The sequence below is a fragment of the Streptomyces triticisoli genome (assembly GCF_003270085.1).
Lineage (GTDB): Bacteria > Actinomycetota > Actinomycetes > Streptomycetales > Streptomycetaceae > Streptomyces > Streptomyces triticisoli.
On record NZ_QFDQ01000094.1, the window covers coordinates 1 to 57360 of the forward strand.

Annotated in this window: 51 protein-coding genes, 2 pseudogenes and 1 riboswitch (1 of these 54 only partly in view); of the genes and pseudogenes, 38 read left to right on the forward strand and 15 right to left on the reverse strand. The window is 72.7% G+C overall.

What is annotated here, in order from left to right:
- Positions 1 to 51 precede the first annotated feature (51 nt).
- Complete coding sequence (locus tag DEP02_RS15950) at positions 52 to 585, reverse strand: hypothetical protein (protein ID WP_112467983.1); 534 nt, start codon at positions 583 to 585, stop codon at positions 52 to 54.
- A gap of 284 nt (positions 586 to 869) precedes the next feature.
- Here DEP02_RS15950 and fmt point away from each other — a divergent pair, with 284 nt between their 5' ends.
- From fmt to DEP02_RS16020, 13 genes are all read left to right on the forward strand, one after another.
- Positions 870 to 1802: a methionyl-tRNA formyltransferase gene (fmt, locus tag DEP02_RS15955; protein WP_112467984.1), complete on the forward strand. Its 933-nt coding sequence runs from the start codon at positions 870 to 872 to the stop codon at positions 1800 to 1802.
- A gap of 67 nt (positions 1803 to 1869) precedes the next feature.
- Positions 1870 to 3297 (forward strand): RsmB/NOP family class I SAM-dependent RNA methyltransferase, encoded by a 1428-nt coding sequence (locus tag DEP02_RS15960; RefSeq protein WP_112467985.1) that lies wholly within the window; start codon positions 1870 to 1872, stop codon positions 3295 to 3297.
- Between the two features lie 67 nt (positions 3298 to 3364).
- Positions 3365 to 4051, forward strand: a complete 687-nt coding sequence (rpe, locus tag DEP02_RS15965) for a ribulose-phosphate 3-epimerase (protein WP_112467986.1) — start codon at positions 3365 to 3367, stop codon at positions 4049 to 4051.
- A 78-nt stretch (positions 4052 to 4129) separates the two neighbouring features.
- The gene (locus DEP02_RS15970) at positions 4130 to 5173 is read left to right on the forward strand and encodes a sugar-binding transcriptional regulator (RefSeq protein ID WP_112467987.1); all 1044 of its coding nucleotides are present in this window, start codon (positions 4130 to 4132) and stop codon (positions 5171 to 5173) included.
- A gap of 37 nt (positions 5174 to 5210) precedes the next feature.
- Positions 5211 to 5612, forward strand: a complete 402-nt coding sequence (locus DEP02_RS15975) for a guanyl-specific ribonuclease (protein WP_112467988.1) — start codon at positions 5211 to 5213, stop codon at positions 5610 to 5612.
- A complete protein-coding gene (locus DEP02_RS15980) occupies positions 5609 to 5935 on the forward strand; it encodes a barstar family protein (RefSeq protein WP_112467989.1) in 327 nt (108 codons plus the stop codon). Before DEP02_RS15975 ends, DEP02_RS15980 begins: the two co-directional genes overlap by 4 nt.
- A gap of 171 nt (positions 5936 to 6106) precedes the next feature.
- Positions 6107 to 7549, forward strand: a complete 1443-nt coding sequence (locus DEP02_RS15985) for a GuaB1 family IMP dehydrogenase-related protein (RefSeq protein WP_198668461.1) — start codon at positions 6107 to 6109, stop codon at positions 7547 to 7549.
- A 248-nt stretch (positions 7550 to 7797) separates the two neighbouring features.
- The gene (locus tag DEP02_RS15995; protein WP_112467992.1) at positions 7798 to 8250 is read left to right on the forward strand and encodes an Lrp/AsnC family transcriptional regulator; all 453 of its coding nucleotides are present in this window, start codon (positions 7798 to 7800) and stop codon (positions 8248 to 8250) included.
- Positions 8251 to 8588: 338 nt separating this feature from the next.
- Positions 8589 to 10865, forward strand: a complete 2277-nt coding sequence (locus DEP02_RS16000; protein ID WP_112467993.1) for a sensor histidine kinase — start codon at positions 8589 to 8591, stop codon at positions 10863 to 10865.
- Entirely contained in the window at positions 10855 to 11304 is a 450-nt protein-coding gene (locus tag DEP02_RS16005) for a roadblock/LC7 domain-containing protein (RefSeq protein WP_112467994.1), read from the forward strand. Before DEP02_RS16000 ends, DEP02_RS16005 begins: the two co-directional genes overlap by 11 nt.
- Before the next feature lie 7 nt (positions 11305 to 11311).
- Positions 11312 to 11692, forward strand: a complete 381-nt coding sequence (locus tag DEP02_RS16010) for a DUF742 domain-containing protein (protein ID WP_232839148.1) — start codon at positions 11312 to 11314, stop codon at positions 11690 to 11692.
- 164 nt (positions 11693 to 11856) lie between these two features.
- Positions 11857 to 12645 carry a carbon-nitrogen hydrolase family protein gene (locus tag DEP02_RS16015; RefSeq protein ID WP_112467995.1) on the forward strand — a complete coding sequence of 263 codons (789 nt, stop codon included), beginning with the start codon at positions 11857 to 11859 and terminating at the stop codon, positions 12643 to 12645.
- A 48-nt stretch (positions 12646 to 12693) separates the two neighbouring features.
- Positions 12694 to 14406 carry a flavin monoamine oxidase family protein gene (locus tag DEP02_RS16020; protein ID WP_112467996.1) on the forward strand — a complete coding sequence of 571 codons (1713 nt, stop codon included), beginning with the start codon at positions 12694 to 12696 and terminating at the stop codon, positions 14404 to 14406.
- Positions 14407 to 14427: 21 nt separating this feature from the next.
- Here the strand turns inward: DEP02_RS16020 and DEP02_RS16025 are convergent, their stop codons facing one another.
- Both DEP02_RS16025 and DEP02_RS16030 read right to left on the reverse strand, forming a co-directional pair.
- A complete protein-coding gene (locus DEP02_RS16025) occupies positions 14428 to 15357 on the reverse strand; it encodes an LLM class F420-dependent oxidoreductase (protein WP_112467997.1) in 930 nt (309 codons plus the stop codon).
- Positions 15358 to 15409: 52 nt separating this feature from the next.
- On the reverse strand, positions 15410 to 16156 hold the full coding sequence (locus DEP02_RS16030; protein WP_112467998.1) for a DUF5995 family protein: 747 nt from the start codon (positions 16154 to 16156) through the stop codon (positions 15410 to 15412).
- A gap of 169 nt (positions 16157 to 16325) precedes the next feature.
- Between DEP02_RS16030 and DEP02_RS16035 the strand changes: the two genes are divergently transcribed.
- Positions 16326 to 17459, forward strand: coding sequence for a glycoside hydrolase family 6 protein (locus DEP02_RS16035; protein ID WP_112468030.1), 1134 nt, complete (start codon positions 16326 to 16328; stop codon positions 17457 to 17459).
- On the opposite strand, the gene DEP02_RS16040 is transcribed toward DEP02_RS16035, so the two are convergent.
- Positions 17441 to 18841: a uracil-xanthine permease family protein gene (locus tag DEP02_RS16040; RefSeq protein ID WP_112467999.1), complete on the reverse strand. Its 1401-nt coding sequence runs from the start codon at positions 18839 to 18841 to the stop codon at positions 17441 to 17443. The two genes, DEP02_RS16035 and DEP02_RS16040, sit on opposite strands and share 19 nt — an antisense overlap.
- Before the next feature lie 115 nt (positions 18842 to 18956).
- The gene (locus tag DEP02_RS16045; protein WP_112468000.1) at positions 18957 to 20168 is read right to left on the reverse strand and encodes an MFS transporter; all 1212 of its coding nucleotides are present in this window, start codon (positions 20166 to 20168) and stop codon (positions 18957 to 18959) included.
- Positions 20169 to 20305: 137 nt separating this feature from the next.
- On the opposite strand from DEP02_RS16045, the gene DEP02_RS16050 reads away from it, so the two are divergent.
- A complete protein-coding gene (locus tag DEP02_RS16050) occupies positions 20306 to 21559 on the forward strand; it encodes an ROK family transcriptional regulator (protein ID WP_112468001.1) in 1254 nt (417 codons plus the stop codon).
- 173 nt (positions 21560 to 21732) lie between these two features.
- Here the strand turns inward: DEP02_RS16050 and DEP02_RS35850 are convergent.
- A pseudogene (locus DEP02_RS35850) lies at positions 21733 to 21840 on the reverse strand (NAD-dependent epimerase/dehydratase family protein); the annotation flags it as partial.
- 372 nt (positions 21841 to 22212) lie between these two features.
- Positions 22213 to 22343, forward strand: a riboswitch (FMN riboswitch).
- Between the two features lie 151 nt (positions 22344 to 22494).
- On the opposite strand from DEP02_RS35850, the gene DEP02_RS16060 reads away from it, so the two are divergent.
- From DEP02_RS16060 to DEP02_RS16100, 9 genes are all read left to right on the forward strand, one after another.
- Positions 22495 to 23103, forward strand: a complete 609-nt coding sequence (locus DEP02_RS16060; RefSeq protein ID WP_112468002.1) for a riboflavin synthase — start codon at positions 22495 to 22497, stop codon at positions 23101 to 23103.
- Positions 23100 to 23744, forward strand: coding sequence for a nicotinamide mononucleotide transporter family protein (locus DEP02_RS16065; protein WP_112468003.1), 645 nt, complete (start codon positions 23100 to 23102; stop codon positions 23742 to 23744). Before DEP02_RS16060 ends, DEP02_RS16065 begins: the two co-directional genes overlap by 4 nt.
- Positions 23741 to 25030, forward strand: a complete 1290-nt coding sequence (locus DEP02_RS16070; protein ID WP_112468004.1) for a bifunctional 3,4-dihydroxy-2-butanone-4-phosphate synthase/GTP cyclohydrolase II — start codon at positions 23741 to 23743, stop codon at positions 25028 to 25030. The genes DEP02_RS16065 and DEP02_RS16070 overlap by 4 nt, the downstream gene beginning before the upstream one ends.
- 22 nt (positions 25031 to 25052) lie before the next feature.
- The gene (gene ribH, locus DEP02_RS16075; RefSeq protein WP_112468005.1) at positions 25053 to 25538 is read left to right on the forward strand and encodes a 6,7-dimethyl-8-ribityllumazine synthase; all 486 of its coding nucleotides are present in this window, start codon (positions 25053 to 25055) and stop codon (positions 25536 to 25538) included.
- A gap of 33 nt (positions 25539 to 25571) precedes the next feature.
- Positions 25572 to 25844 (forward strand): phosphoribosyl-ATP diphosphatase, encoded by a 273-nt coding sequence (locus tag DEP02_RS16080; protein ID WP_007491392.1) that lies wholly within the window; start codon positions 25572 to 25574, stop codon positions 25842 to 25844.
- 62 nt (positions 25845 to 25906) lie between these two features.
- Positions 25907 to 26758, forward strand: a complete 852-nt coding sequence (gene hisG, locus DEP02_RS16085; RefSeq protein ID WP_112468006.1) for an ATP phosphoribosyltransferase — start codon at positions 25907 to 25909, stop codon at positions 26756 to 26758.
- A gap of 21 nt (positions 26759 to 26779) precedes the next feature.
- A complete protein-coding gene (locus DEP02_RS16090; RefSeq protein WP_112468007.1) occupies positions 26780 to 27247 on the forward strand; it encodes a PH domain-containing protein in 468 nt (155 codons plus the stop codon).
- A gap of 235 nt (positions 27248 to 27482) precedes the next feature.
- Entirely contained in the window at positions 27483 to 28829 is a 1347-nt protein-coding gene (locus DEP02_RS16095) for a hemolysin family protein (RefSeq protein ID WP_112468008.1), read from the forward strand.
- The gene (locus tag DEP02_RS16100; protein WP_112468009.1) at positions 28826 to 29911 is read left to right on the forward strand and encodes a hemolysin family protein; all 1086 of its coding nucleotides are present in this window, start codon (positions 28826 to 28828) and stop codon (positions 29909 to 29911) included. The genes DEP02_RS16095 and DEP02_RS16100 overlap by 4 nt, the downstream gene beginning before the upstream one ends.
- A gap of 66 nt (positions 29912 to 29977) precedes the next feature.
- Here the strand turns inward: DEP02_RS16100 and DEP02_RS16105 are convergent, their stop codons facing one another.
- Positions 29978 to 31843, reverse strand: a complete 1866-nt coding sequence (locus DEP02_RS16105; RefSeq protein WP_112468010.1) for an AAA family ATPase — start codon at positions 31841 to 31843, stop codon at positions 29978 to 29980.
- Positions 31844 to 32273: 430 nt separating this feature from the next.
- A complete protein-coding gene (locus DEP02_RS16110; RefSeq protein ID WP_112468011.1) occupies positions 32274 to 32894 on the reverse strand; it encodes a uridine kinase family protein in 621 nt (206 codons plus the stop codon).
- A gap of 223 nt (positions 32895 to 33117) precedes the next feature.
- Between DEP02_RS16110 and DEP02_RS16115 the strand changes: the two genes are divergently transcribed.
- The 3 genes from DEP02_RS16115 (at position 33118) to DEP02_RS16125 (ending at position 36784) form a co-directional block, all read left to right on the forward strand.
- On the forward strand, positions 33118 to 34497 hold the full coding sequence (locus DEP02_RS16115) for a C39 family peptidase (RefSeq protein WP_112468012.1): 1380 nt from the start codon (positions 33118 to 33120) through the stop codon (positions 34495 to 34497).
- A gap of 126 nt (positions 34498 to 34623) precedes the next feature.
- The gene (locus DEP02_RS16120) at positions 34624 to 35322 is read left to right on the forward strand and encodes a TetR/AcrR family transcriptional regulator (RefSeq protein ID WP_112468013.1); all 699 of its coding nucleotides are present in this window, start codon (positions 34624 to 34626) and stop codon (positions 35320 to 35322) included.
- Between the two features lie 289 nt (positions 35323 to 35611).
- Positions 35612 to 36784 carry an acyl-CoA dehydrogenase family protein gene (locus tag DEP02_RS16125; RefSeq protein ID WP_112468014.1) on the forward strand — a complete coding sequence of 391 codons (1173 nt, stop codon included), beginning with the start codon at positions 35612 to 35614 and terminating at the stop codon, positions 36782 to 36784.
- Positions 36785 to 37655: 871 nt separating this feature from the next.
- Here DEP02_RS16125 and DEP02_RS16135 read toward each other — a convergent pair.
- The gene (locus DEP02_RS16135) at positions 37656 to 38102 is read right to left on the reverse strand and encodes a hypothetical protein (RefSeq protein ID WP_112468015.1); all 447 of its coding nucleotides are present in this window, start codon (positions 38100 to 38102) and stop codon (positions 37656 to 37658) included.
- A gap of 239 nt (positions 38103 to 38341) precedes the next feature.
- Here DEP02_RS16135 and DEP02_RS16140 point away from each other — a divergent pair, with 239 nt between their 5' ends.
- The 4 genes from DEP02_RS16140 to fxsA all read left to right on the forward strand — a co-directional run bounded on the left by DEP02_RS16140 (position 38342) and on the right by fxsA (position 42394).
- Entirely contained in the window at positions 38342 to 38782 is a 441-nt protein-coding gene (locus tag DEP02_RS16140; RefSeq protein WP_073945769.1) for an Lrp/AsnC family transcriptional regulator, read from the forward strand.
- Between the two features lie 67 nt (positions 38783 to 38849).
- Positions 38850 to 40454, forward strand: a complete 1605-nt coding sequence (locus tag DEP02_RS16145; protein WP_112468032.1) for an amidohydrolase — start codon at positions 38850 to 38852, stop codon at positions 40452 to 40454.
- Between the two features lie 543 nt (positions 40455 to 40997).
- Positions 40998 to 41798, forward strand: a complete 801-nt coding sequence (locus DEP02_RS16150) for a polyprenol monophosphomannose synthase (protein WP_112468016.1) — start codon at positions 40998 to 41000, stop codon at positions 41796 to 41798.
- Positions 41799 to 41839: 41 nt separating this feature from the next.
- Entirely contained in the window at positions 41840 to 42394 is a 555-nt protein-coding gene (fxsA, locus tag DEP02_RS16155) for an FxsA family membrane protein (RefSeq protein ID WP_112468017.1), read from the forward strand.
- A gap of 172 nt (positions 42395 to 42566) precedes the next feature.
- Here fxsA and DEP02_RS16160 read toward each other — a convergent pair whose 3' ends face one another.
- The 4 genes from DEP02_RS16160 to yczE form a co-directional block, all read right to left on the reverse strand.
- A complete protein-coding gene (locus DEP02_RS16160) occupies positions 42567 to 42941 on the reverse strand; it encodes an RNA polymerase-binding protein RbpA (RefSeq protein WP_112468018.1) in 375 nt (124 codons plus the stop codon).
- Positions 42942 to 43220: 279 nt separating this feature from the next.
- Positions 43221 to 44576, reverse strand: a complete 1356-nt coding sequence (locus tag DEP02_RS16165; RefSeq protein WP_112468019.1) for an MFS transporter — start codon at positions 44574 to 44576, stop codon at positions 43221 to 43223.
- Between the two features lie 67 nt (positions 44577 to 44643).
- On the reverse strand, positions 44644 to 45411 hold the full coding sequence (locus DEP02_RS16170) for a glycerophosphodiester phosphodiesterase family protein (protein ID WP_112468020.1): 768 nt from the start codon (positions 45409 to 45411) through the stop codon (positions 44644 to 44646).
- Complete coding sequence (gene yczE / locus DEP02_RS16175; protein ID WP_112468021.1) at positions 45408 to 46061, reverse strand: membrane protein YczE; 654 nt, start codon at positions 46059 to 46061, stop codon at positions 45408 to 45410. Before yczE ends, DEP02_RS16170 begins: the two co-directional genes overlap by 4 nt.
- A gap of 99 nt (positions 46062 to 46160) precedes the next feature.
- Here yczE and DEP02_RS16180 point away from each other — a divergent pair, with 99 nt between their 5' ends.
- A complete protein-coding gene (locus DEP02_RS16180) occupies positions 46161 to 47660 on the forward strand; it encodes an SCO1417 family PLP biosynthesis transcription factor (protein ID WP_112468033.1) in 1500 nt (499 codons plus the stop codon).
- A gap of 176 nt (positions 47661 to 47836) precedes the next feature.
- Here the strand turns inward: DEP02_RS16180 and DEP02_RS16185 are convergent, their stop codons facing one another.
- Both DEP02_RS16185 and DEP02_RS16190 read right to left on the reverse strand, forming a co-directional pair.
- On the reverse strand, positions 47837 to 49417 hold the full coding sequence (locus DEP02_RS16185) for a P-loop NTPase family protein (RefSeq protein ID WP_112468022.1): 1581 nt from the start codon (positions 49415 to 49417) through the stop codon (positions 47837 to 47839).
- A 37-nt stretch (positions 49418 to 49454) separates the two neighbouring features.
- On the reverse strand, positions 49455 to 49649 hold the full coding sequence (locus DEP02_RS16190) for a hypothetical protein (protein WP_112468023.1): 195 nt from the start codon (positions 49647 to 49649) through the stop codon (positions 49455 to 49457).
- 322 nt (positions 49650 to 49971) lie between these two features.
- Between DEP02_RS16190 and DEP02_RS16195 the strand changes: the two genes are divergently transcribed.
- From DEP02_RS16195 to DEP02_RS16225, 6 genes and pseudogenes are all read left to right on the forward strand, one after another.
- Entirely contained in the window at positions 49972 to 50364 is a 393-nt protein-coding gene (locus DEP02_RS16195) for an ankyrin repeat domain-containing protein (protein WP_112468024.1), read from the forward strand.
- A 324-nt stretch (positions 50365 to 50688) separates the two neighbouring features.
- Positions 50689 to 52107 (forward strand): HEAT repeat domain-containing protein, encoded by a 1419-nt coding sequence (locus tag DEP02_RS16205; protein ID WP_112468025.1) that lies wholly within the window; start codon positions 50689 to 50691, stop codon positions 52105 to 52107.
- A 306-nt stretch (positions 52108 to 52413) separates the two neighbouring features.
- Positions 52414 to 52752: pseudogene (locus tag DEP02_RS16210) on the forward strand (FCD domain-containing protein); the annotation flags it as partial.
- 92 nt (positions 52753 to 52844) lie between these two features.
- Entirely contained in the window at positions 52845 to 54371 is a 1527-nt protein-coding gene (locus tag DEP02_RS16215; RefSeq protein ID WP_112468027.1) for a hypothetical protein, read from the forward strand.
- A 52-nt stretch (positions 54372 to 54423) separates the two neighbouring features.
- Positions 54424 to 55302, forward strand: a complete 879-nt coding sequence (locus DEP02_RS16220; protein ID WP_112468028.1) for a hypothetical protein — start codon at positions 54424 to 54426, stop codon at positions 55300 to 55302.
- A 56-nt stretch (positions 55303 to 55358) separates the two neighbouring features.
- Positions 55359 to 57360, forward strand: part of the annotated coding region (locus DEP02_RS16225) for a coiled-coil domain-containing protein (protein WP_500299380.1) (this coding region is incomplete at its 3' end). 950 nt of the annotated region lie beyond the right edge of the window; 2002 of its 2952 annotated nt are in view.

Genomic DNA, 57360 nt, shown 5'->3' on the forward strand with positions numbered 1-57360 from the left:
CGGGCCGGTTCCGGCGGCGGAACCGGCCCGGCCAGGGGAGCGCGGTGGTGGTCAGCCGTTGCGAGGACCCGGGAAGGCCGTGGGCCGGGCCTCGTCGCGGGCGGTGGGGCCGCCGGCGGTGGGCTGGGTCGGCATGGATCGGGCCGCGGGGACTGTCGGGATGCCGGCGCCGACGTTGACCGTGCGGGTTCCCGACGGATCCGGGGACCGCTCGGCCTCGCCTGCTGCCTGCGCGGCGGCGCGGCGGGCGCCGTAACGGCGGTGGACGGCCTGCTTGGTGACACCGAGGGCGGAGCCCACGGCGTCCCACGAGAAGCCCAGCGAGCGGTCGAAGTCCACGGCGGCCGTGACCAGGGTCTCGACACTGTCCCGCAGTTCCTGCGCGAGACGGACCGTCGGGGCGGGGGCACGTCCGTAGACGACGAAGCCCGTGGAGGGGCCGGGGCGGCGCGGACGGTAGACGTTGCCCAACTGGGCGGTGAGCGTGCGCAGCGCGTCCACCTGCCGGCGGACCCGCTCGATGTCCCGCACCAGCAGGTGCAGGCTGGCCCGGGCCTGGGCGTCGTGGGTTGCGTGGTCGGCCATGAACAAGCCTCTCGAACCGGCGTTGAAAGGAACCGGGCCGCGCGGACGGCCCGCTGTGGTCAACTCTCTCTTGACCAACGCGCCTTCGCCCCGCTGGTCACGCTGCGGGGGGCGTGGCCGCATATCCGCACGCCCCCACGAATGCACATGCGCTGCGCCCCCCGGCCGCCGGAGCCCCGGCTCCCGGCGGCGGTCCCGGTTCGCACGGCGGCGGCCCCGTGGTGGTGGCCATAGACTGGTGCGCCGGTCGCCGTCCATTCCGCCTGAGAGGGCCAAGCCGTTCCATGAAGCTCGTCTTCGCCGGTACCCCAGAGGTCGCCGTTCCCGCGCTGGATGCTCTGCTCGCCTCCGGGCGGCACGAGGTGGCCGCCGTGGTCACCAGGCCCGACGCGCCGGCCGGGCGTGGGCGCCGGACGGTCGCCAGTCCGGTCGCCGAGCGGGCGGAGGAGGCCGGGATCGAGGTGCTCAAGCCGCTCAAGCCGCGGGAGCCGGAGTTCCTGGAGCGGCTGAAGGAGATCGCCCCCGACTGCTGTCCCGTCGTCGCCTACGGGGCCCTGCTGCCCAAGGCCGCCCTGGACGTCCCCGCCCACGGCTGGGTCAACCTGCACTTCTCCCTGCTGCCCGCCTGGCGCGGCGCCGCCCCCGTGCAGCACGCCCTCATGGCGGGGGACGAGATCACCGGCGCGTCCACCTTCCTCATCGAGGAGGGGCTGGACTCCGGTCCCGTCTACGGCACCGTCACGGAGGAGATCCGGCCCACCGACACCAGCGGCGACCTGCTCACCCGGCTCGCCTTCGCCGGCGCCGGGCTGCTCGCCGCCACCATGGACGGCATCGAGGACGGCACCCTGAAGGCCGTACCGCAGCCGTCCGAGGGCGTCACCCTCGCCCCCAAGATCACCGTCGAGGACGCGAGAGTCGACTGGACGGCCCCCGCCCTGCGCGTGGACCGCGTGGTGCGCGCCTGCACCCCGGCCCCCGGCGCCTGGACCACGTTCCGCGGCGAGCGGCTCAAGCTGATCCAGGTCGCGCCCGTGCCCGACCGCACCGATCTGGCCCCGGGCGTCATCGCCGCCGGCAAGAAGAGCGTCCACGTCGGCACCGGCTCGTACGCCGTGGAGCTGCTGTGGGTGCAGGCCCAGGGCAAGAAGCCGATGACGGCCGCGGACTGGGCGCGCGGCGTGCGCATCACCGGGAACGAGACCCTCGGGGGCTGACCGGCCGGTCCGGCCCGGGACGTAGGCTGGGTGCACAGCGCACCCAGCCATCCGGAGCACCTTTTTCGTGAGCGACACCACCCGTCGGCCCCGCAAACCCGCCAAGCCCCACCGCCGGCCCCAGAAGGATCCCGTCCGCATCCTCGCCTTCGAGGCGCTGCGCGCCGTGGACGAGCGGGACGCCTACGCCAACCTCGTCCTGCCGCCCCTGCTGCGCAAGGCGCGCGAGAAGGAGGGACCCGAGAAGTTCGACGGGCGGGACGCCGCGCTCGCCACCGAGCTGGTGTACGGCACGCTGCGCCGCCAGGGGACGTACGACGCGATCCTCGCCGCCTGCGTCGACCGGCCGCTGAGGGAGGTCGACCCACCGGTCCTGGACGTGCTGAGCCTCGGCGTCCACCAGTTGCTCGGCACCCGCATCCCGAGCCACGCCGCCGTGTCCGCCACCGTCGAGCTCGCGCGGGTCGTGCTCGGCGACGGGCGGGCCAAGTTCGTCAACGCCGTGCTGCGCAAGGTCGCGCGCGACGACCTCGACGGCTGGCTGGAGAAGGTCGCCCCGCCCTACGACGAGGACCCCGAGGACCACCTCGCCGTCGTCCACTCCCACCCCCGCTGGGTAGTCTCCGCCCTGTGGGACTCCCTCGGCGGCGGGCGCGCCGGCATCGAGGACCTGCTGCGGGCCGACAACGAGCGGCCCGAGGTGACCCTGGTCGCCCGTCCGGGCCGCGCCACCACCGAGGAGCTGTTGCGCGAGGAGGCCGCCGTCCCGGGCCGCTGGTCGCCGTACGCGGTACGGCTCACCGAGGGCGGCGAACCGGGTGCCGTGGACGCCGTACGGGAGGGCCGGGCCGGCGTGCAGGACGAGGGCAGCCAGCTCGTCGCCCTCGCTCTCGCCCACGCACCGCTGTCCGGTCCCGACGAGAAATGGCTCGACGCCTGCGCCGGCCCCGGTGGCAAGGCGGCCCTGCTCGCCGCGCTCGCCGCCGAACGCGGAGCCGTCCTGCTCGCCTCCGAGAAGCAGCCCCACCGGGCCGGCCTGGTGGCCAGGGCACTCGCGGGCAACCCCGGCCCGTACCAGGTGATCGCCGCCGACGGCACCCGCCCGCCGTGGCGCCCCGGCAGTTTCGACCGCGTCCTCGTCGACGTCCCCTGCACCGGCCTCGGCGCCCTGCGCCGCCGCCCCGAAGCCCGCTGGCGGCGCCGCCCGGAGGACCTGGACGGCTTCGCCCCGCTCCAGCGCGGCCTGCTGGGCACGGCTCTCGAGTCCGTCCGCGTCGGCGGTGTCGTCGGCTACGCCACCTGCTCGCCCCACCTCGCCGAGACCCGCGCGGTCGTCGCCGACGTGCTCAAGCAGTTCCCCGAGGCCGGCCTGATCGACGCCCGCCCCCTCCTGCCGGGCGTCCCGGCCCTCGGCGACGGCCCCGACGTACAGCTGTGGCCGCACCTGCACGGGACCGACGCGATGTACCTGGCCCTCATCCGCCGCACCGGCTGAGACCGCGCCCGCGGATTCGGCCGGGGACCGCGCGAACAACCGGGCCCGGGCATGGCACGCTTGGGTCATGGCCGTGCAGATCAACCCCAGCATCCTGTCCGCCGACTTCGCCCGTCTCGCCGAGGAGGCGAAGGCGGTCGAAGGGGCCGACTGGCTCCACGTCGACGTGATGGACAACCACTTCGTCCCGAACCTGACGCTCGGCGTCCCGGTCGTGGAGTCGCTGGCCCGGGCGACGGACACCCCGCTGGACTGCCATCTGATGATCGAGCAGGCCGACCGGTGGGCGCCGCAGTACGTCGAAGCGGGTGCCTCCTCCGTGACCTTCCACGTGGAGGCGGCCGCCGCCCCCGTCCGGCTGGCCCGCGAGATCCGCGCCAAGGGCGCCCGGGCCTCGATGGCCCTCAAGCCCGCCACCCCCATCGAGCCGTACGAGGACCTGCTCCCCGAGCTCGACATGCTCCTGATCATGACGGTGGAGCCGGGCTTCGGCGGGCAGGCGTTCCTCGACATCATGCTGCCCAAGATCCGTCGCACCAGGGAGTTGATCGACAAGCACGGCCTGCAGCTGTGGCTCCAGGTCGACGGCGGGGTGTCGGCCTCCACGATCGAGCGGTGCGCGGACGCCGGCGCCGACGTCTTCGTGGCCGGCTCGGCGGTCTACGGGGCGAAGGACCCGGCCGAGGCGGTACGTGCACTGCGCACCCAGGCGGAGACGGCGACCGCGAAGGCGTCCTGGGCGTGCGGCCACTGAGCAACGGGTATGTGAACGGCTCCCATCAGGGCTGATCAAGCGCGCCGGATCTGCAAGGATGAACGGTGAGTCCAGAGTGTGAACAGCAGTGAGGAGAGCACCGTGTCGGGTATGTCAGCGGGCCGGTCAGCAGTGCGGATGGGACCCGCTGAGCTGGTGCAGGCGGCGGCCATGGCCCGCCGTTTCTACCTCGAGGGCAAATCCAAGATCCAGATCGCCGAGGAGTTCGGCGTCAGCCGCTTCAAGGTGGCCCGGGTCCTGGAGACCGCTCTCGAACGGGATCTCGTACGCATCGAGATCCGGGTGCCGGCCGAACTGGACGCCGAGCGCTCCGACGCGCTCCGCGCCCGCTACGGCCTCAGGCACGCCGTCGTCGTCGAGTCCCCGGCCGACGCGGAGGAGACACCCGATCCGGAGAACCTCGGTGAGGTGGCTGCCGACCTGCTCGGCGAACTCGTCAACGAGGGGGACATCCTCGGCCTGGCCTGGGGCCGGTCCACCATCCACATGGCCGCGGCCCTGAACCGGCTGCCCCCGTGCACGGTGGTGCAACTGACGGGCGTGTACGACGCCGGGACCTCCGAGCGCGGCTCGGTGGAGGCCGTGCGCCGCGCCGCCCAGGTCTCGGGCGGCGACGCCCACCCCATCTACGCGCCGATGCTGCTGCCGGACGCGGCCACCGCGGCGGCGCTGCGCAACCAGACCGGGATCGCCCGCGCGTTCGAGTACTTCGACAAGGTCACCGTGGCCTGCGTGTCCATCGGCTCCTGGGAGCCGGGCATCTCCACGGTGCACGACATGCTCAGCGACGAGGAGCGCGCCCACTACGCCTCGCTCGGCGTCGCCGCCGAGATGGCCGCGCACCTCTTCGACACCGAGGGCCGCCGGATCGGACGGGACCTGGGGGAGCGGTGCATCACGGTCAAGGCCGACCAGCTGCGCCGTGTCCCCGAGGTCGTCGCGATCGCGGGCGGGCAGCGCAAGGCGGCGGCGATCGACGCGGTACTGCGCTCCGGCCTGGTCACCAGCCTGGTGACGGACACCTCGGCCGCGGACTACCTGATGACGGCGGGACCCGCCCCGGGGCCCGCCCTCGACCGGACGGACCCGGACGGCGCCTGACGCGCCCGCGTGGGACGGCCGTGGGAGCATCGGCGTCATGCTTCTGCGGTTCGTCCCCCGTGTGCTCGCGGGGCTCCTCGTCGCCCTCGCCGTCCTCCTGACCGGCTGCTCGCCCTCCGGGACGACGGCCTCCGGTTCCTCCGGCCCGTCGTGGGCCCACGGCATGGCCACCGTCAGCGCGTCCCGGCTGCCGGCCGAGGCCCGGCACACCCTGGACCTCATCGACCGGGGCGGCCCCTTCCCGTACCGGCAGGACGGCACCGTCTTCGGGAACTTCGAGAAACGGCTGCCCGAGGAGGCGCGCGGCTATTACCACGAGTACACGGTCAGGACACCGGGTGCGCGGGACCGCGGGGCCCGGCGCATCGTCACCGGACAGGGCGGCGAGACGTACTACACCGACGACCACTACAACTCCTTCAAGGCGGTGCTGAGATGACCGACGGCCACGTGGACCGGCACACGGTCGCGCTGGACCTCGACGGCGTGACCGACAAGGCGGGCCTGATGGACCGGTGCGCGGCCGCGCTCGGTCTGCCCGACTGGTTCGGCCGCAACTGGGACGCGCTCGCCGACAGCCTCGCCGATCCCGCGGTGTGGCCCGGGGAGGCCGCGGACACGGGACTGCTGCTCGTCGTACGGGGCTGGCAGGCCTACGCGCTCGCGCGGCCCGAGGAGTGGCGTACCGCCCGTGAGGTGTTCGCCGAGGCCGAGGAGCGCACGCCGGAGCTCTCCGTGCTGGTCGAGCCCGTGGCGCCCTGACCCTGCCCCGAGGCTTCCTCGCTCTGTGGCTTCCTCCGAAAGCGGCGCCGGCCGGCCTGGAGGATTCGACCGGGGAATCCCTTTCGGGCGTCATGGGACAATGAAGTACGTGCTCTTCCCCCGGCTGACCTGCCCGGGGGCCGCCTTGAGATCGACTGGGATGTGCAGCACGTGCGTTTCCTCAACGACATCCAGCCCGCCTACGACCTGACGTACGACGACGTCTTCATGGTGCCGAGCCGCAGCGCGGTCGGCTCCCGCCAGGGCGTGGACCTCAGCTCCCCGGACGGCACGGGCACCACCATCCCGCTCGTCGTCGCCAACATGACCGCGATCGCCGGCCGCCGCATGGCCGAGACCGTGGCCCGCCGCGGCGGACTGGTGGTCATCCCGCAGGACATCCCGATCGACGTCGTCACCGACGTGATCTCCTGGGTCAAGAACCGCCACCTGGTCCTGGACACCCCCATCGTGCTGGCCCCGCACCAGACGGTCGCCGATGCCCTCGCCCTGCTGCCCAAGCGCGCGCACAACGCCGGTGTGGTCGTCGACGAGCAGCACCGGCCCGTCGGCGTGGTCACCGACCGGGACCTGACCGGCGTCGACCGCTTCACCCAGCTCGAAGTGGTCATGAGCAAGGACCTGCTGCTCCTGGACGCGGACATCGACCCGCGCGAGGCCTTCAACACCCTCGACTCCGCCAACCGCCGCTACGCCCCGGCCGTCGACAAGGACGGCAGGCTCGCCGGCATCCTCACCCGCAAGGGCGCCCTGCGCGCCACCCTCTACACTCCGGCCACCGACGCGAACGGCAGGCTGCGCATCGCCGCCGCCGTGGGCATCAACGGCGACGTGACCGGACGGGCCGGGCAGCTGCTCGGCGCGGGCGTCGACACCCTCGTCATCGACACCGCGCACGGCCACCAGGAGTCGATGATCAGCGCCATCAAGCTGGTCCGCGACCTCGACCCGCGGGTGCCGCTCGCGGCGGGCAACGTCGTCTCCGCCGAGGGCGTCAGGGACCTCGTCGACGCGGGTGCGGACATCGTCAAGGTCGGTGTGGGGCCGGGCGCCATGTGCACCACCCGCATGGCGACCGGCGTCGGCCGCCCGCAGTTCTCCGCCGTCCTGGAGTGCGCGGCGGAGGCGAGGAAGTACGGCAAGCACGTGTGGGCCGACGGCGGTGTCCGTCACCCGCGCGACGTGGCGATGGCGCTCGCGGCCGGCGCGTCCAACGTGATGATCGGCTCCTGGTTCGCCGGCACCTACGAGTCGCCCGGCGACCTCCATCACGACGCCGAGGGCCGCCCCTACAAGGAGTCGTTCGGCATGGCCTCCGCGCGCGCGGTGCGCAACCGCACCTCGGAGGAGTCGGCGTACGACCGCGCCCGCAAGGCGCTGTTCGAGGAGGGCATCTCCACCTCCCGCATGTTCCTCGACCCGGCCCGCCCGGGCGTCGAGGACCTGATCGACTCGATCATCGCGGGTGTCCGCTCCTCGTGCACCTACGCCGGCGCCGGCACCCTGGAGGAGTTCGCCGACAAGGCCGTCGTCGGCATCCAGAGCGCGGCCGGCTACGCCGAGGGCAAGCCGTTGCACGCCAGCTGGAACTGAGCCGCCGCAGGTCTCCGCTGCCCCGGTGACGGGGCAGCGGAGGCGGCCGTACGCGTCCGGGCGGCCCCATGGCGCATGCCACAGCCGTCTCACGCAACGGTCACACACCTGGGTGGTCTTCGGGGTCCGGACGGCCGTCGGGCTCGTGTTCTACTTCCTGTACGGCTTCCGCCGTTCCCGTCTCGCGGCTCCTCGGAGCCTCGCGACGGCAGCGAACCGACCCGGCTCGAAGAAGTGACCGACATCCCGTGCTGAACGATCTCGACGAACGCATCGTGCACGCCCTCGCCGAGGACGCCCGCCGCTCCTACGCGGACATCGGGCAGCTGGTCGGCCTGTCCGCGCCCGCCGTCAAGCGGCGCGTGGACCGGCTGCGGGCGACCGGGGCCATCACCGGCTTCACCGTCCGGGTCGACCCGGCGGCGCTCGGCTGGGAGACGGAGGGGTTCGTGGAGATCTACTGCCGCAGCAACACCTCGCCGGAGACCATCCAGCGCGGTCTGGAGCGCTACCAGGAGGTCGTGTCCGCCTCCACCGTCACCGGGGAGGCGGACGCGATCGCCCAGGTCTTCGCCGCCGACATGCGGCACTTCGAGCGGGTCCTGGAGCGGATCGCCGGCGAGCCGTTCGTGGAACGGACCAAGTCCGTCCTGGTCCTCTCCCCGCTGCTGCGCCGATTCTCCTCCGGCGCGCCCAGCTGAACCGCCTCACCCCGCCGTCGGGGAGCAGTCGATCGCCGACAGCGGCTGCCGCATCCCGATCACGTGCCCGCCCGTGCCGCTCACCGGCCGCCGGTAGCGGTGCCGTCCGGTGAGCGCCGGCTTCCGCCCCGGGGCCGCCGAGGCCACCCGGAAGCCGGAGACCGTCTCGCGAACGGACTTGCCCTGCCCGGGAGTTACCCAGGGTAATGATTGCGGCCCCGGCACGTGATCGCGTAGGGTCTCCGGCACTCGACTACCCGGCGGTAACACCGGGCGGCACAGGCGGCGGACACCGCCCGCCGCCTGCCGTGCGACCGTCCCGCCGCCCTGGGGAGCCCATGCGCTGGTCCATCGGCCGTCCCACCACGGTCCGCGCCCGGATCGTGGCGCTCGCGCTCGCCCCGGTGGTCGCGCTGATGGCGCTGTGGAGTTTCGCCATGGTGTCGGTCACCGGCGACCTGCGCGCGCTGATCCGGCTCCAGGGCGTGTACGAGGACTTCGGCACCCCCGTGGACACGGCGATCGGACAGATCCAGATCGAACGACGGCTTGCCGCCACCTACTTGGGCGGCAGCCCGCGCACGGGAGACGCCGTCGCCCTGCTCCGGCAGCAGCGGCGCACGGACCGGGCCGTGACGGCGATGCGCGACGCGATCCGCGACGGCGACCGCGGCAGGCTCACCGCCCGGCAGCGGCAGGTCCTCGACAGCGTGCTGACCGCCACCGACAAGCTGGAGGACCTGCGCGAACGCGTACTGGCCCGGCGCCTTACCTGGGACCGGGCGGTGACCGAGTACGGCACCCTGGTCGAGCCCGGCTTCTGGGTCCAGTCCTCGCTCACCGCCCTGCAGGCCGGACAGCTCGCGCGGGAGGCCCAGGTCGTCGTCGAACTGGTGCGGGTCAGGGAGTTCGTCTCCCGCGAGGACGCGCTCGTCGCCGGGACGCGGGCCGCGGGCACCCTGACCGACGCGCAGTACGGCATGCTGACCGCCACCATCGAGGACCGCCGGGTCTTCGAGCGGACGTACGTGCCCGCGCTGCCCGGCGACTCACGGGCCCTGTTCGAGGAGTTCCAGCGCGGGGACGTGCACCAGGCGCTCACCCGGGGCGAGGACGCCCTGCTGCGGGCCGGAGCGTCGGGCGCGGGCCGGGCCGTCGCGGCCGACTCCTGGCGCACCACCACGGACCGGGCCGTCAAGCGCTACATGGAGCTGTGCACCACGTCGGCCGAGAACGCCGCCGCGCGCGGGCGCGCGTTCGCCTACCAGGAGCTGACCCGGGCCGCCGTGGTCGGCGTGCTCGGACTCGCCGCCGTAGGACTGTCCCTGTGGCTCGCGGTGCGCGGTGCCCGGCGGATCTCGCGCCGCCTGGAGAGGCTGCGGGACGCCGCCGACCTGCTGACCACCAGCCAACTGCCCGACGTGATGGCCCGGTTGAGCGCGGGCGAGGAGGTGGATGCGGCCGCCGAGGCACCGCCGCTCGTCGGCATCGAGTCACGGCCCGACGAGATCGGCCAGGTCGCCCGCTCCTTCAACGCCGCCCGGCTCGCCGCGATCGAGGCCGCCGTCAAGCAGGCCGGCCTGCGCCGCGGCCTGTTCGCCGTACTGCTCAACATCGCGCGCCGCAACCAGGCGCTGGTGCACCGCCAGCTCAAACTCGTCGACACCCTGGAGCGGCGCACCGACGACCCGGACGTCCTCGCGGAGCTGTTCCGGATCGACCACCTGACCACTCGTATGCGGCGCCACGCGGAGAGCCTGATCATCCTCTCCGGCGCCGCCCCCGGCCGCAGATGGCGCCGGCCCGTGCCGGTCGCCGACGTGGTCTCCTCCGCGGTGAGCGAGATCGAGGACTACACGCGCGTGGAGATCCCGCCGATGCCCCGGACGGGCGTCACCGCGGACGCCGTCGCCGACGTCGTGCACCTGATCGCCGAACTCCTGGAGAACGCCACGGTGTTCTCGCCGCCGCACACCCGGGTCACCCTGCGCACCGGCCGGGCGCCCGGCGGATTCGTGCTGGAGATCGACGACCGGGGCCTCGGCCTGGACGCCGACCAGCTTCAGGACGCCCACCTCACCCTCACCCGCCCCGACGACTTCGACCCCACCCGGCACGAACGGCTCGGCCTGTACGTCGTGGGCCGGCTCGCCGCCCGGCACGGCATCCGGGTCACCCTCACCCGCTCTCCGTACGGCGGTACGACGGCCGTGGTCCTCCTGCCGCAGACGGTGCTGGCCGACGTGGATCCGGAGCCCGGGCCGCCCGCGCGGGCACAGCCCGCCGACCAGGCCCGTACGGCACCGGTGCGGCCCCTGCCCTCCCGGAAGGCAGCGGCCGTGGCCACGCTCGAGGAGGGCACACTCCGGCCGGACGGCCCCGCCGACCGGGCCGCGCTGCCCACCCGCGTCCGCCAGAAATCCCTCGCGCCCGAGCTGCGCACCGAGGCCCACGCGGCCGGCGAGCCCGCCGACCGCGAGATCAGTGCCGAGGAGATGCGGGCCGTCTTCGGCGCCTTCCAGCGCGGGCTCGACCGCGGACGCAGGGGCCTTCCCACGGACACCGCCCCCACCCAGCACACCGAGGAAGAGACGGACGCCGACCATGCACCGTGACGAGAACCCGCCGGCCTCCGCCGAGACTCCCCAGCCGCCCGGCACCGACCTCGGCTGGCTCCTCGACGACCTGGTGGCCAGGACCGACCACGTACGACAGGCCGTGCTGCTGACCGCGGACGGCCTCCCGCTGAGCTGCTCGGAGGGCATGCGCCGGCGGGACATCGAGCACCTCGCCGCGGTCTCCTCCGGCTTCCACGGCCTGGCCCGCTCGGCGGGGGAGCGGTTCGCGGCCGGCGAGGTGCGGCAGACCATGGTGATGCTCGACGACGCCTACCTCTTCGTCACCCCGGCGGGCAACGGCAGCCGCCTGGCCGTGCTCAGCGACGCGCAGACCGACGTCGGGCAGCTGGCCCACGAGATGGCCCTGCTGGTGCGCCGCGTCGGCCGCCACATGGACGCCGCCGCACGCTCGGCCGCGGACTCCGGCGAACCCTGACGCGGCCGTGAGCGACGACCACTGGTACGAGGACGAGACCGGGGCCATGGTGCGCCCCTACACCGTCACGCGGGGCCGCACCCGCCCCTCGGACCGGCACACCATCGACCTGATGTCCCAGGTCACCGTCGTGCACCCGGACGGAGGCGGGCCGGGTGTCGACCACGCGCGCGCGTGCCTGCTCGACCTCCTGCGCCACGGCCCGCGGCCCGTCGCGGAACTGGCCGCCGACGCCGACCTGCCGCTGACCGTCGTCCGCGTGCTGCTCGGCGACCTCGCCGAGGCCGGCCTCGTCCGCATCGACGCGCCCCGGCGGATCCTGCCGCACGACCCGTCGACCGACCCCGAGCTGCTCCAGGAGATCGTGGAACGCCTGCGGGAACTGTGACCCCGAAGGCGCCGTACAGGGCCGCGCAACGAATCGCCGCACATTCCCGATCGCACGCAATGATCCGCTCACCGGTGCGCAACGGCTCCGGCTTGTCCGCCCGCGTCCGCCGACCGTACGGTCTAGTCAACCCCCCGAAACCCCCGTACCGGTGAGGATCGTCCATGCGCACCGCCCTGTTCCAGAGCTCCGGCCGACCCGGCTCCGCCGCCGAGAACCTCAAGGTCCTCGACGACGCCGCCGGCCGCGCCGCCGCCGCGGGCGCCGGGCTGCTGGCGACCTCGGAGATGTTCGTGACCGGGTACGCGATCGGCGACGACGTCGGCCGCCTGGCCGAGCCCGCCGACGGCGACTGGGCGGACACCGTGGCGGCGACGGCCACCCGGCACGGCCTGGCCGTCGCCTACAGCTACCCCGAACGAGACGGCGATGCGGTCTACAACTCCCTCCAGCTGATCTCCGCCGACGGAACCCGCCTCGCCAACTACCGCAAGACCCACCTGTACGGCGGCTTCGAGCGCGAGCAGTTCACCCCGGGCGAGCAGCCGGTCGTGCAGGCGGAGCTCAACGGTCTGACCGTCGGTCTGGTCGTCTGCTACGACGTGGAGTTCCCGGAGAACGTGCGCGCCCACGCGCTGGCCGGCACCGATCTCCTCATCGTTCCGACGGCGCTGATGCACCCGTTCCAGTTCGTCGCCGAGGCCCTCGTGCCGGTGCGCGCCTTCGAGAACCAGATGTACATCGCCTACGTCAACCGGGTCGGCCCCGAGGCCGAGTTCGAGTTCGTCGGACTCTCCACGCTCGCCGGCCCCGACGGAGTCGCCCGCACCCGCGCCGGCCGGTCCGAGGAACTGGTCGTCGCCGACGCCGACCCCGCCCTCCTCGCCGCCTCCCGCGAGACCAACCCGTATCTGGAGAGCCGCCGCCCCGGCCTGTACGGGTCCCTGGTCTGACCCCCGTACCTTTCCCCCCTCACGTTCCGCGCAAGGAGTCCGTACCCCATGACGTCCACGGTGCCCAACGCCGTCGAGCACGCAGACGAGCAGCAGCCGCCGATCACCATGTTCGGCCCGGACTTCCCGTACGCGTACGACGACTTCCTCGCCCACCCGGCGGGCCTCGGCCAGATCCCCGCCACCGAGCACGGCACCGAGGTCGCGGTCATCGGCGGCGGTCTGTCCGGCATCGTCGCCGCCTACGAGCTGATGAAGATGGGCCTGAAGCCCGTCGTCCACGAGGCAGACCGGATCGGCGGCCGGCTGCGCACCGTCGGCTTCGAGGGGTGCGACGAGTCGCTGACCGCCGAGATGGGCGCCATGCGCTTCCCGCCGTCCTCCACCGCCCTGCAGCACTACATCGACCTGGTGGGCCTGCAGACCCGGCCCTTCCCCAACCCGCTGGCCGAGGCGACCCCGTCGACCGTCGTCGACCTCAAGGGCGAGACGCACTACGCCGAGACCATCGACGACCTGCCGCAGGTCTACCGGGACGTGGCCGACGCCTGGAACAGATGCCTGGAGGAGGGCGCCGACTTCTCCGACATGAACCGCGCCATGCGCGAGCGGGACGTGCCGCGCATCCGCGAGATCTGGTCCCGGCTCGTCGAGAAGCTCGACAACCAGACCTTCTACGGGTTCCTGTGCGACTCCGAGGCCTTCAAGTCCTTCCGGCACCGGGAGATCTTCGGCCAGGTCGGCTTCGGCACCGGCGGCTGGGACACCGACTTCCCCAACTCCATCCTGGAGATCCTGCGCGTCGTCTACGCCGAGGCCGACGACCACCACCGCAGCATCGTCGGCGGCTCCCAGCAACTGCCGCTCAGGCTCTGGGAGCGCGAGCCGGAGAAGATCGTGCACTGGCCGTACGGCACCTCGCTGAAGTCGCTGCACGTCGGCGGCGAACCGCGCCCGGCCGTCACCCGGCTGCACCGCACCGCGGGCAACCGGATCACCGTGACGGACGCGGGCGGTGACATCCGCACCTACCGGGCGGCCGTCTTCACCGCCCAGTCCTGGCTGCTGCTGTCCAAGGTCCAGTGCGACGACGAACTCTTCCCCATCGACCACTGGACCGCGATCGAGCGCACCCACTACATGGAGTCCAGCAAGCTCTTCGTCCCCGTCGACCGGCCGTTCTGGCTGGACGAGGCCGTCGACGACAGGGGAAATCCGACGGGGCGGGACGTCATGTCGATGACGCTCACCGACCGCATGACCCGCGGCACCTACCTCCTCGACAACGGCCTGGACAGGCCCGCCGTGATCTGTCTGTCGTACACCTGGTGCGACGACAGCCTCAAGTGGCTGCCGCTGTCCGCCGACGAGCGGATGGAGGTGATGCTGAAGTCGCTGTCGGAGATCTACCCGAAGGTCGACATCAGGAAGCACGTCATCGGCAACCCGGTGACCGTCTCCTGGGAGAACGAGCCCTGGTTCATGGGCGCGTTCAAGGCCAACCTGCCCGGCCACTACCGCTACCAGCGGCGCCTGTTCACCCACTTCATGCAGGACCGGCTGCCCGAGGACAAACGGGGCATCTTCCTGGCCGGCGACGACATCTCCTGGACGGCCGGCTGGGCCGAGGGCGCCGTCCAGACCGCGCTGAACGCGGTCTGGGGCGTCATGCACCACCTCGGCGGCAGCACCGACCCGGCCAACCCCGGCCCGGGCGACGTCTACGACGAGCTCGCGCCCGTCGAACTCCCCGAGGACTGACGCACGTCTCCGCGCGGACGGTCAGATCCCGGCCGCCCGCGCCTTCTCGTACACCTCCGCGGCGACGTCCTTGAGCTCCTCGGCGTCGCGCGCGGTGCCCTGCAGGTCGACCAGGATCTCCTCCAGGCCGATCGCCGCGTGCGCGTGCAGGTCCTCGACGATCTGGTCGGCGTTGCCCTGGAAGGGGCGGCGGCCGGCGCCGTCGTGGGCCTTGGCCGAGTACGCCGGGTTCACGCGCAGCACCGTCTGGATCGGCTGCCGCCGGCCCCGCTCGGCGGCCAGGTCCCGCAACGCCTGCCACTGGCTCGCGATCTGCTCCACGCCCACGCCCACCGGCAGCCAGCCGTCGGCGTGCTCCACGAGCCGCTCCCGTGCCCTGCGGGTGCTCGCGGCCAGCAGGATCGGGATGGGCCGGGCGGGCTTGGGGCCGACCACGGCCGACCCGATCTTCGTGATCCGGCCGTCGTAGCGCACCGGGTCCGGTCCCCACACGGCCCGGCAGACATCGATGATCTCGTCCAGCACCTGGCCGCGCTCCCTGATCGGCCGGAACCCCGAGGCCGCGTACTCGTCCAGGGACCAGCCCGTGCCGAAGCCGGCGACCACCCGGCCGCCGCTGGCCGCGTCCAGCGAGGCGAGGGCCTTGGCGAGCTGGAACGGCACGTGCAGCGGCGCGACCAGCACACTGCTGCCCAGCCGGACCCGCTCGGTGGCCGCCGCGGCCAGGGCGAGCGTGACCAGCGGGTCGGCCACGTGCCGGTAGGAGTCGGGCCAGGGCAGGCCCTCGACGCCGTACAGCCCCTGGGTGGCGGGCTCCGGGAACAGGGCCCGCTCGTACACCCACACGCTGTCGTAGCCGATGCGCTCCGCGGTGCGTGCCACATCGGGCACGTCCCTGCCGAGGTGGTACTGCCGATTCTGCGGAAGGCCGAGTCCCAGACGGGTCGCCATGCCGGTGCGCTCCTTCGTGATCGTCAGTGTCCCCCGGGGCAACGTACAGTGATCACAAGGGAGTTCCGGGGAGGTCCCGTGGAGGATGTCCGGATCGGTCCGGCAGCGGGGTGAGCATCATCCGGCCGGCGAAGCCGACCGCGGCGTCCAGCCGCTGGGCGAAGTCCTCGGCCACATCGGGCAGTCGGCGCAGCGCCCACAGCGACCGAGCCGCCGACCAGGCGGCCTCCCGTGCCCGCTCCAGGCTCCACGCGCCGAGCAGATGGGTGAGCGGATCGGCGATCCGCAGCAGACCGGGCCCCGGCGTCAACTCCTCGCGGACCCGTTCCTCCAACGCCAGGAGGAGGTCGCCCACACGGTCGAACTCGCCCTCCACGTCGGCCGGTTCGCACCGCAGCGCACGGCAGGTGTCCACCACGGCGAGCGCCAGGTCGTGCCCGATGTGCGCGTTGAGGGCCGCCAGCGCGAACTGCGAGGGCCGTACGCCGGGATGGAGGCGCGACTCCAGCAGCGGCCGCCAGCAGGCCGGCGCCCGCCGCCCCTCGGCCGCCGCGTCCACGGCGGCGAGGTACCGCTCGGCACAGCGTACGTCCAGCGGGGTGGCGGCCGGGGTGGCGCCGGACCTGGCGGCCGGGATGGCGCCGGACCGCCGTGCGGCCGTCCCGGTGACGCCGAGGTAGACGCGGTTGAAGACCGCGACCCCGTCGCGCTCGGGCAGCGCGACGGCCAGGTCGCGCATCCGGGCGACGACCGCCTCCACGGTGACCGGGCCGCGGGTGAGTTGTGCCGATTGCCCCATGGGGGCAGCGTCCCAGGATTAGGCTGACCCGGGTGCCGACGGGCCCGACGCTTCCCCGGAACGGGGGAACGCGCCCGTCGCACGGAACGAGCAGAGGGGGAGCGGTACCGTGTCAGGCTCGCGTGCCCGGCGCCCGGCCGCCCGCAGGGCCGAGCGCGGGCGCTCCGCCCTGGTCGCGGTCGCGGCCGTGGTGGTGGCGGCCGGGACGGCCACCGGGATGATGTCGGCGCTCGGCGCCGGGACCGAGGCGGACACGGCCGGATCCCGGCCGGCCGCCACGTCGAGCCTGGTGCCTCTGCCGGCCCCGTCCCCGACGGCCATGGTGCCCGCCGTCTCGTCCCCGCCCCCATCCCCTTCCGCGTCTCCGTCCGCCTCGTCGAGTACGCGCGCGCGTCCGAGGCCGTCCGGCACCGGCGCGGCCGGGAGGCGACGGGCCCCCGCCGTGTCCTCCCGGCTCTACCGCCACCCCGACTCCCAGGTGCTCGACTGGGTCCGAGCCCATCCCGGCGACCCGCGCACCCCGGTCATCGCCTCCCGCGTCGCCGCCCACCCGGCCGCGGTGTGGTTCGCCGACTACACGCCGTCGACGATCACCACGCGGGTCCGTGCGGTCACCTCCGCCGCGGGCACCAGGGTGCCCGTCCTCGTGCCGTACGCGATCCCGGACCGCGACTGCGGCGGCGCGTCCGAGGGCGGCGCGCCCGACCTGAGGGCCTACGACGCCTGGATCGACGCCTTCGCGGCCGGGCTCGGCTCGGGCGAGGTCGTCGTCGTGCTGGAGCCGGACTCCGTCGCCCAGTCCGACTGCCTCTCCGGGGCCGGGCGGGCCGGCCGCTTCGCGTCGCTGGCCCGCGCGGGACGCGTCCTGAAGGCCGCGAACCCGCACGCGCGCGTGTACTACGACGCCGGGCACTCCCACTGGAACTCCGCCCAGCGGCAGGCGGCCCTGCTGAAACAGGCGGGCGCGGCCTCGCCCGCCTCCTCCGACGGGGTCTTCAGCAACGTGTCCAACTTCCGCGCCACCGCCGACGAGATCGCCTACGACCGCCGGGTCCTCGACGCCCTCGGCGGCCCCGCGGGTCTGGGCGCCGTGATCGACACCAGCCGCAACGGCAACGGCGCCCCGCCCGACGGCCAGTGGTGCGACCCGCCCGGCCGCAGGATCGGCCGGGCGCCGTCCCTGGCCACGGGCGAGGCGAGGATCGAGGCCTACCTGTGGGTGAAGGTGCCGGGGGAGTCGGACGGCTGCAGGGGCGAGCCGGGGACGTTCACCCCGTCGTACGCCTACGACTTGGCGCGCTGAGTGTCCTCGGTCTCCTCGCTGTACGACGACGTGCCCTCGTCCAGCAGCGGCTCCTGCTTCTTGAGATGGGCGGGGGCGAACGCGCGCAGCGCGTGGTACCCGGTGATGACCACCAGGGTGCCGAGCGCGATGCCGCTGAGGGAGAAGGTGTCGGTGAACTTCATGGTGACGTTGCCGACGCCGATGATGATGCCCGCCGCGGCCGGCACCAGGTTCAGCGGGTTGCGCAGATCGACCTTGGCGTTGATCCATATCTGCGCGCCGAGCAGTCCGATCATGCCGTACAGGATGACGGTGATGCCGCCGAGCACTCCGCCCGGGATCGCGGCCACGATCGCGCCGAACTTGGGACAGACGCCGAACAGCAGCGCGAAGCCGGCGGCGGCCCAGTACGCGGCGGTGGAGTAGACGCGGGTCGCGGCCATCACGCCGATGTTCTCGGAGTACGTGGTGTTGGGCGGACCGCCCACGGCCGTCGACAGCATGGAGGCGGCGCCGTCCGCCGAGATCGCGGTGCCGAGCTTGTCGTCCAGCGGATCGCCGGTCATCTCGCCGACCGCCTTCACGTGCCCGGTGTTCTCCGCGATGAGCGCGATGACGACGGGCAGCGCGACCAGGATCGCCGACCACTCGAACGACGGGCCGTGGAAGGACGGCAGCCCGATCCAGTCGGCCTTGCCGACGCCGGAGAGGTCCAGGCGCCAGTGGTCGGTGAGCCTTCCGCTCGCGTCCACCGAGTGGATCTTGCCGAAGATCCGGTCGAAGGCCCAGGAGATGCCGTAGCCGAAGACCAGCCCGAGGAAGATCGCGATGCGGGACCAGAAACCGCGCAGGCAGACGACGGCCAGCCCGGTGAACAGCATCACCAGCAGAGCCGTCCACTGGTCCTGCGGCCAGTAGGTGGAGGCGGTCACCGGGGCCAGGTTGAAGCCGATCAGCATGACGACCGCGCCGGTGACGATCGGCGGCATCGAGGCATGGATGATCCGCGCCCCGAAGCGCTGCACGGCGAGGCCAGCCAGGAACATCGCGACGCCGACGACGAAGACCGCGCCGGTCACGGTCGCGCTCGTGCCGCCGCTCGCCCGGATGGCCGCGGCGACGCCCACGAAGGACAGGGAACAGCCCAGATAACTGGGGATCCGGCCGCGGGTGGCCAGCAGGAAGATCACGGTCGCGGCGCCCGACATCATGATCGCGAGGTTGGGGTCGAGGCCCATCAGCACGGGGGCGACGAAGGACGCGCCGAACATGGCCACGACGTGCTGGGCGCCGAGTCCTGCCGTGCGGGGCCAGGAGAGCCGTTCGTCGGGCCGGACGACCGCCCCGGGTGCGGGTGTCCGTCCGTCACCGTGCAGCTTCCAGCGCACGCCGAGGTCCATGGTGGGGTTTCGCTTTCTCGCTGTATGAAGACTGTCCGAACCATTGTCGGGGGTGCCTGGGGGTCCTTCGTCCCCGCGGTCCCGGTCGAGCTCGCGCGGACCCGGAGCCGGAGAGTCAGGGCCGCGGGTCGGGAACCGCAGCGCTTGCGGCGCTGACCTCCGGCCGGTTGCGGTCGCCGGCCCTGAGCACCCCGGCGAAGCCGACGAGGCCGCAGGCCAGCAGCGCGACCAGGGCGAAGGAGACCACGAGGCTGGTCGCCTGGGCCAGTCCGCCGATCGCGCTCGGCGCGATCAGCCCGGAGGTGTAGGTGATGGTCGCGACGCCGGCGATGGCCTGGCTGGGGTTCGGCCCGCTGCGGCCGGCCGCGGCGAAGCACAGCGGCACGACGACCGCGATGCCGAGGCCCATCAGCGCGAATCCGGTCATCGCCACGGCGGGATGGCTCCCCAGGACGATGAGCAGGCCGCCGAGGACCGCCAGGACGCCGCTCGTCCGCACCGTGCGCACCGCGCCGAAGCGGTCCACCACCCGGTCGCCCGCGATCCGGGCGACGGCCATGGTGAGCGTGAAGCCGGTGGTGCAGGCCGCCGCGAGACCGGCCGAGGCCTCCAGCTGGTCCCGCAGGTACACCGCCGACCAGTCCAGGCTCGCGCCCTCCGCGAACACCGCGCAGAACCCGACCGCGCCGATCAGCAGCGCCGACTTCGGCGGCAGCGCGAACCGCGGCGGCGGCTCCTCGTCCTCGGCGGGCTGCAGATCGAGGACCCAGGCGCAGGCGGCCACGCCCAGCACGGTCAGCACGGCGGCGGCCAGGGCGTGGTGCAGCCGGGCGTCCGAGCCGAGGTGCGCGGCGACCGTGCCGGCCGCCGAGCCGACCAGGGCGCCCACGCTCCACATGCCGTGCAGACCGGACATGATCGAGCGGTCGAGCCGGCTCTCGACCTCCACACCGAGGGCGTTCATGGCGACGTCCGCCATGCCCGCCGTGGCGCCGTAGACGAACAGGCCGAGGCACAGGGTGAGGAGGTTCGGGGCCAGGGAGGGCAGGACGAGGGAGAGCGTCCACAGAGCGATCAGTCCGCGCAGTGCGTTGCGGGCGCCGAAGCGGTGGCTGATGCCGCCCGCGAGCGGCATCGCGAGGGAGGCGCCGAGAGCGGGGAACGCCAGCGCGAGCCCGAGTTGCCCGGGACTGAGCGAGGCGTGCTCCTGGATCCACGGCACGCGGGTCGCGAACGAGCCGGTGACGGCGCCATGCACGGCGAAGACGGCCGCGACGGCGTACCGGGCGCGCCGGACCTCGCGCTGCCGGTGGACCACTGCACTCATTGTCCGGCCCCTCCCGGGCTGTGTGTCGCCACGCCCCTGGCGTGAAACATGCCGACGCAAACTATCAGGGAGCCTGCCTGATAAAAAACGGAAACACGGCCGCCCGGTGCGGTCCGCCGATCTGGGAGGATCCCGGCATGCCCGCATCCCCGAGCACCGCCCGGGCCATCAACGACCGGCTCGCCCTGCGGCTGCTGCAGCAGGAAGGACCGCTGACGGCCGGGCAGTTGAAGCAGCTCACCGGCCTGTCCCGGCCGACGGTCGCCGATCTGGTCGAACGCCTGACGGTGTCCGGCCTGATCACCGTGGTGGGGGAGTCCAGGGAGCAACGGCGCGGCCCGAGGGCACGGTTGTACGGCATCGTCGCCGACCGTGCCCACCTCGCCGCCCTCGACGTGCGCACCGAGAGCGTCGCGGTGACCGTGTCCGACCTGCTGGGCCGGGAGTTGGCCGAGGCGTGCGCGCCGATCGGCGGGGACACCGGCACCGGACCCGCGGTGGAGCAGGCGGTCACGCTGGTGGAACGGGTGGCCGAGGAGGCGGGGGCGACGGGGGCGCTCCCGCACGAGCCCGTTCGAGCACGGGGGAGGCTGCACACGGTCGGCATCGGCGCCCCGGGCCTGATCGACCCGGTCACGGGCGAGCTGCGGAACTCCACGGGCCTGCCCGAGTGGCACCGCCGACTGGTGGCCGTACTGCGGGAGCGGCTGCCGCACGCCCGCGTCATCGTCGAGAACGAGACCAACCTCGCCGCGCTGGCCGAGCAGCGTGACGGGGCCGCCCGGGGGCGGGACACGTTCGTGCTGCTGTGGCTCGGCCACGGCACGGGGGTGGCCGTCGTCCTGGACGGTGCGTTGCGCCGCGGGGCCTTCGGCGGTGCGGGTGAGATCGGCTTCCTCCCCGTCCCGGGCACCGGAGCGCTCCCCTCGGCGACGGACTGCACCGGCGGCTTCCACTCCCTGGCGGGAGCGGCGGCGGTGGTGGAACTGGCGCGCGACCACGGGCTGTCGGGCCAGGTGACGGGACGGGAGCCGACCGCCGCGGAGCTGGTACGGCACGCGGTGGCGGCGGACGCGACACGGGCCGCGCGCTTCCTGGACGACCTCGCCGATCGCGTCGCCCTCGGGGTCGCGTCGGTCGTGGCCGTCCTGGACCCTGGGTGCGTGGTCCTGGGCGGCGAGGTGGGGCAGGCCGGTGGGGACGTCCTCGCCGCGCGCGTGGGGGAGCGGGTCGGGAGGATGTCCCCACTGCTCACGGAGGTGCGGGCGAGCTCCTTGGGAGGAGGGGCGGTGCTGCGCGGGGCGCTCCTGACGGCCCGCGAGCGGGCCCAGGGCGAGCTGTTCGCACCGTCCGTCCCACCCACCTGTCCGTCTCGGTGGGGCGAGGCGTGACCGCCCCTCGGGCTTCGGCGGGGGCCGTGCCCCCGCCCGCCTCTCGCCCCTGCCGGCCGCTCCTGAACCGCCCTGCCAGGTACTCCTCGAACGTCCGCTTCCGCACGGCCTGCACGGCCGGCCGCGGAGCGAGATGGCCGCCCTCGCGCAGATCGACGGCGCACGACGGCGACGACGGCGTACGGCGGTGTGCGCCGGCTGAGCACCCGCATCTCGCGCCCGTCCGCGCGCAGCCGTTCGACGACGTGCCGGCCGAGCGTTCCGGTGCCGCCGGTCACCAGGATCGTGGGCATGGTGGTTCCGTCCCTTCGGGTGTCGGCGGGGGCGCGTCGGCCGGTCTCCGTACGAAGTCCGGCTCGGCCGGGTTCACCGACGCCCGCACCCGCTCCGCAACTCCTCGGCGGACGCCGTGCGTTCCGGCCGCCGCGGCGCAACGCGCCTGCGCCACGGACCGGTTGACCCGCCTGGTCTAGTCCACTTAGTGTCTGACGTCCGTGCAGACCGGTCCGGCGGCGGTGACGACGGCCCTTGCCCGTCGCCGGACCTCCACGCCCGCACGGCGACCGGGCCCACGACACGCTCTGTGAGCCACCCCACACCGTCCGCCCGTATGGACGCCGACCGGACGTGGCACACTGGCCCTGTACCAGTAGCAGCGCACTCCGGGGTCGGTGAAACTCCGAACCGGCGGTCAAAGTCCGCGACCCGGCCGCTTCCAGCGGTCGGTTGACCAGGTGAAATTCCTGGACCGACGGTTAAAGTCCGGATGGGAGGCAGTGCGCGGCGAGCGAGCACACACGTGTGCGCGTCGCCGTATCTGGGCTCGCCCTTCCGGGCGGCCCCGTCCGGCGTCGTCCCGAGTGTCCTCGTTCGTGCAGTCTGTCGTCATCGACAACCCCGGAGTCCGTGCCCGAAGAGGCAGGAGGACCCGGGAAGTGTTCACCGGAATCGTCGAAGAGCTGGGCGAGGTCACCGCCGTCGAAAACCTCGGCGACGCCGCCCGCTTCCGGCTCCGCGGCCCCGTCGTGACCCAGGGCGCCCGGCACGGAGACTCCATCGCCGTCAACGGGGTCTGTCTCACCGTCGTCGAGCACGAGGGCGACGAGTTCACCGCCGACGTCATGGCGGAGACCCTCAAGCGCTCCAGCCTCGGCGTCCTCACCGCCGGCTCCCGCGTCAACCTCGAACGCCCCACCGCGGTGGGCGCCCGCCTGGGCGGCCACATCGTGCAGGGACACGTCGACGGCACCGGCGCGATTCTGGACCGCACGCCCTCCGAGCACTGGGAGATCGTGAAGATCTCACTCCCTGCGGACCTCGCGCGCTACGTCGTGGAGAAGGGCTCCATCACCGTCGACGGCATCAGCCTCACCGTCGTCGAGGCCGGTGACGAGCACTTCACCGTCAGCCTCATCCCCACCACCCTCGCCCTGACCACCCTGGGCCTGAAGCAGCCCGGCGACCCGGTCAACCTCGAGGTGGACGTCGTCGCCAAGTACGTCGAGCGGCTGCTCGGCGACCGCGCCCGGGGAGCCGACCGGTGAACTGGCTCAACTCCGAGGCCTTCACCGTCCTCGGGCAGCACATCAAGTGGTCGGACATGATCGGCAACGTCATCGGCCTGACCGCCCTGGCGTTCGGCTGGCGGCGCTCCATCTGGAGCTGGCCCACCCAGTTCCTCTCCGGCCTGATCCTCTTCGCCGCGTTCGCCACCGCCCACCTGTCCGGCAGCGCCGGCAAGCAGATCGTCGTCATGGTCGTCGCCGTCTACGGCTGGCGGCAGTGGAACCGCGGCAGGAACCGGGCGGAGGACGGCCACATCGCCGTACGATTCGCCACCTGGCGCGAGCGTGCCGCCCTGCTCGGCGCCGCCACCCTCGGCACCATCGCCGTCTCCGGCCTGTTCCACGCCTACCCGTCGCTGTCCTGGGACCCCTGGCCCGACGCCTACATCTTCGTCGGTACGATCATCGCCATGTACGCCCAGGCGCGGGGCATGGTCGAGTTCTGGTTCGCCTGGCTCCTCGTCGACCTCGTCGGCGTCCCGCTCAACTTCGCCAACGGCTTCGCCTTCTCCGGCTTCGTCTACGTCATCTACGGCGCACTCGTCCTGTGGGGCATGCGCGACTGGTGGCTGCGCACCCGCAAGGACGCGCGGCCGGTCCTGGAAGGAGCGCCCGCATGACCGCGGCACCTGTTCTCCACAGCCCTGACGACACCGAGGACCTCTCCCTCGACCCGATCGAGCAGGCGATCGCCGACATAGCGGCCGGCCGCCCGGTCGTGGTCGTCGACGACGAGAACCGCGAGAACGAGGGCGACCTCGTCATCGCCGCCGAGAAGGCGACCCCCGAGATCGTCGCCTTCATGATGAGCGAGTGTCGCGGCCTGATCTGCGCCCCCATGGAGGGCGAGGAACTGGACCGGCTCGAGCTGCCGCAGATGGTGGAGGAGAACACCGAGTCGATGAAGACCGCGTTCACGGTCTCCGTCGACGCCTCCGCCGAGCACGGTGTGACCACCGGCATCTCCGCCTCCGACCGCGCCACCACCCTCCAGTTGCTGGCGAGCGGCACCGCCGAGCCCACCGACCTCGTCCGGCCCGGCCACGTCTTCCCGCTGCGCGCCCGCCCCGGCGGGGTTCTCGTCCGCGACGGCCACACCGAGGCCGCCGTCGACCTCGCCCGGCTCGCGGGGCTGCGTCCGGCCGGCGCGATCGTCGAGATCGCGGGCGAGGACGGCTGTATGCTCCGCCTGCCCGAGCTGGTCGTCTTCGCCCGCAAGCACGGCCTGACGATCATCTCCATCGAGGACCTGATCGCCTACCGCCGCAGCAGTGAGCCCACCGTCCGCCGCGAGGCCGAGGTCCACCTGCCCACCGCGCACGGCGTCTTCACGGCGTACGGCTACCGCTCCACCGTCGACGGCGTCGAGCACGTCGCCCTCGTCCACGGCGAGATCGGCGACGGCGAGGACGTCCTGGTCCGCGTCCACTCCGAGTGCCTGACCGGTGACGTCTTCGGCTCCCAGCGCTGCGACTGCGGCCCCCAGCTGGACACCTCCCTGGAGCGCATCCAGGCCGAGGGCAGGGGAGTGGTGGTCTACCTGCGCGGCCACGAGGGACGCGGCATCGGCCTGATGTCCAAGCTGCGCGCCTACGAGCTCCAGGAGCGCGGCCGGGACACCCTCGACGCCAACCTCGAACTCGGCCTGCCCGCCGACGCCCGCGACTACGGCGCCGGCGCGCAGATCCTGCAGGACCTCGGCGTCATGAGCGTCCGCCTGATGACCAACAACCCCGACAAGACCGACGCCCTGCTCCACCACGGCCTGAAGGTCACCGGGCGGGAGCCGATGCCCGTCCAGGCCGGCGAGCACAACCTCCACTACCTGCGCACCAAGCGGGACCGGATGGGCCACGACCTGCCCTGGCTGGACACCACCACCGTGTCCACCTGCGGCAACCAGTAAGCACGGAAAAGCGAGGAGACACGTGAGCGGCAAGGGTGCACCGGAACTGTCGGTCCGTAACGTCGGGGACCTCAGGGTCGCCGTCATCGCGGCGCAGTGGCACGAGAAGGTGATGGACGGACTGGTGGACGGCGCCCTGCGCGCCCTGCACGAACTGGGGATCGACGAGCCGACCCTGCTCCGCGTCCCCGGCAGCTTCGAGCTCCCGGTGGTGGCCAAGGTGCTGGCCGGCCGCGGCTACGACGCGATCGTCGCCCTCGGCGTCGTCATCCGCGGCGGCACCCCCCACTTCGACTATGTGTGCCAGGGCGTCACGCAGGGGCTGACCCAGGTGTCGATCGAGACCGGTGTGCCCGTCGGCTTCGGCGTGCTCACCTGTGACACCGAGGAGCAGGCCCTGGACCGGGCGGGCTTGGCGGGCTCCAGCGAGGACAAGGGACATGAGGCGGTCACCGCGGCGGTGGCGACCGCGGCGACGCTCCGTTCGGTATCCGAACCCTGGCGGTGAGCGCCGCCCGGAGCGCGTAGGGTTGGCACCACCATGTCCAAGAAGACGTTCGAGGAGCTCTTCACCGAGCTCCAGCACAAGGCCGCCCACGGCGATCCCGCCACCTCCCGGACCGCCGAGCTGGTCGGCAAGGGGGTCCACGCCATCGGCAAGAAGGTCGTCGAAGAGGCCGCAGAGGTCTGGATGGCCGCCGAGTACGAGGGCAAGGAGGCGGCCGCCGAGGAGATCTCGCAGCTGCTGTACCACGTCCAGGTGATGATGGTCGCCCGCGGCATCTCCCTGGACGACGTCTACGCCCACCTCTGAGCACCGCCCGCACACCGTCCCGTACGCCACGAACACGTCAACGAACGAAGGAAGCCGACCTCATGCTGCGCATCGCCGTCCCCAACAAGGGTTCACTCGCCGGCCCTGCGGCGGAGATGCTGCATGAGGCCGGCTACCAGCAGCGACGCGAGTCCAAGGAGCTGCGGATCGTCGACCCGACCAACGAGGTCGAGTTCTTCTACCTCCGCCCCCGCGACATCGCGATCTACGTCTCCACCGGCCGCCTCGACATCGGCGTCACCGGTCGTGACCTGCTCGTCGACTCCGGAGCGGGCGCCGAGGAGATCCTGCCGCTCGGCTTCGCCCGCTCCACCTTCCGCTACGCGGCCAAGCCCGGCACCGTCGGCGACGGCATCGCCGACCTGAACGGCAAGACGGTCGCCACCTCCTACGAGGGCATCGTCGCCAAGCACCTCGCCGACAGCGGCATCGACGCTTCCGTCGTCCACCTGGACGGCGCCGTCGAGACCGCCATCGAACTCGGCGTCGCCGAGGTCATCGCGGACGTCGTCGAGACCGGCACCTCGCTGCGCAACGCCGGCCTCGTGGTCGTCGGCGAGCCGATCATGAAGTCCGAGGCGATCGTCGTCCGCCGCACCGGCGCGGACGCCGAGGAGCCCAAGGTGCAGCAGTTCCTGCGCCGCCTCCAGGGCGTCCTGGTGGCCCGGACGTACGTGATGATGGACTACGACTGCCGGGTCGAGCAGCTGGAGAAGGCCGTCGCGCTCACCCCGGGCCTGGAGTCCCCGACCATCTCCCCACTGCACAACGAGGGCTGGGTCGCCGTGCGCGCCATGGTCCCGGCCAACGAGGCCCAGCGGGTCATGGACGACCTGTACGAGATCGGCGCCCGTGCCATCCTGACCACGGCCATCCACGCCTGCCGCCTCTGAGGGACGAGAGAGCACACGACGATGTCCGACCTGCCCGCACTTCCCGTCACCTTCCGGCCGGGGCGCACCCGGGCCGTCCTGCTCACCGCCGCTGTCGCCCTGTTCGTGGCGATGACCGTCGTCGCGCTGCTGCTGGAACAGCTCAGCCCCGGCGAGCGCATCAGCTTCGTCTTCACCGGCGCCCTGCTGGCCTGGATCCCGGTCCTGCTCGCCCGGCCGAAGGTGGTCGCCGACGACTCCGGTGTCACCGTCGTCAACATCGTCGGACGGCGCCACCTGGCCTGGGCGGAGATCCTGCAGGTGAACCTGCGCCCCGGCGACCCGTGGGTGTTCCTGAACCTCAGCGACGGCACCAGCCTGCCCGTGCTCGGCATCCAGCCGGGCATCGCCAAGCAGCGCGCCATCGCAGACGCGCGCACCCTGCGCGCGCTCGTCGAGGCCCGGTCCATCCAGGACCCCGAGCGGTCCGAGGACGAACCTCAGGGCTGAGTCGGGGACGTCCACCCTGATGCGTGGGGCCCCGTCTTGAATATTCTGTTGGGCGGAGGCGTTGTCCGACTGCGCCCCCGCCCCTGAGTTCCGCCCGGTGCCAGGGGCTCCTGCTACCCGAGGAGTGACTCCCTCCGGCGATGGACGGATCGTCCTGCAGTACCTGCGCCGCCCCCTGCCGACATAGCGCCGACCGCCCGACCGCGGTTCGCGCGCACGCGGAGGCGGCGGCATCATGACCATCCCCCTGCTGCTCCTGGCAGCGGCATTCCTGCTGATCCTGGCCAACGGCTTCTTCGTCGCGGCCGAGTTCGGCCTGGTCACCGTCGAGCGCCCGGACGCCGAGAAGGCCGCCGCCGAAGGCGACCCACGGGCCCGTACGGTCGTCGAATCCCTCAAGGAGCTGTCCTTCCAGCTCTCCGGCACCCAGCTCGGCATCACGATCACCTCTCTGGTGGTCGGCATGCTCGCCGAACCGGCACTGGCCCGGCTGCTGCGCGGCCCGTTCACGGCGGTCGGCATACCCGACGGGGCCGTCTCCGGGGTCGCCGTGGTCGTCGGCATGCTGCTGGCCTCGGCGGTCCAGATGGTGATCGGCGAGCTCGTACCCAAGAACTGGGCGGTGTCCCGGCCCCTGCAGGTCGCGCGCTTCGTGGCCGGCCCGCAGCACGTCTTCTCACGCCTGTTCCACCCGGTGATCGCCACGCTGAACGCGGTCGCCAACCGGCTGGTGCGCGCCCTGGGCGTCGAACCCACCGAGGAGCTGGCCTCCGCCCGTACCCCGGGCGAGCTGGTCTCGCTGGCCCGCCACTCGGCCCGGGCCGGCGCCCTCGAACCGGACACCGCGGACCTCTTCGTGCGCACCCTGTCCCTGGGCGACCTGACCGCACAGCACGTCATGACCCCGCGCGTGAAGGTCAGCGCCCTGCAGTCCTCGGCGACCGCCGAGGACGTGGTCAACCTGACCCGCGCCACCGGCCTGTCCCGCTTCCCCGTCTACTACGAGAAGATCGACGAAGTCGTCGGCATGGTCCACCTCAAGGACGCCCTCGCGGTGCCGGCGCACGAGCGGCTGCGCACCCCCGTGGGCCGTATCGCCCGCCCGGCGCTGCTGGTCCCCGAGACCCTGCCGGTGCGGCCCCTGCTCGCCCGGCTGCGCAGCGAGCAGCCCATCGCCGTCGTGGTCGACGAGTACGGCGGCACGGCGGGCGTCGTCACCCTGGAGGACATCGTCGAGGAACTCGTCGGCGAGGTCCGCGACGAGCACGACGCCACGGACGTGCCCGAGCTCGCCCCCGCCCTGCCGGAGGACGGCCGGCCCACCTGGGACGTCGACGGCGGCTGCCGCGTCGACCTGCTGCAGCGCATCGGCCTGGACGTGCCCGAGGGCCCGTACGAGACCGTCGCGGGCCTGGTCGCCGACCTGCTCGGCCGCATCCCGGCCCCCGGCGACCGGGCGGAGCTGCCCGGCTGGCGGCTGGCCGTGCGCCAGGTCGGGCACTACCGCGCGGAGCGGGTACGGCTGGTCCGCACCGCCCCCGCGGCGGACGCGGTCGCGGCCGTGGTGGAGGCTGCCCGATGAGCCTGCTCCAACTGCTCTTCGCCGCGCTGCTCGTGCTCGCCAACGGCTTCTTCGTCGGTGCCGAGTTCGCTCTCGTCTCCGTCCGCCGCAGCCAGATCGAACCGCTCGGCACCGCCCGGGCCCGCCAGGTGCTGCACGGCCTGGAGCGGCTGCCGCAGATGATGGCCGCCGCCCAGTTCGGCATCACCGTCTGCTCGCTGACCCTGGGCGCCGTCGCCGAACCGACGGTGACCCGTCTGCTGGAGCCGGTGTTCACCTGGCTGCGCCTGCCCGGCGGCGTGGTCCACCCGCTCGGCTACGTCATCGCGCTCGTGGCCGTGGTCTTCTTCCACCTCGTCATCGGCGAGATGGTGCCGAAGAACCTCGCCATGGCCGCACCGGAGAAGACCGCGCTGTGGCTCGGCCCCGGCCTGGTCGCCTTCGCCGGCCTGTGCCGGCCGGTCACGGCCGCGCTCGGGGCCTGCGCCAAGGGTGTCCTGCGGCTGTTCCGCGTCGAGCCCAGGGACGAGGTCGAGGCCGCCTGCACAAGGGCGCAGCTCAACCGGCTGGTGGAGGACTCCCGCCAGGCAGGACTGCTGGACCCCGAGGAGCAGGAGCGTCTGGAGGACGCGCTGGAGCTGGGCTCCCGCCCGGTCACCGATGTCCTGCTGGGGCGCGAGGCACTGGTGACGGTCAGCCCGTCGGTCACCCCCGGCGAGATCGTCGCGCTCACCGCCCGCACCGGCTACTCCCGCTTCCCGGTCGCCGCCGGCAGCGGCGCCTTCATGGGCTACCTCCACGTCAAGGACGTCCTGGACCTGGAGGACTCCGACCGGGCCGTACCGCAGCGGATATGGCGCCCGATGACCACCCTGCGCGCCGAGCTGCCGCTCGACGACGCCCTGACGGTCATGCGCCGGGCGGCCACCCACCTGGCCCAGGTGGCGGACCCCTCCGGCAAGGTGCTGGGCCTGGTCACCCTGGAGGACGTCCTGGAACTCCTGGTGGGCGAGGTACGGGACCCGGCGCACCGGGTGGCGACGGAGATACGGCTCACGGAGCTGCGGGGGAGCGGCGATCCGGAGGAGGTACTGGTGACGTAGTACCCGGCTGCGGGCATTCGTGCCGCCCCAGCGGAGGGCACTCGGGGCGACGGGGCCCAGCGTCCGTCACAACGCCGACGGATCCTGGGGCCCCCGCCCCGAGGAAACCTCCCCGTACGCCTGCATGAGATCCGGCAACCGCAGCGTCGCCAGGTCCTCCCGGGACAGCGTCCCCGGGTACGTCGACAGCCGCAGGTCACGGTACGCACAGCTCTTCTCGTACAGCGTCCGCAGGAACCGCCCGTTCCCGAGCTCGTCGATCCACCCCTGGTCGACCACATGCCCGGCGATCGAGCGCAGCTCGTCCAGGGCCTCGTCGTCCCACAGGTCACCGTTCTCCGCGGCGAGCACCTTGCCGATCTCGGTCAGTTCGGCAGGCCGGTACGACGGGAAGTCCACCCGGGTCGTGAAGCGGGACGACAGCCCGGGGTTGGCGGCCAGCAGCCGGTCCATGCCCTCGGGATAGCCGGCGAGGATCACCACCAGGTGGTCGCGGTTGTCCTCGGCCCGCTTGAGCAGCACCTGCAACGCCTCGTCGCCGTACGCGTCCCCCTTCCCGTAGCCGGAGTTGGACAGCGAGTACGCCTCGTCGACGAAGAGGACACCACCGATCGCGGAGTCGATGAGCTCATTGGCCTTGACGGCGGTCTGCCCCAGGTACTCGCCGACCAGGTCGGCCCGCTGGGCCTCCACCAGATGGTCGCCGCCGAGCAGACCGAGCGCGTAGAAGACGCGACCGAGGATGCGGGCAACGGTGGTCTTGCCGGTGCCGGAGGGACCGGAGAAGACGAAGTGGCGTTTGGGCGGCTGCACGGGCAACCCCTGCCCGGCCCGCAGCCGTGCCATGTTCAGCTGCGCGGACAGGGCCTTGACCTGGCGCTTCACCGGCTCCAGACCCACCATGCGCTCAAGCTCGGCAAGCGCTTCCTCGAGCAACGCGGGATCGGTCGGACCCGTGGGCAGCGCGTCCCCGCCCGTCGTGGTCCGCCGGCGCACCGCCGGATCGGTCACCGACGGCAGCGGGCCGGTCACCGACAGATCGGAACCGGACAGCTTCAGATCCCGTCCCTCCGTACCGAAGAGCGGGTCCAGCACATCCGGGCCGTCCACCGTGTCCTGCCCGACACCGGTCACCGTGATCGCGGCGAGCCCGGCCACGTCGTCGTAGCCGTCGCCCTCGGCGATCGCCGCCAGCCGCGCCGAGGTGTCCATGAAGGCCGGATCGACCCGGTGCACCGCCCGGTACAGCGGGAGCGCGGCGGCGCTGCGCCCGGTGCCCTCGTGCGCCCGCGCCAGCCAGTACCGCAACTCCTTGCGCTGCGGCTGCTCGCTGCGGCACCGCATCAGCGCGGCCGCGAGCAGGGGCTCGGCCTGTCCGTACATCTCCATCCGGACCCGGGCCATGCCGCCGAACAGCCCGGCCTCGATGCCGAGCAGGGGATCGTCGAGCAGCGGGTCGGTGTGCCGGACCAGCTGTTCCCAGTCCTTGACGAGATAGGCGCGGCAGGCGTGCAGAAAGCGGACCTGGGCGTCGGTGTCCACCGGCGGCAGTCCGGCCAGCGCCCGGTCCAGCTCGGGGACATGGCGGCCGTCCAGCCAGTGCGAGGCGTGCGCGAGCAGCAGATCACGGGGTCTTTCAAGGACGGGCTGCACCCACCAGCCCAGCCAGTACCAGGAGTTGAGGGTGCGGCGGTGCCGGGTGCGCTGCTCGCCGAAACGCTCCCGGTGCCGGAACATCCGCAGCAGCGCGGTCGTCGTGTCCACCCGCAGCGCGTGCAGGCCGAGCCAGCCGTCGGCCATCCCGGGGTCCAACCGCACCGCGGTACGGAACTCCTCCTCCGCCTGCGGATAGGCGCCCATGGTGTAGGCGTCCACGCCTCGCAGCCACGCGAGGTCGGCCGGGGCGTCGGGGCCCTGCGTGCCGAAGTCCATCACGTCCCCCACAGATCGTGCCCCCCAAGGTTCGCCGTCCGGCATCCACCAGGCGGCCTCCTGTGGTCGAACCGCTTTGCCGCGGACCGGAGTTGCAATGGGCTGAGCAGCCGTCCGAAGGTCGCACCGAGGGCATCGTACCTGCGGGGCAGCCACGCGCCGAAGGGTGCCGCACAGGCCGTTCGGCGAGGTGGGAGCGGACGGGGCGCGCCGTATTCGGTGACTGAGGGTGACCGGATGGCGCCGGGCAGCGTCCGGAAAACGGTGGGTGGACAGAACGAAGCCCCCGATCACGGGGGAACAACCGGGGGCTTCGCGTCTGTCGGCGGCCATCAACGACCGCACACTGAGAACGTAAGTCCTGTACGGCCCCCGGGTCAAGCGGAGTTGGAACAGTCGGAGAAGTTCGCCCGCGGCGGTCTCCACAACTTCAGCACACTGCCGACGGCCCGTCACGGTGGGTGACGAAGTGGTCCGGTCCAACGGTCCCGGCAGGCCCCGGAAGCACCTCGTATCCCTGGGCCGACTGCCGCACCAGAAGATCGGCGAAGGGCCGCGAGGGGTCCTCGGCGAAGTGCCGGCGCTCGGCCTCGACCCACCCGGACCAGAACTCCCGCTGCTCCTCCCCGTCCCGCGACCGCCCCCGCGCCCAGGCCTCCTCGCGCGGCAGCTCCATCCACAGCAGCCGCGCCAGATACGGGCGCAGCACCCGCCGCCCCGCTCCCACGCCCTCGACGAGGATCACCGGCGCCGGCGGCAGCGGGCGCGCCGGCCCGAACCGCCGCGCCCGCCAGTCGTAGGGGAAGTACCGCGCCGTCGCCCCGCGCCGCAGCGGCTCGACGACCTCGCTCAGCAGCCGCCCGTCCCACGAGAACAACTCCTCGTGGCTGGCGACATCGTCCAGGTGCAGCACGGGCGCTTCTCCGAGCGCCACCGCCAACTCCCCGGCGAACGTGGACTTCCCGGACCCGGCATGCCCGTCGACGCCGATGAGCCGTACGGTCCCGCAGGACGGCGGCAGACGGCGAAGACGATCAGCGAGAGCGCGAATGACGATTCCCGGAACAGACGGAGGCGTACTTCCCCAGGCATTCTAGTGAGGGCCCATGAGCCACGGCGGAGTGGCTCCTCGCAGGTCACGCCAGTGGTGGAGACCAATATTGGTGGGTACGGCGCGCGTCGAAGTGCTGGCAGGAGGCGGACGCCGCGGTCATAGTGGGCGCACAGCCGTGCACGGACCGCCCCGACTTCGGACACCTGGGGGTCATCCACCCATGAGCAGAGCCGAACAGCCGTCCCGCAGATCCGTCCTGGCCGCCGCGGTCGCCGCGGCGACCGCGGGTGGCGCCGCACCGGCGGTCGCCGCCACCGCACCGACCGCCGAAACCCCGAACGCCGGCGGCCGCCCCCGCACCACCCCGGCCCGCCCGGTCGACTACCGCGCCTGGACGACGTACACCGACTGGCGCAGCGGTACGGCCCACGGCACCCGCGCCGTCGCGGGTGTCCGTCCCGGCCTCCGGATGGTGCGGCCGGCGGGCGCCACCGACTACCTCGACCCGCACACCGGCACCACCGCCACCTGGGAGTACGCCACCTGGACGGGGCCGGCCCACCGGCTCACCGTGCCGGCCACCGAGGCGGTCGCCTCCTGGAACGCGCACACTCCGGCCGGGACCTGGCTCCAGGTCGAGCTGCGGGGCACGTACTCCGACGGCACGGACACCCCCTGGTACGTGATGGGCCGCTGGGCGGCCGGCGACCAGGACATCAGACGGACCTCCGTCGACGGCCAGAGCGACGGCCGCGGCACCGTCTGGACGGACACCTTCTCCGTCGACGACCCGGCCTCCGGGCTGCGCCTCACCGCGTACCGGCTGCGGCTCACCCTCTACCGCAGGCCCGGCACCACCCTCACCCCCACCGTGTGGCGGATCGGCGCCATGGGCTCCGACATCCCCGACCGCTTCACCGTCCCCGCCTCCACACCCGGCCTGGCCGGGGAGCTGATCGTCCCGCGCTACTCGCAGGAGATCCACGTCGGCCAGTACCCCGAGTACGACAACGGCGGCGAGGCCTGGTGCAGCCCCACCTCCTCCCAGATGATCATCGAGTACTGGGGTGGCCGGCTCACCCCCGAGCAACTGTCCTGGGTCGACCCGTCCTACGCCGATCCGCAGATCTGCCACGCCGCCCGGCACACGTACGACCACCAGTACGCCGGCTGTGGCAACTGGCCGTTCAACGCCGCCTACGCGGCCACGTTCAAGGACCTGCAGGGCGTCGTCACCCGGCTCGGCTCGCTCACCGACCTCGAGACGCTGATCGCGGCCGGCATCCCGGCCATCACGTCCCAGTCCTTCCTCAAGACCGAGCTGACCGGCGCCGGTTACGGCACCAACGGTCACCTGATGACCGTCATCGGCTTCACCGCCGGCGGCGATGTGATTGCCAACGACCCGGCCTCGCCGAGTGACGAGGCGGTGCGGCGCGTGTACCGGCGCCGGGAGTTCGAGAACATCTGGCTCAGGACCAAGCGCTACAACGCCTCCGGCAAGGTCGCCTCCGGCAGTGGCGGCATCTGCTACCTGTACTTCCCGGCCCATCCAACGGCCCACCAGCGCAAGGCTCTTGCCGCGGTGGGCGTCCGCTGACCGGGACGCCGCGGACGTACGAAGCCACGAAGGCCCCGGGTGACCGGGGCCTTCCCCGTGAGCGGCCCGACGGCCGGCCTGCCATACTGCGGAGCCCGACCGCTCAGTTGGAGACCAGGGCCGAAATTGAACATCAGTCGACAGAGTGAGGCCGCCCTCCCCCGGGCCCTCGACTCCGTTCGAGCAGGGGGGACCCCCAGCCGTACGCGCGGCACCGAGCGCTCCGTGGCACGTCGCGCCGAACTCATCGCCATCGGGCGGAGGTTGTTCGCCGACACCTCCTACGACGCCCTCTCGATGGACGACATCGCCCGGCAGGCCCGTGTGGCCAAGGGTCTGATCTACTACTACTTCCGGTCCAAGCGCGGCTACTACCTGGCGATCATCGAGGACTCCGTCGCCGACCTGGTCACCTTCGCGGCGGGCGGCCTGGAACTCCCGGCCGTGGACCGGGTGCACCGCACCATCGACAGCTACCTCCGCTACGCGGAGCACCACCAGGCCGCCTATCGCACCATCGTCAGCGGCGGTGTCGGCTTCGACGCCGAGGTCCACGCCATCCGGGACGGCGTGCGCGAGGCCATCGTCGCGACCATCGCGAAGGGCGCCTACGGCCGTACCGCGATCGCCCCACTGGCCCGCATGGGCCTGCTCGCCTGGGTGTGCAGTGTCGAGGGCGCCACCCTGGACTGGATCGACCGGCCCGAGCTGTCCCGCGACACCATGCGCGACCTGCTGGTGAAGACCCTCGGCGGCACCCTGCGCGCCATCGAGGAGCTGGACCCGGCCCACCCGGCTCCCGCACCCGCCCGCCGCGACGACTGAGCAGGCACGTGTCCCCGCTCGGCCCCCAGATGGGCGTTCCGCCCGGTTCAGTAATGGTTTGTCAATGGTTTGAACCAACTTCGCCCTCTTGAGATTTCTCGAAGTAAGCGACCGTTAACCGGTGACGGGATCTCTCCGATCGGGCATACTCACAGCGCACAGCCGCTGGTCAGCAGCTTCCGTGACCCGGGATCGCCGACCACGGCCGGCCCGAGAAAGACCCCGGCGGAGCCGCCCCCACCCAAGGCGCACATCCGCCGATGCGCCCGACAGGGAGGAGAGCGTCGCCATGCCCGACCGCGCCCCGCAGCCGGTGGACCGGCAACTGCCCACGGACGAGGCCCGGGACCTGATCTCGCTCGTCCGCGACATCGCGCAGCACGAGATCGCCCCCAAGGCGGCCGAGGAGGAGGACGCGGGACGCTTCCCGCGTGAGACCTTCACCCTGCTGTCCCGCTCGGGGCTGCTCGGCCTGCCCTACGACTCCGAGTACGGCGGCGGCGACCAGCCCTACGAGGTGTACCTCCAGGTCCTCGAGGAGCTGGCCGCGGCCCGCCTCACCGTAGGCCTGGGCCTGAGCGTGCACACGCTCGCCTCGTACGGGCTCGCCACCTACGGCACCAAGGAACAGCAGGTCGAGCACCTGCCCGCCATGCTCGGCGGCGGCCTGCTCGGCGCGTACGCCCTCTCCGAGCCCGCCTCCGGCTCCGACGCGGCCTCGCTGCGCACCAAGGCGGTCCGGGAGGGCGACGGCTGGGTGATCACCGGGACCAAGGCGTGGATCACCCACGGCGGGCTCGCCGACTTCTACACGGTCATGGCCCGCACCGGTGAGGAGGGCCCGCGTGGTATCACGGCCTTCCTGGTGCCCGGCGACGCCGAGGGCCTGAGCGCCGCGGTTCCGGAGAAGAAGATGGGCCTGAAGGGCTCACCCACCGCGCAGATTCACCTGGACGGAGTGCGGGTCTCCGACGACCGGCGGCTGGGGGAGGAGGGGCAGGGCTTCGCCATCGCCCTGTCCGCGCTCGACTCCGGCCGGCTCGGCATCGCGGCCTGCGCCATCGGTCTCGCCCAGGCAGCCCTGGACGAGGCGGTCGGCTACGCCGCCGAGCGGCAGCAGTTCGGGCGGCCCATATCGGACTTCCAGGGACTGCGTTTCATGATCGCCGACATGGCGACGCAGATCGAGGCGGGCCGCGCGCTGTATCTGGCGGCGGCGCGGCTGCGGGACGCCGGCCGGCCGTTCGCGCGGCAGGCGGCCATGGCCAAGCTGTTCTGCACGGACACGGCGATGAAGGTGACCACCGATGCCGTCCAGGTGCTCGGCGGGTACGGCTACACCGCGGACTTCCCGGTCGAGCGCTACATGCGCGAGGCCAAGGTCCTGCAGATCGTCGAGGGCACCAACCAGATCCAGCGGATGGTCATCGCCCGTCACGTCGCGGGCCCCGAGACCCGCTGAACAGCCCGAGGCCGGCCGGGGGCGCCACCAGCCGCACCCACTCCGGGTCGTGTCGCCCCGGCAGGGTACGGCCCCGGTCGGCCCAGATGCGCACCAAGTCGCGGTAGATCGGCGGGTCCTGGGCCTGTGGAGGCGCAGGCGGAACCGACTCCGCGGGCGGCGGAACAAACACGCGACGCCGACGCGCGACTGCCGTCTGGGTGGTGGTCATACCTGACCAACGCGAGGCCCCGAGGCCAGGTCACCATCGCGCGGAATCGAGCGTGAGTTCATGGGCGTCCGGGGCCGACGGTGACTTGGGCCGACGGTGACTTGGGCCGACAGGGTGACCTGACGCACCGGACCCACGCACGGATCCGGCCCCACGCCGGCCCGGGCCGGCGTGGGGTCCTGCGACGGGGCGGGGCCGTGGTGCGGGCGGGGTCGTGGTCCCCGGCCGGACCGTGACTCTGCGGTGCTCCGGTGCCGAAGGACGACGCGGTGCCGACCGGAGTCGTGGCCATGGACGGGGCCGTGATTCCGGACGCTGTTCCGGCAAGTGGCGGGGCCGTGATGCGGGCCAGGGCCGTGAACCGGGCCGGGCCGTGGGCGAGGCGATGCCGTGGTTGTCGGCGGAGCCGTGCCCCGACAGTGCCATGGAGCCGCCGGGGCCCGGTACTCACCGAGGCCAGGCTGCAGACCGGGGCCGTGGCCCTGGGCCGGGCCGTGGTGTGGGTGGTGCCGTGGTCCCCGGTCGGGACCTCATTCCGGCGGTGGCGTGGTTCCCGGGCGGGTCGTGGTGCCGGCCGTTGCCCGCCGTGCGGGGCCCGTGCCGTGAGGCGGGCCGGGGTGGGGCACGGGAGCGAGCCCCACGGGAGTCGGGCGGCGTTGTTCAGGCGGCATGACGGCGCATCGCCGGCACGCGCATCGGGCGCGAGCCCGGGCCGCCGACGTGCGAGAAAGGCTGCGTGCGCCAGTCGAGCCCCTGCGGGAGGGTCAACAGCAGGGCGGTGTCCTGCTCCTGGGGCGCGAAGGACTCGTCCGCGGGGCGGGCCTCGGAGGCCCGTCGGCCCGTACCGGCGCAGACCGTGAGCCCGAACGGGTTCCACGGCGAGGCGCACAGCGCGTGCTCCGGCAGGACCTCCTCGTCCGCGAGCAGGGCGATGGGCTGCGCGCACTCCGGGCAGATCACCCGGTACATCTCGAAGGTGTCGTAGGCATCGGGCTCCTCGCCGTCCAAGGCGTCGTCGGCGTCGGATTCCACCCACTCCGGATGGAGTTCGACGACCGGCTGCCGCCGCTTGGGCACAGGACGACCAGGGCGCTTGAGACTCTGCATGGGATTCTCCCCCTAAGGCTGGGCCGTGAAGGCGCTGCGGCCTCGACCACAGCAAGCACTTCCCGTCCGGTCTCGGCGGTAATCACGAGAACATCACGGAGAGCCTCCAAGAGGTGTGGTGTTCGTCACACACCACCCGCGGGTGCCCGCCGTGGAGGCTTTTGCGACATCACGAACGGCGCATGATCCGGGCCGTTGAGCTGTCCGGGGAGATCAGGAGCCCTGTAGGTTCTTGCGCCATGGAGGAGCTGGACCGACAGATCGTGCAGCTGCTCGTCAAGGACGGGCGGATGAGCTACACCGACCTGGGCAAGGCCACGGGGCTTTCCACGTCGGCCGTGCACCAGCGGGTGCGACGGCTGGAGCAGCGCGGCGTCATCCGCGGATACGCCGCGGTCGTCGACGCCGAGGCCGTGGGTCTGCCCATGACCGCCTTCATCTCGGTCAAACCCTTCGACCCCAGCGCCCCCGACGACATCGCCGACCGCCTGGCCGGCGTCCCGGAGATCGAGGCCTGCCACAGCGTCGCCGGCGACGAGAACTACATCCTCAAGGTCCGCGTGGCCACCCCCCACGAACTGGAGGAACTCCTGGCACGCGTACGCACTCTGGCAGGCGTCTCCACGCGCACGACGGTGGTCCTGTCGACCCCGTACGAGTCCCGGCCTCCCCGCATCTGATCACTGTCCAGTGGCCGCCGTCGCCCTGCGTGCGGCGGTGCCCCGGCGGGGCGGGAGACTGGTGTTCATGAGTGAGCGCAGTGTTGACGTGCAGACCGTTCTTCTTCGCCGGGGCGAGGTCCACAGCCCCGCCGACCCGTTCGCGACCGCGATGGTCGTCGAGGCGGGGCAGGTGGCGTGGGTCGGCTCTGAGGGCGCGGCGGACGCGTTCGCGGACGGCGTCGACGAGGTGGTCGACCTGGACGGCGCACTCGTCACCCCGGCGTTCACCGATGCCCATGTGCACACCACCGCGACCGGTCTCGCGCTCACCGGCCTGGACCTGTCCGACGCCCCCTCCCTGGAGACGGCGCTCGCCCGGGTACGGGACTTCGCCGCCGCCCACCCCGACGACCGCGTACTGCTCGGTCACGGCTGGGACGCGGCCCGCTGGCCCGGCGGCCGTCCCCCCACACGCGCGGAACTCGACGAGGCCACCGGCGGCCGGCCCCTCTACCTCAGCCGGATCGACGTCCACTCCGCCGTCGTCACCACGGCCCTGCTCGACCTGGTGCCCGAAGCCCCGGGCCCCGTGGACGGCCCGCTGACCGCCGACGCCCACCACGCCGTACGCGCCGCCGCGTTCGGCGCGATCACCCCCGCCCAGCGCGCCGGGGCACAGCGGGCCGCACTCGACCACGCCGCCTCCCTGGGCATCGGGTCCGTGCACGAGTGCGGCGGCCCGCGCATCTCCTCCGAGGACGACTTCACGGGCCTGCTGGCGCTCGCCGCCGAGGAACCGTCCCCCCGGGTCGTCGGCTACTGGGCGGAGGAGAACGTCGACAAGGTGCGGGAACTCGGCGCGCTCGGCGCCGCCGGCGACCTCTTCGTCGACGGCTCCATCGGCTCGCACACCGCCTGCCTGCACGTGCCGTACGCCGACGCCCACCACACCGGAACCGCCTACCTCGACGCGGCCGCCGTCGCCGCCCACGTCATCGCCTGCACCGAGGCGGGCATCCAGGCGGGCTTCCACGCCATCGGCGACGCCGCCGTCACCGCCGTCGTCGACGGCATGCGCGCCGCCGCCGACAAGGTCGGCCTCGCCCGGGTCCGCGCCGCCCGGCACCGTGTCGAGCACGCCGAGATGCTCACCCCCGAGACCATCGCCGCCTTCGCCGAACTCGGCCTGACCGCGTCCGTGCAGCCCGCCTTCGACGCCCTGTGGGGCGGCGAGGGCGGCATGTACGCCCAGCGCCTGGGCACCGAGCGGGCCCGGACGCTGAACCCCTTCGCGGCCCTGCTCCGCGCCGGTGTCCCGCTCGCCTTCGGCTCCGACAGCCCCGTCACACCGCTGGACCCGTGGAGCACGGTCCGCGCGGCGGCCTTCCACCGCACCCCCGAGCACCGCGTCTCGGTACGCGCCGCGTTCACCGCGCACACACGGGGCGGCTGGCGGGCGGTCGGACGGGACGACGCCGGAGTTCTGGTGCCGGGCGCCCCCGCGGACTACGCGGTGTGGCGCACCGACGAACTCGTCGTCCAGGCCCCCGACGACCGGGTAGCGCGCTGGTCGACCGACCCGCGCTCCGGCACCCCCGGGCTGCCCGACCTCACCCCCGGTCGTGACCTGCCCGTCTGCCTGCGGACCGTGGTGGGCGGGCGGACCGTGTTCGTACGGCCGGGCGAGTGATCTCCCGGAGCGGCGCGGCGGCGTCCACCGGCCGCCGTTCCGTCGCGCGACCTGAGCTTCCTGCGCACGGACCGGGTGGAGAAGCACGCTCGTTCAGGGCGATCGGCTGGTTGACAGGCGATGGCAGGGGGCCGGTAGGTTCTGCCGGGTCCATCACCGGACGCCCGGCCGGGGAACCTCCGTACCCGCGTCACGGCGCCGCTGGGTCAGGGACGGTGTGCCGCACCGGATCACCGTCACCGGGAGCCAGGCTCAGCGCCCGCGGCGAGGGCGGAGCGTTCCGGACGGTGGGCAAGGTATGACCCGGGTGGGGCCCGGGCGCTCAGTAGACAACGGCTTCAGGTCGATCCGCAGCCGGCGGATCCCGGGCCGGCCCGAAGGGCACCGGGCCCCCATCCGCCGAACGGGGATCCGCTACATGTTCAAAACGGTCATTCCTACCCCGCTCCTGCCCGATCGACGCCCCGCACGCACGTCGTGTCACGCTCTCGCAGGCCGGGACCACTAAGGTGGTTCCCTGCGTACGGACTTGAAGGGGCAGCAGTGAACCACGGCGACGGCACCCTCGCGGCTGGGGCCCAGAACAGGCGACTCGGCCCGCTCGGCACGGCCTTGGTGATCATCCCGACCTACAACGAGGCGGAGAACATCAAGGCGATCGTGGGCCGGGTGCGCAAGGCCGTCCCCGAGGCACACGTCCTCGTGGCCGATGACAACAGCCCCGACGGCACCGGCAAGCTCGCCGACGAACTGGCGGCCGAGGACGGGCACGTGCACGTGCTGCACCGCAAGAGCAAGGAGGGCCTCGGCGCCGCCTACCTCGCGGGCTTCCGCTGGGGACTGGAGCGCGACTACGGCGTCCTGGTCGAGATGGACGCCGACGGCTCCCATCAGCCCGAGGAGCTGCCCCGGCTGCTGACCGCACTCAAGGGTGCCGACCTGGTGCTGGGCTCCCGCTGGGTGCCGGGCGGGCGTGTGGTGAACTGGCCCAGGAGCCGCGAGTACATCTCCCGCGGCGGCAGCATGTACTCCCGCCTCGCCCTCGACCTGCCCCTGCGGGACATCACCGGCGGCTACCGCGCCTTCCGCCGGGAGACGCTGGAGGGCCTGGGCCTGGACGAGGTCGCCTCGCAGGGCTACTGCTTCCAGGTCGACCTGGCCCGCCGCGCCGTCAAGGCCGGCTACCACGTCGTCGAGGTCCCCATCACCTTCGTCGAGCGGGAATTCGGCGACTCCAAGATGAGCCGTGACATCCTCGTGGAGGCGCTGTGGCGGGTCACCGCGTGGGGCGTGGGAGAGCGGGTGACCAAAATCACCGGCCGGGACGGCAAGAGCCGGGGATAGCGCTTATCCGGCACTGAGCAGGCACCAGGCACACTGGGAGTATGACGACAGGCGCTCCGACCTCTCCGCACTCCCCCCGGCCCCGGCCCCGGCTGCGCAGGTACCTGCCGCTGGGCATCGCGGCGTGGCTGGTACTGGAGATCTGGCTGCTGACCCTGGTCGCGGGCGCGGCGGGCGGGTTCGCGGTCTTCCTGCTGCTGGTCGCCGGCCTCGTCCTCGGCGCGGCGGTGATCAAGCGGGCAGGCCGCCGTGCCTTCCAGAACCTCAACGAGGCACTGCAGCGGGGCGGAGCCCCCTCCACGGGCCGCGGCGGCAACGGCCTGACGATGCTGGGCGGCCTGCTGCTGATGATCCCCGGCATGATCTCGGACGTGATGGGCCTGCTCCTGCTCCTCCCGCCGGTCCAGCGGGCCGTGAGCCGCTACGCCGAGCGCACGGTCGACCGCAAACTCCGCGCTTCCGCCCCCGGTACCCTGGGCGACGCCTTCCAGCAGGCCCGCATACACCGCCCCGACGGCAAGGTGGTCCAGGGCGAGGTCATCAGGGAGGAACCGACAGACGCCCCGCGGGAGCAGCGCCCACCTCTGACTCGGTGAGACCAAGCAGCGCGTGAAGCCCGTGAAGGCCGACAGGGGGTCCGGGGCGCAGCCCAGGAACAGCAACCCCTCGCAGGCCCGCGCCCGAAAACGAAAGCGCGGGCACCGTACGTCGACGTACGGTGCCCGCGGCAACTCGCGTGCGCTGCAACGCGGCCGAGCCCCGCAGGGACTACGCGCTCTTGCGGCTGTCCCGAGGATGGACGGCGATGTTCATCGCACCGCTGCGCAGAACGGCCAGACGCTCCTCGAGGACTTCCTCGAGCTCCTCACGGGTACGCCGCTCCATCAGCATGTCCCAGTGCGTACGGGCCGGCTTGGCCTTCTTCTCCTCCGGACCGTCGCCATCCACCAGAAGTGCCTGGGCCCCGCAGACCTTGCACTCCCACTCCGGCGGGATATCCGCCTCGACCGAGAAGGGCATCTCGAAACGGTGCCCCTTCTCGCATGCGTACTCCACGGCCTGGCGCGGAGCCAGGTCGATACCGCGGTCCGTCTCGTAGCTGGTCACCACGAGGCGCGTGCCGCGAAGAGCTCGCTCACTCATGAATCGTGCCTCCCGGGCTTGTCGCCCACAGGACAGGTGTCGCTGTCGTCGTCATCCGGTCAACGTCCGGTCGGCGGTAAAGATTCCCGTTCCGAGGTCCCGTTCCGGGTCATGCGTCGCCGTCGTAGCCGCAGCCTTGTCAACCAGTGCAGTACCCACCGGCGCCCGGTTTGTCACATCTGTTAGGAGATGTCACCCAGCGTTTCGGCTTCTTTGACGCGCAGTAACGGTACGCCTGGCAGGCCAAACGCGTACACTACCGCCCTTTCGCCCCGAGTGCTAAATCCGGTCAGGGGCCGGATTGCCCGCGTCAGCGATCGCGCGCCGTATCGGAACCCGGGCCAGCAGCGCGAACCCGATCACGAAGAACGCCACCAGCGAGATGATCGCGTCCCGGTAGCTGCCGGTCAGCTGGTAGGTGAGCCCGAACAGCAACGGCCCCAGCCAGCTCATGCCGCGGTCGCTCATCTCGTACGCCGAGAAGTACTCGGCCTCCTTGCCGGGCGGGACCAGGTGCGAGAACAGCGACCGGGACAGTGCCTGGCTGCCCCCGAGGACCAGTCCGATCCCGGCGGCCAGCACGAAGAACCACGCCGGTGCCCCGGCCGGCAGGAAGTACCCGGCCGTCAGCGTCGCCGTCCACGCGACCAGCGATCCGAGGATCGTGCGCTTCGCCCCGTAGATCCGGGCCAGCCGCCCCATGCCGAGCGCCCCCGCGACCGCCAGCACCTGCACCATCAGCACCGCCGTGATGAGCGTGGACTGACTCAGGCCGAGCTCCCGGGAGCCGTACACCGAGGCCTGGGAGATCACCGTCTGGATGCCGTCGTTGTAGACGAGGTAGGCGAGGAGGAAGGCCAGAGTGAGTGGTTTGCTCCGCATGTCCCGTACGGTGGAAGCGAGTTGACGCCAGCCGTGCACGGGCGGCGCCGTGCAGGTCCCCGCCGTACGGCGGTCGCGCAGCCGCTTCAGCGGTACGAGCGTGAACAGGCCCCACCACAGACCGGCCGAGGCCAGACAGATGCGGACGGCCATCGCCTCCGAAACCCCGAAGGAGTCGTGGGCGGTGAACAGCGCCAGGTTCGCCAGCAGTACCAGGGAGCCGGCCGCGTAGCCGAAGGCCCAGCCGCGCGAGGACACCGCGTCGCGCTCCTCGGGCGGGGCGATCTGCGGCAGGTAGGAGTTGTAGAGGACCATCGAGACGGCCACCGACGCGTTGGCGACTACCAGCAGGAAACCGCCCAGCAGATAGCGGTGGCCGTCCAGGAAGAACAGGCCCGTGGTGGCACCGGCGCCCACATAGGCGGCGGTCGCCAGCAGCGGTTTCCTGCGGCCGGTGCGGTCGGCCGCCGCGCCCGCGACCGGCATCAGCACGATCGCCACGACGACGGACGCCGAGACGCAGTACGCGAAGAACGACCCGGCCCGCACCGGGATCCCCAGCGGGTGCACGAACCCGTTCGCGTCCGCCGCGGACTCGGCGACCGCGGTGAGGTAGGGGCCGAGGAACACGGTGAGCACGCTGGTCGAGTAGACGGAGCACGCCCAGTCGTAGAAGTACCAGCCGCGCTGTTCGCGCCGCCGTTCGGCCGTCTCGTCGGCCGCCCGCTGTGCCCGCGCGGCGTCGCTGCCCACCCGTGCCCTCGCTTCCCCGTGGTGCCGCTGTTGCCGGTCCGCGAGGACGACCGGGACGGCCGGGGCCTCAGGCCCAGACGCCCCGGTCCTCCATCACTTTGCGCAACGTGTCGATGTGATCGGTCATGATGCCATCGACCCCCAGGTCCAGGAGCCGGTGCATCCGCTCGGACTCGTTGACGGTCCACACGTGCACGTGCAGCCCGCGCGCGTGCGCGGCGCGGACGAACAGCGGGTCGACCACCGGGACGCCCGACTGGGAGACCGGAACCTGTGCGGCCACCGCGGAGCGGCGCAGCGCGGCCGGCAGACCCCAGGACCGCAGCCGCAGCCCCAGCACCCCGCGCGTGCCGTACGACGTGGCGAGGCGCGGCCCGGCCAGCCGCTGGGCCCTGACCACACGCGCCTCGGAGAACGAGCCGACACAGACACGCCCCCATGCGTTCGCCCGCTCGATCAGGTCCAGCAGGGGGCGCAGGGCGGGCTCCGCCTTGACGTCGACGTTCCAGCGGACCTCGGGGAAGGTCTCCAGCAGCTCCTCGAAGAGCGGCACGGGCTCCCGGCCCGCCACGCGCGCGTGCCGCACGTCCTGCCACGGCAGGTCCGCGATGCGGCCCGCGCCGTCGGTCACCCGGTCCAGGGTCGCGTCGTGGAAGGCGACGAGCCGGCCGTCCGCCGTGGAGTGGACGTCGGTCTCGATGTAGCGGTAACCGAGGTCGACCGCGCGCCGGAACTGCGCCACGGTGTTCTCCAGCCCGTCGGCCGCCCCGCCGCGGTGCGCGAAGGGAATGGGCCCCGGGTGGTCGAGGTACGGGTGGCGTACGAGCGTGCTCACGGACGCAGTATCACCCGTTCGGGTGTCGCTGTGGAAATGGCCGTACTGCCGCCGGATGGCGCCGGGACGGCGAACACGCGCAGGAACAGCTGGGCCAGCGGGCCGATGGTCAGCGCGTACAGGACCGTGCCGACACCGATCGTCCCGCCGAGGGCGAAGCCGGTGGCGACGACCGCCACCTCCACGGCGGTGCGCATCAGCCGGATCGAGCGGCCGGTGCGCCGGTGCAGTCCGGTCATCAGCCCGTCACGCGGACCGGGCCCGAAGCGGGCGGCGATGTAGAGGCCGGTGGCCACTCCGTTGAGCACGACACCCGCCACGAGCAGGAGCACTCGTACGGCCGGGGAGTGGACGCCGGGCAGCAGGGCGAGAGCGCCGTCCATGGCGAGACCCACCACGAAGACGTTGGAGACCGTGCCGAGTCCGGGGCGCTGGCGCAGCGGGGCCCACAGCAACAGCACCACCGCCCCGACGATGACCGACACCACGCCGATCGTCAGGCCCGTGAGCTCGGCCAGGCCCTGGTGCAGCACGTTCCAGGGCTCCAGGCCCAGGCCCGCCCGGACGAGAAGCGCGGAGCTCGCGCCGTACAGCGCGAGTCCCGCGTAGAGCTGGATCAGTCGTCGCCCGAGACGGGCCCGTGTCGACAAAACGTCCCCCTGGTGATGGAAGTGGATGGGCGCATGACACTCTGTGGCCTGGGGAGAAAATCCATCCAGGGCCAATTCGTGGAAGGTGGACTGGTCATCATGGCGCAGTGGACCTCGGCGGTGGGTGCCGCACAGCTCGCCCGACTGCTCAAGTCCCAGCAGCACCGCCCGGCGGGCCCCGGCACCCGCCGCCTGCCCGCCTACCGGGCGCTCGCCGACGGCATCCGGCTGCTGGTGCTCGAAGGCCGCGTCCCGGTGGCCGCCCGGCTGCCCGCCGAGCGTGAACTCGCCATGGTCCTCACCGTCAGCCGCACCACGGTCGCCGCCGCCTACGAGGCCCTGCGCACGGAGGGGTTCCTGGAGTCCCGGCGCGGCGCGGGCAGCTGGACCGTGGTACCGGCCGGCAACCCGTTGCCCGCGCGCGGACTCGAACCCCTGCCGCCGGAGGCGCTGGGCTCGATGATCGACCTGGGCACCGCGGCCCTGCCGGCCCCGGAGCCGTGGCTCACCCGCGCCGTGCAGGGCGCGCTGGAGGAACTGCCTCCCTACGCCCACACGCACGGCGACTACCCGGCCGGTCTGCCCGCGCTGCGGTCGATGATCGCCGAGCGGTACACCACGCGCGGGATCCCCACCATGCCGGAGCAGATCATGGTGACGACGGGCGCCATGGGTGCCATCGACGCCATCTGCCACCTCTTCGGGGGCCGCGGCGAGCGCATCGCTGTCGAGTCGCCCTCCTACGCCAACATCCTGCAGCTGATGCGGGAGGCGGGCGCCCGGCTGGTGCCCGTGGCCATGGCCGAAGGTCTGGCCGGGTGGGACCTGGACCGCTGGCGCCAGGTACTGCGCGAGGCCGCGCCCCGGATCGCCTACGTCGTCGCCGACTTCCACAACCCGACCGGCGCGCTCGCCGACGAGGACCAGCGGCGCCGGCTGGTGGAGGCGGCCCGCTCGGCGGGGACGGTGCTCGTCGTCGACGAGACGATGAGCGAGCTGTATCTGGAGCCGGACCTGGAGATGCCGCGGCGGGTGTGCGGCTTCGATCCCGCCGGATCCACGGTGATCACTGTCGGTTCGGCCAGCAAGGCCTTCTGGGCCGGGATGCGCATCGGCTGGGTGCGGGCCGCCCCCGACGTGATCCGCAGCCTGGTCGCCGCGCGGGCCTACGCCGACCTGGGCACGCCCGTGCTCGAACAGCTGGCCGTGAACTGGCTGTTCACCACCGGCGGTTGGGAGGAGGCCGTGGAGATCTGCCGCGGCCAGGCCCGTGACAACCGCGACGCCCTGGTCGCGGCGGTCCGACGGGAGCTGCCCGCCTGGGAGTTCGAGGTCCCCAGCGGCGGCCTCACCCTGTGGGTGCGCACCGGCGGCCTCTCCGGATCCCGCCTCGCCGAGGCCGGCGAACGCGTCGGCGTCCGCGTCCCCTCCGGCCCCCGCTTCGGCGTCGACGGCGCTTTCGAGGGCTACGTCCGCCTGCCGTTCACGGTGGCCGGAGCCGTGGCAGAAGAGGCGGCAATCCGCCTGTCAGCAGCGGCCCACCTGGTGGAAACAGGCTCCCCGGCAGGCAACGAAACCCCAAGAACGTTCGTGGCATAGCCCGTGGCGGCGGGCAGTCGTGCCGTCCCAGCTACGGGCAGTCATGCCTCCCCCTGCTCATGGGGGTACCCCTGTTCGAGCGGAGGCGAGCACTTGGGGGAGCAGCCGAGAGCTTGGGGGAGGCACCCCTCGAGCGGGGCGAGCGCACTCACCCCCGCAGCAACTCACCCGCACCCTCAAGAGGGTTCAGCCACAGCAGCCTCGGTACCCACGGGCGCATCCTCCGGCACGGTCTCCCCGTCCGCCGGCATCGTCTTCGGCGGCAGAAGATCAAGCACAGCCTGCCGCCACGCATCACACACCGCATCGTCATAAGGATCCGGCGTCGCAGGCACCTGCAACCGATGCACCGCCTTCGTCCCCAACCGCGCATACCCCCGCCCGGCCGGTACGACCGCCGGCGGCGTCGTATGCGGCGGTGCCCCCAGCACCGCCTTGACCTGCTCCACCGTCGCCGCTCCGAGCACCACCCGCGCGCGCGTGTGCTGCCGTACCGCGTCACTCAGCGCCTCCGCGCTGTCGAACTGCTCCGCCACGACGACCGTCACACCCACCGCACGCCCGTGCCGCAGCGGCACCTGCAGCAGCGCCTGCGGGTCCTTGCGTCCGTCCGCGGCGGCCAGATGTGTGAACGCGGTCGGCCGGTCGAGCAACAGCCACAGTGGCCGCTTGGTGTCCTCCGGCGGCGGGTGACCCGCCTGCCGCGCGTGGCCCGCGGCGATCAGCCGGCGCTCGGTCTCGGTGGCCGCCCACTCCAGGCTCGCCAGCACCCCGGCCAGCCCGCACTCGACCGCGAGTACCCCGTCCCGGCCGGTCAGACAGGCGTACTCGCCGGTGCCGCCGCCATCGACGATCACGACATCGCCGTACTGGAGGGCCTGGAGCGCGATGGACCGAAGCAGGGTCGACGTACCGCTGCCGGGCTGCCCCAGGGCCAGCAGGTGCGGCTCGGTGGAGCGCAGGCCCGTGCGCCAGACGACCGGCGGCACGTCGTGCTTCTCCTCACCGTAGGTGAGAGGGAGGGTGCGGTGGACCTCGCTGGGGTCGGTGAAGCCGAGCACGGTCTCGCCCGGGGCGGTGACGAAGCGCTGGGTGGCGATGTCGGCGGGCAGCGGGGCGAGCGCGGTGACTGCCAGCTGGTTGCTCTCCTCGTCCCAGGCGAAGAGGTACTCGCGACCGCGGCCGGCCTTGACGGTCAGCAGGTGCTCGATCCGCGCGCGGGACTCGGGCTCGCCGTCGGTGAAGTACGCGGGGTAGTGGATCACCAGGTGGCGGATGCGGCCGGAGTCGTCGAACTCGTAGGCGGGGAAGGCCTTCTCCCACGCGCCGCTGTGAGAGTAGAGCGGCGCCGGGTCCTCGGCTGCCGAGAAGTAGGGGACCAGGGCCTCGTACAGCGATGCCAGGCGCTGGACGCGGGACGCGTCGGGGCCCTCGGGCTGCCGCGGGGTGCGGTCGCGTCCCTGCCAGGCCGCCGCCGCCATCAGCGCAATGGCGGCGAGCAGCGGACCGTACGGCACCATCGCCACCACCAGGATCACGGAGGCCACCAGGAACAGCAGCGGCCCGCGCCGGTCCTTCGGGGTCTTCGACCACTTGCGCCGTCCGGCCCCGGCCAGCCGGCGCAGACCACGGGTGATGGTGATCAGCGGGTGGAGGACGTCGGTGGCGCTGTCCGCCGCCGTCCGGGCCAGCTCCCGGCTCCGGGCGAGCTGCGCGCTGCCTGTGCTCAGAATGCGGGGGAGGGGGCGCCGGGCCACTGCTGCCTCCTGGAAGTACGAACGGGCGGGGGCGGTGTCAGAAGCTCATACCGCCGATCAGGCTCGCCAGACTCTCGCCGCCGGCTCTGATGCTCGGGCCGACGGCAGTGCTCGCCAGGTAGAAGCCGAACAGGGCCGACACACACGCGTGGGAGGGCTTCAGTCCGTCCTTGCGGAAGAACACGAAGACGATGACGCCGAACAGGACGACGCCCGAGACGGGAAGGATCATGTGAGGTCACTCCTGGTGTCGAAGGGAGAGTCACCCTGAGTTCTTCCAGCATCACAGTTTGTATCTATGTGACAAAAGGTGCAACCAGGTGAATTTTTCTCGTTTTCGCCCGGTCGGCGGGGGTGGATGAGTCGGCCGGGCAGAACTGTTGCGCTCGATGACCCCTGTGGTGATCTTTGCCTCGGACGCATCCGGTCATGTGCCGCACGAGCCAGTACGCTGGCGATTCACCCGTACGGCCCCGGCGATGAACGCCGCCGTACGCTTGCTCCCCGCAGTAACCGACAGTAACCGACGTTCGCAGTGAGAGGCGGTCCGGCCGATGAGCGAAGCCCCCGACCCCGAGGTCGTGGAGCTGGCGACCAAGATCTTCGATCTGGCCCGGAAGGGGCGGACCGAGGCGCTCGTTGCGTATGTCGACGCCGGCGTCCCGGCCAACCTCACCAACGACCGCGGCGACTCCCTGGTGATGCTCGCCGCCTACCACGGCCACGCCGACACGGTCCGTGCGCTGCTGGCTCGCGGCGCCGACGCCGACCGCGCCAACGACCGGGGCCAGACCCCCCTCGCCGGAGCGGTCTTCAAGGGCGAGCAGGAAGTGATCAGGGCCCTCCTGGAGGGCGGCGCGGACCCGTCCGCCGGCACGCCGTCGGCGGTCGACACGGCCCGCATGTTCGGAAAGGCTGAGCTGCTGGAACTGTTCGGCGAGCAGTGATCTTCCGGGGCGCGAGCAGCCGCGTCGGCCCTTCTGGCCAGGTACGACACAAAAAACGGGGGAGGCGGTACGGGGCCGCCGGAAATTTCGGTCGCGGCGGCGCGGACACCGGGTCATCATGACGTCGTGATTCACGGACGCGATGGTTGGGCAGGTGTTGCCGCACCGTGCGGGCCGCGATGCGGCCCGCACGGGCCACCGACGAGAGGCAGAGGAAGATGGTCTACAGCAAGCAGCGGACGGTGGGCGCCCCGACGTGTTGTCGCGCGGCCAGGTAGTGCGTGGTCCCCGGTTGCGTCGACGCTTGATGTGAGGCTGTTTCCCATGTTCGATCCGGTCATAGCGCCCAGCGGTACGCTGCTCGGCCTGCTGCAGCGGGGCCGCGGCGACGGCACGCTGCACGCGCTCACCGCCCCGCGCGCCGAAGCGCTCGCGGCACTGAACCACTGTGTGCTGCACGACCCCCGCCGCGACTGGCAGGTGGAGAACCGCTCCCTGTACTACGCCCGGCTCTTCCTCGACCTGCACGGCGAACTGGACGAGATCGAGGCCCACCTCTTCGACCCCGAGGACTCCCTCGACACCGACGAGTCACGTACCGGACTCGCCCTCGCCGTCCTCGGACACCTCGCCTCCTACGACAGGCGGGACGCCCTCGCCCTGCTGCGCAGGTACGCGGCCACGGGCGCCAACTGGGCCTGGGCCCTGGACGAACTGGCGCTCAGGGACGACGACGCCGGGCTGCGCGCCCTCGCCGCGCCCGTCCTCGCCCGCTTCGCCACCGACGCCGAGGGCAAGGCCGAGCTGGCCGCGGCCGTACGCGACGCCTTCGAGCCCCGGCCGTGGCGGCTCTGGGCCGACGACCCGCGCGCATCGATCGCCACGCGCGTGCGTGCCGCCCACGAGGCCGGCTGCTTCGACCGCTGGCAGCAGCAGCTGCGTCCCACCGGGCCCCGCCCCGGATGGAGCGTGCAGGCGGTGTTCGAATGGGCTCAGCAGGGCGCCGAACGCGGCGCCGCCCTTCACGTTCCGGCCGCCCGATGTCTCGTCGCCGTCGCCGGCCCCGAGGACCGGCCCCAGATCCTCCGCGCCGCCCGGGAGGGCACCGACGCGGCCCGCTGCACGGCCCTGCGCTACCTCGCCGACGGCAACGACCCCGCTGCCCTCGACCTGATCGAGTCGGCCGTGTCCGGCGGCTCGGCCACCGTGCTGGAGGCCGCCGTCGACGCCTTCGAGCGCATGTGCGACATGGCCGCCGTCGACCGCGCGCGCGGCTGGGCCCTCCGCCCCGACCCGCTGGGCGCCGCCGCCGGACGTGTGCTCGCCTGCCGCGGCGCGGGCCAGGACCGCGACCTCGTCCTCGCCGCCCTCCGGGAGGCCGTCCGCGGCGAAGGCCCCGACGCACCCACCCTGTGGACCCTCGTCGACGGCGCCGGACGGCTCGGCATCGTCTGCGCCGCCCCCGTCCTGCGCCACATCTACCGCGAGACCGCCTCCTCCCATCTGCGTGGCCGCGCCGCCCGCGCGCTGGCCGTCACCGACCCCTCCTTCGCCGCCGGATTCGCCATCGAGTGCCTGTGGGACTGTGAGGAGACCACCCGCGAACTGGCCGCCCGGCACGCCGAGACCGGTGACACCCGCGTCGTCGAGCGACTGCGCAGGCTTGCCGCCGACCCGGCCGAGGAGGCCGAGGTCCAGACCGCCGTACGCAGTCGGATCGGGCCGGACTCACCCACCGTGTGAACGCCCCGTGACCCGGGAGACGGAAGCGTGTGGACAGGGGCCGACCCGCTCTGCTGTGCGGCCCAACGCTCATGGGACGTTCCCCGCCCGAAAAGATCCACGTTGACGCGGCCACGCCCGGCCCGGCAACGACACCGGCATGCGTGTCGTCATCGTGACCGAACCCTTCCCCCCGACGCGAACGGCGTGGCCCACCGCGCGCTCCGGACCGCCCGGCACCTCGTCGATCACGGTCACGCCCCTCTCGTCGCCGTTCCGGCCACCGCCGTCTCGAGCGAGCTCGGCGCACCGGCGCCGTGCGAGGACGTCGAGGAAGGCCGGTGGGCCGCACAAGAGGGTGACTGGAACGGGCTGGGTACGGTCAACATCCACTGCCACCGGGAACCGGTGACGCTCGCCGGCAGCGGCCGCACCGACGAACTCATGCGCGGAGTCTTCGCCGGACTGCGCCTCGCCTTCCACGTCGTGGACGGTCCGCGGCGGGTGCGCGAGCCGTACCTCACCCGCAACCAGCGAATCCTCCAGGCCCTGCGGAAGGACGAGCGGGAGAAGGCGGAGAGGCTGCTCGCCGTCTGCCTCGACGACTCGCTGGAAGGGGTCGTCGAGGTCTACCGGCGGCGGCTCGGTCGGGACGGGGAGCGGTGACGGGTTCACCGCACCGGGTGTGACGACGTGCGCACCGGGGCACGGCTGCGCCGTTTGGATCGTTGTCAGACCGAGGACCTAGTCTGTGCACCGTGACTTCGCCTGCATCGACGGACAGTGTTCCGCCCCAGCTCAGCGCGGGGCCGCGCCCTGTCCAGGGCCCGGCCGCCGACGAGGGGCTGGCGCGGCGGCTGCGCGCGCTCGCCTGCACCGCGCCGCTGCACGACCTCGACGCGCGCAAGGCCAATCTCGCCGGCGAGTACTCGGTGTACGGCATGGCGGAGGTCGCGCTCGCCGCCATCGACCTGGTCACTCTCACCATGGACTTCGACACCGGCGCCGACCACGACCAGATCGTGGCCCGGCTCATCCCGCGCGTCGCCGCCCAGGCCCCGCGGCGACCGGTCACCGAGCACGAGCGCGTGGCCCGCTGGGTCCTGGAGAACCTGATCAACGTCGGCAGCGTCGACCGCGGCTTCCGCGCGGTGTACGGCACGTTCGCGCCGGACGGTACGTACGTCCGCCGGGACTACGACTTCAAGCTGCTCGAGGAGGTGCCGGGCCCCGGCGGCAGCGTCTACCTGCGCACCACGGACGAGGCGGTCAACGTCCTCGTCGGCGCCCTCGACACCGATGTGACCAGCGCGCAGATCGCCGCCGAGGTCAAGCTGGAAGTGCTCATCAGCCGCGGCCGCCTCGCCGACGCCCAGCTCGCCGCCGAACAGGCCCGCTACCGGACCGTGCAGTACTCGGAGACCCTGCGCAGGGCCCTGGAGGCCACCCGTCGCAACGTCCGCGCGGTGGACTGGCTCAGCGCCGTACCCGACATGATCGCCGAGGCCCTGGACCACGTCGCCGACCGCTACCGGCACGAGAACGCGATCCTGACCAACATCCGCAGGGCACGCGACGAGTCGGAGGACCCCGAGCACAAGCGGCGCGCCGCCGAGCTGGTCGACATCGTCAAGGACTGCATCCGCCGGCACACCCAACTGCAGTCCCGGCTCCTGGAGGCCGGCCCGCTGTTCCGTGCCGAGCAGGACCGGCAGGCCTTCGCCACCCCCCTGGCCGCATCCGGAACCGACCTCTACGGCCACCTGCTCGCACCGGCCCTCCCCCTGCCCCTGGAGCAGGCGATCCGCGTCACGGACGCCTTCTTCGCGCACGGTACGGGGCTGCGCACACCCGTGTCCGTCCGGGTGGGCGACCTCGTCGACATCCTGCTGATGCCCCCTGTCGAGCGGGAACACCTGGGGGCCGAGATGCCCGAGCCCGACCTGATCGCCACCCCGGACGACAGCCGGTTCAGCGAGGAGCAGCTCGCGGCCGCCATGGAGCTGCTGGACCTGCCGGCCGACGCGCCGCGGCGGCTGTCGGGCCTGCTCGCCGACGCCCGCCGCAAGGACGCCGACCTGCCCTATCTGGTCGCCCTGCTGGCCGTGCACGCGGCCAGCCCACCGGTCGGCACCGCCTACCGGCAGGGCGAGGAGAAGCTGCTGTTCGCCGTGGACGACGGGACCGGGCTGGACGACCCCGAGTTCGGCGGCGCCGACCTCATCGTGGGCACGGCGCTGCTGGACGCGGCGGGCATGGCGGCCGACCGGACGGAGGCGGCGTGAGCCCCGCCGGCACCCGTACGCACCAGCCAGACCGCGACAAGGAGCCCCAGCCGTGACCGAGCACGTCGACCGGAGTGAGCCGGAAGCCGCAGGTACGCCCACGTCGGCCGCCGTCACACCCGCCGACGCCGCCGACGCGGCCCGGCTCGTCGCCTTCGGGCTGCAGCCCAAGCTGCAGCCCGCGCGCGACCAGGAGTACGCCGACCTGCTGCGCCGCCACCGCGAGGACCCGGCGTTCGCACGGCTCGCCGACGCCGTGGCCGCCGGGCTGGGACTCGTCGTCCTGGAGGTGTCCCCGCGCGCGGGCATGGCGGTCACCGCGGCCGAGGACTCGGTGTTCGCGGTCCGCATGGGCGACTACGCGCGCCGCACCACCGCCGACTCGGGCGACCGCTTCCTGCACGGGCTCGCCCACCTCGCCGTGGCCGCCCTCGCCTTCCCCCGGCCCGAGGACCTCGCCGACGACGGCTACATCGGCCGCGTCACGGTCAACGGCGTCGACACCTTCGTCCGCCAGGCCTGCCGCCGCCTGGAGGAGCGTGCCGAGGAGCAGGGCGAGAACACCGACCCGGCCACCGACGCGCCCGGCCTCGAGGCCGCCTGGCGGATCTGGGCCAGACGCAGCGCGACCGGCGCCACCAAGGACGCACGCCGGCCGGCGGCCTCGACCACCGGCATCGTGGCCAAGGCCCTGGCGTTCCTCACCGACTCCGGGTTCCTGCAGCGCACCGGCGACGAGAGCGGCGGCACCTACCGCACGACGGCCCGCTACCAACTCCAGGTGCGCGACATGGCGGGCAGCGCCGCCCTGGCCGAACTCCTGGAACTGGGCATCGTCCCGGTGACCGACGGCACGCCGAGCCTGCTGCCCGCCGAGGACACCGACGACCTGGAGCTGGTGGCCGACGCCGGGCTGCCGTTCCACTCCTAGGCCGCCTGCCGCCTCCCCACCCCTCTGATCTGCAAGAAGACTGACGAGAGTCCGCCATGTACGAGCTGTCCCGGGTCCGCCTCCACTCCATCGGGCCCGCCGGTGCGCGCTACGCCGACACCGTGCTTGACCTGCGGGGTGTGGGCGAGCCGGTGCCCGACCCCGCGCCCACCCAGGCGGAGTTCTTCGAGGAGGATCCGGTCGGCCCACCGCGCCGGCCCGCCCCCGCGGGCGTGCTCTTCCTGGAGAACGGCGGCGGCAAGTCCGTCCTGCTCAAGCTGATCTTCTCGGTGATGCTGCCCGGCCACCGCAACACCCTCGGCGGCGCCAGCTCCGGTGTGCTGCGCAAGTTCCTGCTTGCCGACGACTGCGGGCACGTGGCACTGGAATGGCAGCACGTGCAGACCGGCGAGTGCGTGGTCGTCGGCAAGGTCAGCGAGTGGCGCGGGCGCCAGGTCTCCAACGACCCGCGGAAGTTCGCCGAGGCCTGGTACTCCTTCCGGCCCGGCCCAGGACTCGCCCTGGACAACCTCCCCGTCGCCGAGGCGACCGCCGTACGACCGCCTGCCGAGGGCCGGTCGGGCGCGCGGGGACGGCGCCGCACCATGAAGGGCTTCCGTGACGCGCTCACCGAGGCGGGCAAGGCCTACCCGCACCTGGAGGTGCACTGGGAGGAGATCCACGAGCGCTGGACCGAACACCTCGGTGACCTCGGCCTGGACCCCGAACTCTTCCGCTACCAGCGGGAGATGAACGCCGACGAGGGCGAGGCGGCCGGCCTGTTCGCGGTCAAGAAGGACTCCGACTTCACCGATCTGCTGCTGCGTGCCGTCACCGACACCCGCGACACCGACGGGCTCGCCGACCTGGTCAGCGGCTTCGGCAACAAACTCGGCCGGCGTGCCGAACTGATCGCCGAACGGGACTTCACCGCCGGCTCGGTCGACCTGCTCGGCCGGATCGTCGAGGCCGCCGAAGCCCGCACACGCGCGCGTGACATCCACGCGGCAGCCGAGCGGCGCACGCGCACGCTGGTGCGACGACTGTCCGCGCGGGCCGTGCGGGAGCGGGCACGGGCCGGCGACCTCGCCCAGCGGGTCACCGCCGCGGCCCACGCCGTCACAGACTCCGGGGCCGCACGGGAGCGCAGCGCGCTGATCTCCGCCGAACTCGCCTACCGGCACGCCTCACTGGCCCTCACCGCCGCCGAGAAGTCCGCCGCGGCGCAGAAACGGGAACTCGCCGACGCGCGTACCCTGCACTCCGCCTGGCAGGCCGCCGAGGCCGTGCTGCGCCACCGCGCCGCCGCCGACCGCGTGGCCCGCGTCTCCGCCGCGATCCAGGAGGCCGAGCGGGACGCGGCCCCGGCGCTCGCCGCACGAGCCAAGGCCGCCGTGGATCTCGTACGAGCCCTGCATGCCGCCGCGGAGAGCGCCGAAGCCCTGGCCGACGAGAAGGAGGAGCGGTCCGCACGGCTCCAGGAGGCCGGCGAGTCGGCCTACCGGGACCAGACGGCCGCCGCCACCGAGGCGCAGCGAGCCCGCAGCGAGGCCGGTCATCTGCGCCAGCGCCTGGCCGAGGTCGAGCAGGAAACCGCAGAGGCGGTCCGTGCGGGCTGGCTGGACGACAGCGCCCCCGACGCCGACCCGGCGCGCGCCGCGCTGGCCGCCAGCGACGCCGAGAAGACGGCGGTCGCCGCCTGGGACCAGGCCCGCGAGGCGTCCCGGAAAGCCACCGAACACGCGCGCGAGGCCGCCTCGGCCGAGTCCCGCGCGGAACTCACGGCGGCCCGCGCGGCCGACGCGGCGACGGCGGCGCAGCGCGCGTACGAGGCCGAACGCCGCATCGCCGAGGCACTGGCGGCGGAGGAACGGCTCGCGGAACTGCTGAGCCTGCCGGGCACGGCCGGGGCCGGACGGGCCGGAGTCCCGGCGTCCCGCACAGGACCGGACGACGCGGACGGCTCAGGCGGCACGAGCGGCGCGGGCCGCACGTCAGGCCGTGCCCCGGGGGCCGAGGGCACTCTCACCCCCGAGGACCTGGACCGCTTCGCCGACG

Excerpts from the sequence above, each read along its gene's own strand:
- DEP02_RS15950 (WP_112467983.1), bottom strand. The coding sequence starts at position 585 with ATGGCCGACCACGCAACCCACGACGCCCAGGCCCGGGCCAGCCTGCAC.
- fmt (WP_112467984.1), top strand. The coding sequence starts at position 870 with ATGAAGCTCGTCTTCGCCGGTACCCCAGAGGTCGCCGTTCCCGCGCTG.
- rpe (WP_112467986.1), top strand. The coding sequence starts at position 3,365 with ATGGCCGTGCAGATCAACCCCAGCATCCTGTCCGCCGACTTCGCCCGT.
- DEP02_RS15975 (WP_112467988.1), top strand. The coding sequence starts at position 5,211 with ATGCTTCTGCGGTTCGTCCCCCGTGTGCTCGCGGGGCTCCTCGTCGCC.
- DEP02_RS15980 (WP_112467989.1), top strand. The coding sequence starts at position 5,609 with ATGACCGACGGCCACGTGGACCGGCACACGGTCGCGCTGGACCTCGAC.
- DEP02_RS16000 (WP_112467993.1), top strand. The coding sequence starts at position 8,589 with ATGCGCTGGTCCATCGGCCGTCCCACCACGGTCCGCGCCCGGATCGTG.
- DEP02_RS16005 (WP_112467994.1), top strand. The coding sequence starts at position 10,855 with ATGCACCGTGACGAGAACCCGCCGGCCTCCGCCGAGACTCCCCAGCCG.
- DEP02_RS16015 (WP_112467995.1), top strand. The coding sequence starts at position 11,857 with ATGCGCACCGCCCTGTTCCAGAGCTCCGGCCGACCCGGCTCCGCCGCC.
- DEP02_RS16020 (WP_112467996.1), top strand. The coding sequence starts at position 12,694 with ATGACGTCCACGGTGCCCAACGCCGTCGAGCACGCAGACGAGCAGCAG.
- DEP02_RS16025 (WP_112467997.1), bottom strand. The coding sequence starts at position 15,357 with ATGGCGACCCGTCTGGGACTCGGCCTTCCGCAGAATCGGCAGTACCAC.
- DEP02_RS16030 (WP_112467998.1), bottom strand. The coding sequence starts at position 16,156 with ATGGGGCAATCGGCACAACTCACCCGCGGCCCGGTCACCGTGGAGGCG.
- DEP02_RS16040 (WP_112467999.1), bottom strand. The coding sequence starts at position 18,841 with ATGGACCTCGGCGTGCGCTGGAAGCTGCACGGTGACGGACGGACACCC.
- DEP02_RS16045 (WP_112468000.1), bottom strand. The coding sequence starts at position 20,168 with ATGAGTGCAGTGGTCCACCGGCAGCGCGAGGTCCGGCGCGCCCGGTAC.
- DEP02_RS16050 (WP_112468001.1), top strand. The coding sequence starts at position 20,306 with ATGCCCGCATCCCCGAGCACCGCCCGGGCCATCAACGACCGGCTCGCC.
- DEP02_RS16070 (WP_112468004.1), top strand. The coding sequence starts at position 23,741 with ATGACCGCGGCACCTGTTCTCCACAGCCCTGACGACACCGAGGACCTC.
- DEP02_RS16080 (WP_007491392.1), top strand. The coding sequence starts at position 25,572 with ATGTCCAAGAAGACGTTCGAGGAGCTCTTCACCGAGCTCCAGCACAAG.
- hisG (WP_112468006.1), top strand. The coding sequence starts at position 25,907 with ATGCTGCGCATCGCCGTCCCCAACAAGGGTTCACTCGCCGGCCCTGCG.
- DEP02_RS16090 (WP_112468007.1), top strand. The coding sequence starts at position 26,780 with ATGTCCGACCTGCCCGCACTTCCCGTCACCTTCCGGCCGGGGCGCACC.
- DEP02_RS16095 (WP_112468008.1), top strand. The coding sequence starts at position 27,483 with ATGACCATCCCCCTGCTGCTCCTGGCAGCGGCATTCCTGCTGATCCTG.
- DEP02_RS16100 (WP_112468009.1), top strand. The coding sequence starts at position 28,826 with ATGAGCCTGCTCCAACTGCTCTTCGCCGCGCTGCTCGTGCTCGCCAAC.
- DEP02_RS16105 (WP_112468010.1), bottom strand. The coding sequence starts at position 31,843 with ATGGACTTCGGCACGCAGGGCCCCGACGCCCCGGCCGACCTCGCGTGG.
- DEP02_RS16115 (WP_112468012.1), top strand. The coding sequence starts at position 33,118 with ATGAGCAGAGCCGAACAGCCGTCCCGCAGATCCGTCCTGGCCGCCGCG.
- DEP02_RS16125 (WP_112468014.1), top strand. The coding sequence starts at position 35,612 with ATGCCCGACCGCGCCCCGCAGCCGGTGGACCGGCAACTGCCCACGGAC.
- DEP02_RS16135 (WP_112468015.1), bottom strand. The coding sequence starts at position 38,102 with ATGCAGAGTCTCAAGCGCCCTGGTCGTCCTGTGCCCAAGCGGCGGCAG.
- DEP02_RS16140 (WP_073945769.1), top strand. The coding sequence starts at position 38,342 with ATGGAGGAGCTGGACCGACAGATCGTGCAGCTGCTCGTCAAGGACGGG.
- DEP02_RS16145 (WP_112468032.1), top strand. The coding sequence starts at position 38,850 with ATGAGTGAGCGCAGTGTTGACGTGCAGACCGTTCTTCTTCGCCGGGGC.
- fxsA (WP_112468017.1), top strand. The coding sequence starts at position 41,840 with ATGACGACAGGCGCTCCGACCTCTCCGCACTCCCCCCGGCCCCGGCCC.
- DEP02_RS16160 (WP_112468018.1), bottom strand. The coding sequence starts at position 42,941 with ATGAGTGAGCGAGCTCTTCGCGGCACGCGCCTCGTGGTGACCAGCTAC.
- DEP02_RS16180 (WP_112468033.1), top strand. The coding sequence starts at position 46,161 with ATGGCGCAGTGGACCTCGGCGGTGGGTGCCGCACAGCTCGCCCGACTG.
- DEP02_RS16190 (WP_112468023.1), bottom strand. The coding sequence starts at position 49,649 with ATGATCCTTCCCGTCTCGGGCGTCGTCCTGTTCGGCGTCATCGTCTTC.
- DEP02_RS16195 (WP_112468024.1), top strand. The coding sequence starts at position 49,972 with ATGAGCGAAGCCCCCGACCCCGAGGTCGTGGAGCTGGCGACCAAGATC.
- DEP02_RS16205 (WP_112468025.1), top strand. The coding sequence starts at position 50,689 with ATGTTCGATCCGGTCATAGCGCCCAGCGGTACGCTGCTCGGCCTGCTG.